This is a genomic window from Viridibacillus sp. KH_047, from assembly GCF_057838945.1.
On record NZ_CM174479.1, the window covers coordinates 3,979,333 to 4,037,003 of the forward strand.

59 protein-coding genes, 1 pseudogene and 1 riboswitch (2 of these 61 only partly in view) are annotated in these 57,671 nt (G+C 35.7%); of the genes and pseudogenes, 22 read left to right on the top strand and 38 right to left on the bottom strand.

Annotated features, from left to right (window positions below; all coding sequences use genetic code 11):
• On the bottom strand, positions 1–488 hold the 5' portion of the coding sequence (locus tag AC3IS5_RS19440; protein ID WP_489425867.1) for a biotin transporter BioY. The gene continues 109 nt to the left of window position 1, outside the view; 488 of the gene's 597 nt are visible here — the first part of the coding sequence; its start codon is at positions 486–488; its stop codon lies beyond the left edge, outside the window.
• A gap of 205 nt (positions 489–693) precedes the next feature.
• Here AC3IS5_RS19440 and AC3IS5_RS19445 point away from each other — a divergent pair, with 205 nt between their 5' ends.
• The 4 genes from AC3IS5_RS19445 to AC3IS5_RS19460 all read left to right on the top strand — a co-directional run bounded on the left by AC3IS5_RS19445 (position 694) and on the right by AC3IS5_RS19460 (position 3,851).
• Positions 694–1,026, top strand: a complete 333-nt coding sequence (locus tag AC3IS5_RS19445; protein WP_053418161.1) for a winged helix-turn-helix domain-containing protein — start codon at positions 694–696, stop codon at positions 1,024–1,026.
• Between the two features lie 35 nt (positions 1,027–1,061).
• Positions 1,062–1,577, top strand: a complete 516-nt coding sequence (locus tag AC3IS5_RS19450; protein WP_053418162.1) for a winged helix-turn-helix domain-containing protein — start codon at positions 1,062–1,064, stop codon at positions 1,575–1,577.
• A 215-nt stretch (positions 1,578–1,792) separates the two neighbouring features.
• The gene (locus AC3IS5_RS19455; RefSeq protein ID WP_489425868.1) at positions 1,793–3,130 is read left to right on the top strand and encodes an AAA family ATPase; all 1,338 of its coding nucleotides are present in this window, start codon (positions 1,793–1,795) and stop codon (positions 3,128–3,130) included.
• Positions 3,123–3,851 carry a hypothetical protein gene (locus AC3IS5_RS19460; protein WP_489425869.1) on the top strand — a complete coding sequence of 243 codons (729 nt, stop codon included), beginning with the start codon at positions 3,123–3,125 and terminating at the stop codon, positions 3,849–3,851. The genes AC3IS5_RS19455 and AC3IS5_RS19460 overlap by 8 nt, the downstream gene beginning before the upstream one ends.
• A 48-nt stretch (positions 3,852–3,899) precedes the next feature.
• On the opposite strand, the gene AC3IS5_RS19465 is transcribed toward AC3IS5_RS19460, so the two are convergent.
• The 4 genes from AC3IS5_RS19465 to AC3IS5_RS19480 are packed head-to-tail and all read right to left on the bottom strand — an operon-like array spanning position 3,900 to position 7,386.
• On the bottom strand, positions 3,900–4,595 hold the full coding sequence (locus AC3IS5_RS19465) for an ABC transporter permease (protein WP_489425870.1): 696 nt from the start codon (positions 4,593–4,595) through the stop codon (positions 3,900–3,902).
• Positions 4,588–5,520 carry an osmoprotectant ABC transporter substrate-binding protein gene (locus AC3IS5_RS19470; protein ID WP_489425871.1) on the bottom strand — a complete coding sequence of 311 codons (933 nt, stop codon included), beginning with the start codon at positions 5,518–5,520 and terminating at the stop codon, positions 4,588–4,590. The genes AC3IS5_RS19465 and AC3IS5_RS19470 overlap by 8 nt, the downstream gene beginning before the upstream one ends.
• A gap of 15 nt (positions 5,521–5,535) precedes the next feature.
• The gene (locus tag AC3IS5_RS19475; RefSeq protein WP_038180651.1) at positions 5,536–6,171 is read right to left on the bottom strand and encodes an ABC transporter permease; all 636 of its coding nucleotides are present in this window, start codon (positions 6,169–6,171) and stop codon (positions 5,536–5,538) included.
• A gap of 30 nt (positions 6,172–6,201) precedes the next feature.
• Positions 6,202–7,386 (bottom strand): betaine/proline/choline family ABC transporter ATP-binding protein, encoded by a 1,185-nt coding sequence (locus tag AC3IS5_RS19480; protein ID WP_489425872.1) that lies wholly within the window; start codon positions 7,384–7,386, stop codon positions 6,202–6,204.
• Between the two features lie 344 nt (positions 7,387–7,730).
• Positions 7,731–7,833, top strand: a riboswitch (SAM riboswitch).
• 113 nt (positions 7,834–7,946) lie between these two features.
• Between AC3IS5_RS19480 and AC3IS5_RS19485 the strand changes: the two genes are divergently transcribed.
• The 5 genes from AC3IS5_RS19485 (at position 7,947) to AC3IS5_RS19505 (ending at position 12,316) form a co-directional block, all read left to right on the top strand.
• On the top strand, positions 7,947–9,122 hold the full coding sequence (locus AC3IS5_RS19485; RefSeq protein WP_489425873.1) for an acyl-CoA dehydrogenase family protein: 1,176 nt from the start codon (positions 7,947–7,949) through the stop codon (positions 9,120–9,122).
• 36 nt (positions 9,123–9,158) lie between these two features.
• The gene (locus AC3IS5_RS19490; protein WP_489425874.1) at positions 9,159–10,025 is read left to right on the top strand and encodes a transporter substrate-binding domain-containing protein; all 867 of its coding nucleotides are present in this window, start codon (positions 9,159–9,161) and stop codon (positions 10,023–10,025) included.
• 84 nt (positions 10,026–10,109) lie between these two features.
• The gene (locus AC3IS5_RS19495) at positions 10,110–10,817 is read left to right on the top strand and encodes an amino acid ABC transporter permease (protein ID WP_489425875.1); all 708 of its coding nucleotides are present in this window, start codon (positions 10,110–10,112) and stop codon (positions 10,815–10,817) included.
• 12 nt (positions 10,818–10,829) lie between these two features.
• On the top strand, positions 10,830–11,543 hold the full coding sequence (locus tag AC3IS5_RS19500) for an amino acid ABC transporter permease (protein WP_489425876.1): 714 nt from the start codon (positions 10,830–10,832) through the stop codon (positions 11,541–11,543).
• A gap of 17 nt (positions 11,544–11,560) precedes the next feature.
• A complete protein-coding gene (locus AC3IS5_RS19505; protein WP_489425877.1) occupies positions 11,561–12,316 on the top strand; it encodes an amino acid ABC transporter ATP-binding protein in 756 nt (251 codons plus the stop codon).
• Between the two features lie 50 nt (positions 12,317–12,366).
• Here the strand turns inward: AC3IS5_RS19505 and AC3IS5_RS19510 are convergent, their stop codons facing one another.
• From AC3IS5_RS19510 to AC3IS5_RS19525, 4 genes are read right to left on the bottom strand one after another with little or no spacing between them, the layout of a single operon-like run.
• Positions 12,367–12,771 (bottom strand): disulfide oxidoreductase, encoded by a 405-nt coding sequence (locus AC3IS5_RS19510; RefSeq protein ID WP_489425878.1) that lies wholly within the window; start codon positions 12,769–12,771, stop codon positions 12,367–12,369.
• On the bottom strand, positions 12,761–13,411 hold the full coding sequence (locus AC3IS5_RS19515) for a DsbA family protein (RefSeq protein ID WP_489425879.1): 651 nt from the start codon (positions 13,409–13,411) through the stop codon (positions 12,761–12,763). Before AC3IS5_RS19515 ends, AC3IS5_RS19510 begins: the two co-directional genes overlap by 11 nt.
• 53 nt (positions 13,412–13,464) lie before the next feature.
• Complete coding sequence (locus AC3IS5_RS19520) at positions 13,465–14,313, bottom strand: M56 family metallopeptidase (RefSeq protein WP_489425880.1); 849 nt, start codon at positions 14,311–14,313, stop codon at positions 13,465–13,467.
• Positions 14,314–14,316: 3 nt separating this feature from the next.
• On the bottom strand, positions 14,317–14,730 hold the full coding sequence (locus AC3IS5_RS19525; RefSeq protein WP_489425881.1) for a BlaI/MecI/CopY family transcriptional regulator: 414 nt from the start codon (positions 14,728–14,730) through the stop codon (positions 14,317–14,319).
• Between the two features lie 222 nt (positions 14,731–14,952).
• Here AC3IS5_RS19525 and AC3IS5_RS19530 point away from each other — a divergent pair, with 222 nt between their 5' ends.
• Entirely contained in the window at positions 14,953–15,249 is a 297-nt protein-coding gene (locus AC3IS5_RS19530; RefSeq protein ID WP_489425882.1) for a hypothetical protein, read from the top strand.
• Positions 15,250–15,466: 217 nt separating this feature from the next.
• Entirely contained in the window at positions 15,467–15,949 is a 483-nt protein-coding gene (locus tag AC3IS5_RS19535; RefSeq protein WP_489425883.1) for a hypothetical protein, read from the top strand.
• 329 nt (positions 15,950–16,278) lie between these two features.
• Here AC3IS5_RS19535 and AC3IS5_RS19540 read toward each other — a convergent pair whose 3' ends face one another.
• The 3 genes from AC3IS5_RS19540 to AC3IS5_RS19550 all read right to left on the bottom strand — a co-directional run bounded on the left by AC3IS5_RS19540 (position 16,279) and on the right by AC3IS5_RS19550 (position 18,912).
• On the bottom strand, positions 16,279–16,824 hold the full coding sequence (locus AC3IS5_RS19540) for an HPP family protein (protein ID WP_489425884.1): 546 nt from the start codon (positions 16,822–16,824) through the stop codon (positions 16,279–16,281).
• Between the two features lie 140 nt (positions 16,825–16,964).
• The gene (locus AC3IS5_RS19545) at positions 16,965–17,579 is read right to left on the bottom strand and encodes a PH domain-containing protein (RefSeq protein ID WP_489425885.1); all 615 of its coding nucleotides are present in this window, start codon (positions 17,577–17,579) and stop codon (positions 16,965–16,967) included.
• 88 nt (positions 17,580–17,667) lie between these two features.
• A complete protein-coding gene (locus AC3IS5_RS19550; RefSeq protein WP_489425886.1) occupies positions 17,668–18,912 on the bottom strand; it encodes an RtcB family protein in 1,245 nt (414 codons plus the stop codon).
• Between the two features lie 149 nt (positions 18,913–19,061).
• Here AC3IS5_RS19550 and AC3IS5_RS19555 point away from each other — a divergent pair, with 149 nt between their 5' ends.
• From AC3IS5_RS19555 to AC3IS5_RS19585, 7 genes are all read left to right on the top strand, one after another.
• Positions 19,062–19,760 (top strand): response regulator transcription factor, encoded by a 699-nt coding sequence (locus tag AC3IS5_RS19555; protein WP_489425887.1) that lies wholly within the window; start codon positions 19,062–19,064, stop codon positions 19,758–19,760.
• Positions 19,761–19,767: 7 nt separating this feature from the next.
• On the top strand, positions 19,768–21,198 hold the full coding sequence (locus AC3IS5_RS19560; RefSeq protein WP_489425888.1) for a sensor histidine kinase: 1,431 nt from the start codon (positions 19,768–19,770) through the stop codon (positions 21,196–21,198).
• 224 nt (positions 21,199–21,422) lie between these two features.
• Positions 21,423–23,570, top strand: a complete 2,148-nt coding sequence (locus AC3IS5_RS19565; RefSeq protein ID WP_489425889.1) for a M28 family peptidase — start codon at positions 21,423–21,425, stop codon at positions 23,568–23,570.
• Positions 23,571–24,016: 446 nt separating this feature from the next.
• On the top strand, positions 24,017–24,745 hold the full coding sequence (locus AC3IS5_RS19570; protein ID WP_489425890.1) for an amino acid ABC transporter ATP-binding protein: 729 nt from the start codon (positions 24,017–24,019) through the stop codon (positions 24,743–24,745).
• A gap of 22 nt (positions 24,746–24,767) precedes the next feature.
• A complete protein-coding gene (locus tag AC3IS5_RS19575) occupies positions 24,768–25,595 on the top strand; it encodes a transporter substrate-binding domain-containing protein (protein ID WP_489425891.1) in 828 nt (275 codons plus the stop codon).
• A gap of 175 nt (positions 25,596–25,770) precedes the next feature.
• Positions 25,771–26,424, top strand: a complete 654-nt coding sequence (locus tag AC3IS5_RS19580) for an amino acid ABC transporter permease (protein WP_489425892.1) — start codon at positions 25,771–25,773, stop codon at positions 26,422–26,424.
• Positions 26,425–26,439: 15 nt separating this feature from the next.
• Positions 26,440–27,096: an amino acid ABC transporter permease gene (locus AC3IS5_RS19585; protein ID WP_489425893.1), complete on the top strand. Its 657-nt coding sequence runs from the start codon at positions 26,440–26,442 to the stop codon at positions 27,094–27,096.
• Positions 27,097–27,315: 219 nt separating this feature from the next.
• Here the strand turns inward: AC3IS5_RS19585 and AC3IS5_RS19590 are convergent, their stop codons facing one another.
• The 8 genes from AC3IS5_RS19590 to AC3IS5_RS19625 all read right to left on the bottom strand — a co-directional run bounded on the left by AC3IS5_RS19590 (position 27,316) and on the right by AC3IS5_RS19625 (position 35,475).
• Positions 27,316–27,912, bottom strand: a complete 597-nt coding sequence (locus AC3IS5_RS19590; protein ID WP_489425894.1) for a chromate transporter — start codon at positions 27,910–27,912, stop codon at positions 27,316–27,318.
• On the bottom strand, positions 27,909–28,505 hold the full coding sequence (locus tag AC3IS5_RS19595) for a chromate transporter (protein WP_489425895.1): 597 nt from the start codon (positions 28,503–28,505) through the stop codon (positions 27,909–27,911). The genes AC3IS5_RS19590 and AC3IS5_RS19595 overlap by 4 nt, the downstream gene beginning before the upstream one ends.
• The gene (gene ggt, locus AC3IS5_RS19600; RefSeq protein WP_489425896.1) at positions 28,499–30,103 is read right to left on the bottom strand and encodes a gamma-glutamyltransferase; all 1,605 of its coding nucleotides are present in this window, start codon (positions 30,101–30,103) and stop codon (positions 28,499–28,501) included. The genes AC3IS5_RS19595 and ggt overlap by 7 nt, the downstream gene beginning before the upstream one ends.
• Positions 30,104–30,725: 622 nt before the next feature.
• Positions 30,726–31,085: a YxeA family protein gene (locus AC3IS5_RS19605; protein ID WP_489425897.1), complete on the bottom strand. Its 360-nt coding sequence runs from the start codon at positions 31,083–31,085 to the stop codon at positions 30,726–30,728.
• 5 nt (positions 31,086–31,090) lie between these two features.
• Positions 31,091–33,001, bottom strand: coding sequence for an FtsX-like permease family protein (locus AC3IS5_RS19610; protein WP_489425898.1), 1,911 nt, complete (start codon positions 32,999–33,001; stop codon positions 31,091–31,093).
• Positions 32,988–33,755 carry an ABC transporter ATP-binding protein gene (locus AC3IS5_RS19615; protein ID WP_489425899.1) on the bottom strand — a complete coding sequence of 256 codons (768 nt, stop codon included), beginning with the start codon at positions 33,753–33,755 and terminating at the stop codon, positions 32,988–32,990. The genes AC3IS5_RS19610 and AC3IS5_RS19615 overlap by 14 nt, the downstream gene beginning before the upstream one ends.
• Before the next feature lie 169 nt (positions 33,756–33,924).
• A complete protein-coding gene (locus AC3IS5_RS19620; RefSeq protein ID WP_489425900.1) occupies positions 33,925–35,070 on the bottom strand; it encodes a VanZ family protein in 1,146 nt (381 codons plus the stop codon).
• A gap of 114 nt (positions 35,071–35,184) precedes the next feature.
• Entirely contained in the window at positions 35,185–35,475 is a 291-nt protein-coding gene (locus AC3IS5_RS19625) for a DUF6509 family protein (protein ID WP_053418202.1), read from the bottom strand.
• Between the two features lie 111 nt (positions 35,476–35,586).
• On the opposite strand from AC3IS5_RS19625, the gene AC3IS5_RS19630 reads away from it, so the two are divergent.
• Entirely contained in the window at positions 35,587–36,780 is a 1,194-nt protein-coding gene (locus AC3IS5_RS19630; RefSeq protein ID WP_489425901.1) for an alanyl-tRNA editing protein, read from the top strand.
• A gap of 150 nt (positions 36,781–36,930) precedes the next feature.
• Here the strand turns inward: AC3IS5_RS19630 and AC3IS5_RS19635 are convergent, their stop codons facing one another.
• The 6 genes from AC3IS5_RS19635 to AC3IS5_RS19660 all read right to left on the bottom strand — a co-directional run bounded on the left by AC3IS5_RS19635 (position 36,931) and on the right by AC3IS5_RS19660 (position 43,343).
• Positions 36,931–37,665 (bottom strand): sulfite exporter TauE/SafE family protein, encoded by a 735-nt coding sequence (locus AC3IS5_RS19635; protein ID WP_430353529.1) that lies wholly within the window; start codon positions 37,663–37,665, stop codon positions 36,931–36,933.
• A 103-nt stretch (positions 37,666–37,768) separates the two neighbouring features.
• A complete protein-coding gene (locus AC3IS5_RS19640; protein WP_489425902.1) occupies positions 37,769–39,046 on the bottom strand; it encodes a dicarboxylate/amino acid:cation symporter in 1,278 nt (425 codons plus the stop codon).
• A 226-nt stretch (positions 39,047–39,272) separates the two neighbouring features.
• A complete protein-coding gene (locus AC3IS5_RS19645; protein WP_489425903.1) occupies positions 39,273–40,595 on the bottom strand; it encodes a hypothetical protein in 1,323 nt (440 codons plus the stop codon).
• Positions 40,596–40,846: 251 nt separating this feature from the next.
• The gene (locus AC3IS5_RS19650; protein WP_489425904.1) at positions 40,847–41,662 is read right to left on the bottom strand and encodes a metallophosphoesterase; all 816 of its coding nucleotides are present in this window, start codon (positions 41,660–41,662) and stop codon (positions 40,847–40,849) included.
• 348 nt (positions 41,663–42,010) lie between these two features.
• Positions 42,011–42,685 (bottom strand): ankyrin repeat domain-containing protein, encoded by a 675-nt coding sequence (locus AC3IS5_RS19655; protein ID WP_489425905.1) that lies wholly within the window; start codon positions 42,683–42,685, stop codon positions 42,011–42,013.
• A 40-nt stretch (positions 42,686–42,725) separates the two neighbouring features.
• The gene (locus AC3IS5_RS19660; protein WP_489425906.1) at positions 42,726–43,343 is read right to left on the bottom strand and encodes an NAD(P)-dependent oxidoreductase; all 618 of its coding nucleotides are present in this window, start codon (positions 43,341–43,343) and stop codon (positions 42,726–42,728) included.
• Between the two features lie 205 nt (positions 43,344–43,548).
• Between AC3IS5_RS19660 and AC3IS5_RS19665 the strand changes: the two are divergent.
• Positions 43,549–43,874: pseudogene (locus AC3IS5_RS19665) on the top strand (YybH family protein).
• Between the two features lie 61 nt (positions 43,875–43,935).
• Here AC3IS5_RS19665 and AC3IS5_RS19670 read toward each other — a convergent pair.
• The 5 genes from AC3IS5_RS19670 to kdpF form a co-directional block, all read right to left on the bottom strand.
• Positions 43,936–44,364: a GNAT family N-acetyltransferase gene (locus tag AC3IS5_RS19670; RefSeq protein WP_489425907.1), complete on the bottom strand. Its 429-nt coding sequence runs from the start codon at positions 44,362–44,364 to the stop codon at positions 43,936–43,938.
• Positions 44,365–44,585: 221 nt separating this feature from the next.
• Positions 44,586–45,224: a K(+)-transporting ATPase subunit C gene (kdpC, locus tag AC3IS5_RS19675; protein ID WP_489425908.1), complete on the bottom strand. Its 639-nt coding sequence runs from the start codon at positions 45,222–45,224 to the stop codon at positions 44,586–44,588.
• A 10-nt stretch (positions 45,225–45,234) separates the two neighbouring features.
• Positions 45,235–47,301, bottom strand: a complete 2,067-nt coding sequence (kdpB, locus tag AC3IS5_RS19680) for a potassium-transporting ATPase subunit KdpB (protein ID WP_489425909.1) — start codon at positions 47,299–47,301, stop codon at positions 45,235–45,237.
• A gap of 15 nt (positions 47,302–47,316) precedes the next feature.
• Positions 47,317–49,011, bottom strand: coding sequence for a potassium-transporting ATPase subunit KdpA (gene kdpA, locus AC3IS5_RS19685; protein WP_489425910.1), 1,695 nt, complete (start codon positions 49,009–49,011; stop codon positions 47,317–47,319).
• A 23-nt stretch (positions 49,012–49,034) separates the two neighbouring features.
• Positions 49,035–49,115, bottom strand: coding sequence for a K(+)-transporting ATPase subunit F (gene kdpF, locus AC3IS5_RS19690; protein ID WP_489427944.1), 81 nt, complete (start codon positions 49,113–49,115; stop codon positions 49,035–49,037).
• Positions 49,116–49,378: 263 nt separating this feature from the next.
• On the opposite strand from kdpF, the gene AC3IS5_RS19695 reads away from it, so the two are divergent.
• Positions 49,379–52,090, top strand: coding sequence for an ATP-binding protein (locus AC3IS5_RS19695; protein ID WP_489425911.1), 2,712 nt, complete (start codon positions 49,379–49,381; stop codon positions 52,088–52,090).
• Complete coding sequence (locus tag AC3IS5_RS19700; protein WP_489425912.1) at positions 52,083–52,784, top strand: response regulator transcription factor; 702 nt, start codon at positions 52,083–52,085, stop codon at positions 52,782–52,784. The genes AC3IS5_RS19695 and AC3IS5_RS19700 overlap by 8 nt, the downstream gene beginning before the upstream one ends.
• Positions 52,785–52,902: 118 nt before the next feature.
• Here AC3IS5_RS19700 and AC3IS5_RS19705 read toward each other — a convergent pair whose 3' ends face one another.
• The 7 genes in view from AC3IS5_RS19705 to AC3IS5_RS19735 are tightly spaced (at most 21 nt apart) and all read right to left on the bottom strand, a layout consistent with a single transcriptional unit that may run on beyond the window.
• Positions 52,903–53,274, bottom strand: coding sequence for a Na+/H+ antiporter subunit G (locus tag AC3IS5_RS19705; RefSeq protein WP_053418227.1), 372 nt, complete (start codon positions 53,272–53,274; stop codon positions 52,903–52,905).
• Positions 53,252–53,536: a Na(+)/H(+) antiporter subunit F1 gene (locus tag AC3IS5_RS19710; RefSeq protein ID WP_489427945.1), complete on the bottom strand. Its 285-nt coding sequence runs from the start codon at positions 53,534–53,536 to the stop codon at positions 53,252–53,254. The genes AC3IS5_RS19705 and AC3IS5_RS19710 overlap by 23 nt, the downstream gene beginning before the upstream one ends.
• On the bottom strand, positions 53,536–54,018 hold the full coding sequence (locus AC3IS5_RS19715; RefSeq protein ID WP_038180789.1) for a Na+/H+ antiporter subunit E: 483 nt from the start codon (positions 54,016–54,018) through the stop codon (positions 53,536–53,538). Before AC3IS5_RS19715 ends, AC3IS5_RS19710 begins: the two co-directional genes overlap by 1 nt.
• Before the next feature lie 21 nt (positions 54,019–54,039).
• A complete protein-coding gene (locus AC3IS5_RS19720; RefSeq protein WP_489425913.1) occupies positions 54,040–55,521 on the bottom strand; it encodes a Na+/H+ antiporter subunit D in 1,482 nt (493 codons plus the stop codon).
• Positions 55,514–55,852, bottom strand: coding sequence for a Na(+)/H(+) antiporter subunit C (locus AC3IS5_RS19725; protein ID WP_340708080.1), 339 nt, complete (start codon positions 55,850–55,852; stop codon positions 55,514–55,516). Before AC3IS5_RS19725 ends, AC3IS5_RS19720 begins: the two co-directional genes overlap by 8 nt.
• Before the next feature lie 3 nt (positions 55,853–55,855).
• Complete coding sequence (locus tag AC3IS5_RS19730) at positions 55,856–56,278, bottom strand: Na(+)/H(+) antiporter subunit B (protein ID WP_038180798.1); 423 nt, start codon at positions 56,276–56,278, stop codon at positions 55,856–55,858.
• On the bottom strand, positions 56,268–57,671 hold the 3' portion of the coding sequence (locus AC3IS5_RS19735) for a Na+/H+ antiporter subunit A (protein ID WP_489425914.1). Its footprint extends 1,002 nt past the window's final position; only the last 1,404 of its 2,406 coding nucleotides appear in the window; its start codon lies beyond the right edge, outside the window — the gene reads right to left on this strand; the stop codon is at positions 56,268–56,270. The genes AC3IS5_RS19730 and AC3IS5_RS19735 overlap by 11 nt, the downstream gene beginning before the upstream one ends.

Sequence of the window (57,671 nt, forward strand, 5' to 3'; positions counted from 1 at the left end):
GCCATTTTATAGCTGAAGCCTTCAGGTGCGCTAAACCATAACATATATGCAGCATACATCCAGTTAGTACCGATCAAATAGTTCACGATTGCCCCTACTACCGCCGCTGTGATGTACATTCTTTTCGAACTATGATTTTCTACAATTTTACCGACTATAAAAGCAACTAGTATAAATGCAACTATAAAACCAAATGTTGGACTTAATATTTGGGAAAAGCCCCCTCCGAAACGTGCGAAAACAGGTGCACCCGCTAAACCTATTAACATATAAACCGTAATTGAGAGGGCACCTAGTCGACTTCCCAATACAAGACCAGCCAATACAGCAAAGAATAGCTGCAATGTAATCGGTACACCACCTACTACCATAAACGGTGCGAAAGAAGTAATATTCGCTCCAATCATCATAAGTGTTGCAAATAATGCACAATAGACTAAATCGACTGTTCTCAATTTACTTTTAGAATTCATTGTACTTGTTGTCATATTACACCCCTGTATATTTATGTATTTATAAATATAGTAAAAAAAAAACCATCTTGTGTCAACCTATTAAAATATTAAGGTTAACACAAACACCTGGAACATATTACAATGCATTGCATTGTCGACTAATGTACTCCGTTGTGTTACAATGGATATATTAGCAGCTACTTACAATTGCTTCTACTAACTAAGGGGGCTTTACATTATGTCAAATGTCAACGTTGTAACTCCAGAGGTCGGCTTACCGGAGCGTAAAATTATCACTAATCGTCTTTTCGAATTTCTTTATTTAAAAGAAAGACAGGTACCTATTCAAGATGTATATACAGCCATGGCCAATGTTTTTCAACTGACTACTGCACAACAAAAACTAACCCTAAAAAGCGGGGCAAGTCTTTTCGAAAATGAAGTAAGAAATGCTCATACTGAATTAAAGAAAAAGGAATATACTACGAGTACTGCAAAACGAGGATTTTGGAGCATTAGCGAAAAAGGTAAAAAAGTTTATCTACATTCTCGTCTAAAAAAATTCAATTAATAAATCGATATAATCGGCTTCCAGGGGGATAACATATGTCAAAGGAGCAATATCATGCCGGAAACTCATTAACTTTACGATTACGAAAAAGTGATGAGGGCATTATGAGATGGGCCGGTGCTCAATCTGAAATCGGAGATTCTATACGGTTCCTAATCGAGCAAGAGATACAGAGAAACGGGTTTAAGGATTTGTCTTTGGAGATTAAAAACAAACGCCCTATCCTTCCTACCTCTACAGACATAGAGCCAAATTTACTAGCTTATTTATACAATCGCAATGAACCCGTAGCAATTAATGATGCATACGAAGAAATGCGTGAGCTGTTCGAAATCACTGAGGATGAAGCACGTATTACAGTGCGTGATGGTCAAGAGCCTCAATGGAAAAACAATGTTCGTTGGGCTAGTCAACAGCTGAATATTAAAAACTTTATCCGCAAAGATTCTCAGTATGGTTATTGGGAGATTTCAGAAGATGGCAAAGTTTATTACGAAAAAACTCAAAATAATATTACTATGCAAAAAGAGGTTGCTCATAAGCCAATATAATTGGCTATGAGCAACCTCTTTTTTTATGACTCCTCAGGAAATCCTGGCACAATGCGTTCAGTGTAGTATGTGTATGATCACCCCATCTTTTTGTAACAAAAACACTATTATTATCAATAAATAACACCTAACAACTTCGAGTTTATAATTAAATTCAGTATATTTTTCTTCCTTTATCTAAATAATATAGACAGTTCGTTTTTAGGAGGAAGTACATGAAACCAATTATTAAAGTTCTAGATGTCACATTAAACAACCTAAAAAACGTCAAATACGGAACATTTCATATCGATACAAACTTTGGCAAATTAGAAGAGGCTAATGTTATTGGATTCTATGGTCAAAATGGTTCAGGTAAGACTGCCGTTGTACAGGCATTTCAAATTTTATCGGCACTCTTAGATGGTGGGATTTATAAAAAACTTCCTCATGCTCATCACCTACATATATACTACGGTGAATCATCTTTACAACTAAATTTCCAATTCATCATCAAAAATAAATTTGGCGAGTACTTCTTAAAATACGCTGTTTCACTTGTGGTTGGTGAAGAACGATTAAATGTAATGACAGAAAGCTTAAGTTATCGAGAAAATAAACGTGGGAAACGCTTTAAAAACATACTCTCAAAAAACGGAGAGGAAGTTATTATTCGCACTACCAATCTCACCTCTTTAAACCAAAATGATCGAGTTAAAGTATTAGTAGCAAACCATCTATCTAAAGAAAATCATTCATCCTTCATTTTCAGAAAAGAAGTTAGAAATATTCTCCCCAATTATTTAGGTGAAGCAGAAATGGCACTCATTCAAAATATTATTTTTGACTTCAAGAGAGACTTGCATATCATTGATAATACGCAGTTTGGTAACTTAATCTCTAATATTACGATGCCTTTTAATATACATCTTGAAAATAAACGTGGCGTTATTCCTTCTAAATTAGAAGATACTACTTTACTACCAAAAGACATGTTCAATGCAATGAAAGAATTAATAGAACAAACGAACATTGTTCTCAAAATGCTTATTCCTGGCTTACAGATTAAAATCCATGTTCTTCATACACAAAAATTGAATGATGGATCTGACGGTGTGCTCGTTGAGTTTCTCTCTCGAAAAGGGGACATTGAGCTACCTTTGAAATGTGAATCCGAGGGTACGTTGAAGATAATCTCTATCTTAAGTACAATCATTGCTGTTTATAACAATCCCAATGCATGCGTTATTATTGATGAATTAGATGCTGGTGTATTTGAGTACTTATTAGGTGAATTACTTGAAATTATCCATGAGAATGGAGCAGGCCAATTGATATTCACCTCCCATAACTTACGTATACTTGAAGTACTACCAATTCATAATTTATGGTTCACTACTACAAATGAAGAGAATCGCTATATGCAATTAAAGGGTGTTAAAAAGCTTAATAATCCTAGAGATGTCTATTTGCGTGCAATTCAGTTAGGTGGTCAAGACGAATCAATTTACAAAGAAACGAATGCCTATGATATGAAAAGAGCATTTAGAAAAGCAGCTATTATAAATGAGTAATAAAGCTAAAAAAGTTATCTTGTTACTAGTAGAAGGTGCATGTGAAGAAGCTTTATTATACGATCGAATACGTACTTTATTTAATAATAATGAAATTAGATTCGATATTATTAAAGGGGATATTATGGGGGATTTAAATCAAAAGAGCTCCAATATAAAAAACCTAGTTGGAGATCGCGTCAAAAGCTATATTAATAAAATGAAATTAGGCCCTAAAGATTTATTGGCAATTATTCAAATAGCCGATACAGACGGCTGCTTCATCGATGAATCCGCCGTAATAATTGATGAAAATCAAGATAGATTAACGCTCTATAACACTAAAAATATCAGTGTTCCTAATAGTAATCAACAAAGCAAAATTATTGAAAGAAACAAATTAAAAAGCAAAAATATTCATACCATGCGAACGCTCAATTCGATTTTATCTGGCAAAGTAAATTATCAAATTTATTATTTTTCTAGAGCACTTGAACATATTTTGTTTAACGAAGCCAATCCAGAAACACGTTATAAAGTACGTGAGGTTGAGGAATTTTTAGAGAATGAACAAAAGCCAATAGAAGAGTTTCTTTCAAATTTTTTACCCATTTCAACTAGTATGACATTAGAAGAAAAGTATTTGGAAAGTTGGCAAAGCATATCTGCTGACCTTGCCTCTTTGGAAAGATATTCGAATGTATCACTAATGTTCGATTATATGAAAATGATTAACGAATAACAATACAAACCTTGATACCAAAGTAATTTTGGTTTCAAGGCTTGTACTTTAATCATTCAAGCTTTGTACTGTTGGTGTAGCTAAATTTTTATGACGTTTTACTGGGTCCAATTTGCGCTCTATGAAACCAAGTATCAAATCTGTTATAACAGCCATCAGTGCTGTTGGAATGGCACCTGCTAGAATAATTGCTGTACCATCTGTAGCGTTTGTACCACGGATGATAATATCCCCAAGTCCACCTGCTCCAATGAAAGCACCAATTGCTGTAATACCGATCGCAACAACAAGGGCTATACGAATTCCTGCAATAATTACAGATAGTGACAGTGGTAACTCAATCATATACAGCACTTGGATACGAGTCATACCCATCCCTCTACCGGAATCGGTCAGATCCTTGTTAATATTATTAATACCTGTATATGTGTTTTTAATAATCGGAAGTAATGAGTATAAGAATACAGTAATAATTACTGTCGTTTTGCCAAGCCCCATACCTAGCATAAGAATCGCCAGTAATGCAAGCGCCGGTATAGTCTGTATTATATTCGCTATCGTAATGATGAACCCTGATAATTTCGCGTATTTCGAAATAAGTATGCCAAGTGGAATACCGACGACGGCTGCTAAGGTTACACCGTATATTGAGATAAGAAAATGTGTGATAAATTGCTCGAATACATAAGAACCATTTTCAGAGAAGTAGTAAAAGAATTGTTGGAATGTATTTAAATCAGTCATCCTTTTTCCCTCCTTCTTCATCTTCAAAATAATTATGTTCTTCTAAGAATTTTTCGGCTACAATAGCTGGTTCAACAAGATTGTTGTCAGCTTCATAGTTAAGCTTTTGCATTTGCTCTGTTGATATTTTACCAATCAATTTTTCAATCGCTTCTTTTACTTTTGGTTTTGCTTCTAATAATTCATTTACTGCAAGCGTACTTGCATCATACGGTGGGAAGAATTGTCGGTCATCCTCTAATACAACAAGATCATAACTTGCAATACGACCATCTGTTGTATAACCAAGAATCACATCCATTTTGCCTGCCTCTACAGCATCGTAGACAAGCCCAATCTGCATAGGATATACGTCTTTAAAATCAAAGCCATACGTTTTCACAAAGTCTTTATAACCATCCCCGACACGATTGACCCATGAGTTATCGACACCTGCCTGTAAATCTTTTGCGATGTTTTTTAAGTCACTCACTTTTTTCAAATGATGTTTCTCAGCCATTTCACGCGTGACCATAAATGCATAAGTATTTGCAAAACCATATGTGTCGAAGAAGGTTTGGTCGTAGCGCTCTTGGAATATTTTTTGTACATTATCCATCGCCTTTTTAGGATCTTTAACAGGTTCTTCTTTTAAAGCCCCAGTAAGGTCTGTTCCTGTATAACGTGTTGAAGAAATATTTGCATCGCCATTAATCATTGCTTGATGCAGGACGACACTTGATCCTAGATTATTAATCAATTCTACCTTTTCATCCGTTTCATGTTCAATCATTAATTTCAGCATATTAGCCATGATCTTACTTTCTGTTGTTGTCATTGAAGCAATTTTCACGTCATTATCATCACTTGAACCAGTCAGCGAACAAGCAGATAAAAATAACACTGTCATAATCAAGCTAATGGTAATTATTTGTTTATATTTCATAAGCATGTTCCCCTTCTATCGTTCAATTTTTAAACCTCTTGGTGTAGCCCACTTTTCTACTTTAGATAATATAAAGTCAGTAATTAAGGCCAAAATAGTTACTAACACAGCGCCGCCAATAATAAATTCAGGTTGATAAAGGTTCAGTCCATTAAAAATAAAATCACCTAAGCCACCTGCTCCTATGTAAGATGCTAAAGTTGCCCATGAGATGGCATAGACTGCTGATAATCTAATCCCCGACATAATGACAGGGATAGCTAATGGCAGTTCGACCATCCCGATGGATTGTATTTTTGTCATTCCCATACTAATTCCGGCTGATTTAAGACCTGAATTAACAGAATTCATACCAATATACGTATTATTTAGAATAGGTAATAGTGTGTAGATAAATAGAGCAATAATTGCAGGGATTTTCCCGACTCCTAAGAATGGAATCATTATTGCTAAAATAGCTAATGATGGTAGTGTTTGCAGAACACTTGTAATGCCTAAAACGATTTTAGCGGTTCTCTGTAGTTTTGATAATAAAATACCCAAAGGAACTGCAACGACAATGCCTAAAATTAAAGCTATGGCAGATATATAAAAATGTTCCCATGTTTTTTGTACAATATCTCCGCCGTTTTGTGTTATAAAATCAATCATCTACTCACGTCCTTTCTATTTAGTTAGTATTTAGTTAAGTTGTTTATTAGATACACTTTGTTGCTCTAGATTAATACCATTTGCATCTTCATTTATTTCCTCATCACCCCAGATAGTGTCATATACCATATCCACAATATTTGCACGAGTAACAAGTCCAATTAAACGATGCTCTTCATCTACAACAGGAATATGTTTTAAATTCCGCTTTAAAATACGTCGTACTGAATCTTGTAATTTTGTACCATTACGAACATAAAAGACGTCTTTTTCTACTGCTTCAGAAATGCTAGAAGTGGTATGTCGTGCTTTAGTTAATCCCTCAACATCGATATAACCTTTCAAATGATTTTGTCCGTCAACAACAAATAATGTGTCGACACGCTTTGTTACCATCAAACGAAAAGCATCATTAATACTTTTTTCTAATGTAATAGAGATTGGTTTAATCATTACATCATCAACAATTTTTGCACTTGGCTTTTCTTGCATTAAACGGTGAGAGCCAATAAATTCACGAACAAATTCGTTAGCAGGGTTAGATAGGATATTGTCAGGAGTATCAAATTGGATAACTTGGCCACTATGCATTATACAAATGCGATCTGCCAATTTAATCGCTTCGTCCATATCGTGCGTGACGAAAATAACAGTTTTACCAAGACGTTGCTGTAAATCTTTCATCAAGTCTTGTAACGTGTCACGAGTAATAGGGTCTAATGCGCCGAATGGTTCGTCCATTAAGATAATGTCTTGGTCTGCGGCTAATGCCCGGAGCACGCCGATACGCTGTTGCTGACCACCAGATAATTGCGCGGGATATAGATCGAGATAGCTTTGAGGTAAATTTACAAGTTCAATGAGGCGTTTTGCTGTTTGATCTTTCTTGTCTTTTGTCCATTTCAACAATTTAGGTACAAGCGTAATATTTTCACGAATGGTCATATGTGGCATAAGACCGATTTGTTGAATAACATATCCAATACTCCTACGAAGTGCTACGGGGTTCTTTTTCGCTAAATCTTCCCCTTCTAAATAAATGGTGCCATTGGTTGGTTCTATCATTCTATTAATCATGCGCATGGCAGTCGTTTTCCCACTTCCACTAGTACCGATAAAGGCGACAAATTCACCGCGTTCTATTTCAATATTCATATCATCAACGGCTTTCTTTCCACCCCTATATACTTTCGATAAATTCTCTATCTTTAGCATAAGTATTCCCCCTCAAATTTTATAACCTAAGTTCTTTTACCCCCTATCGATAGACATTAAACCTCAAAAAACAAAAATATTGAAAATATTTAATTAGTTGTATGGCTCATTACAATTTTAAACTATATGAATGTGCCAACTTCAATACGCTAAATGCATTGATTCCTTGCACTCTACTGATTGTTGATAATTAAAGTCCTTCATTTATTTCCAATAAAATTTATCCCATTTTAAATTGTAATCTTAGGTTCTTTTCTATAACCTTTAATTCCTATAAAATTACTTCGTTTTAGGTATTGACTTTCACTTTTAGAAAAAGTAAGATAATTGAAACAATAGAAAATTACTTATCATGAGAAGCTAAGGGACTGGTCCGATGAAGCTTCAGCAACCACTGTCTGACAGAATGGTGCTACTTCCAGCAAGAGCAATCTTGACAGATAAGGGTGCATACACAACATTTAAGCTCCCTCTTTTATCAATGAGGGATTTTTTATAACTTTAATACATAGTAATTCTATAGGAATTATTTATTTAAAAGGATAAAAGGGGGATTTTTTATGAAAGAGATATTTATAAGAACAGATCTGCAACGACAATGGTTAGATAAACTAGCATTACTTAAAGACCAAATTACAGGTAGCGCTGCAACTGTAGATGAATTATCTATCTTCCCAAAAGAGAGCTTTAGCCTGCTCCGAGAAATTGGCTATCCAGCAATCACTTTACCAAAAGAGTTCGGTGGCGGAGGATTTTCAGTTTACGATATGGTCCTGTTGCAAGAAACACTTGCAAGCTACGATGAAAATACTTCCCTATCTATGGGCTGGACTTTAGGTGTTGTTGGAGAATTGTATGAGCAGAAATTGTGGACAGATGACAAGCTTAATTTCTTTGCAAATGAAGTACAAAATGGTGCTATTGTAAATCGTTCTGTAAGTGAGGCGCGTACTGGAAGCCCCACTCGCGGTGGACGTCCTGGAACAAATGCCGTTCGCTCGAATAATGAGTGGCTTATAAATGGACGTAAAATTTTCACAACAGCTTCCCCTGTTTTAGATTATTTTTTAACTTCTGCTTGGATTGAAGAAAAACAACAAGTTGGCTTCTTTTTGATTCATAAAGATACAGTAGGAGTTTCTATTGAAGAAACGTGGGATGTAATGTCGATGCGCGGCACATCAAGTCACGACTTAATATTACAAAACGTTAAAGTAAGTGACTCGGATTTAGTTGAATTACCAAATCATCCAAGCGGAGGTAAAATCAACGGCTGGTTATTGCATATTCCTGCAACTTATTTAGGCATAGCACAAGCAGCTCGTGATTATGCAGTTCACTTTGCAAATCACCATCAACCAAATAGTTTAAATGCACCGATCAGCTCATTACCAAATGTGCAGCATCTATTAGGTGAAATTGAGTTAAAACTTCAGCAATCTAGATTTGTCTTGTATGGAACAGCTGAAGCTTATGACGACCCAAAACGAAGAGATTCGTTGAGCAATGAAATCGCTGTAGCCAAACATACAGTGACTAATGCAGCCATTGACATCGTTGATAAAGCAATGCGAGTAGTAGGGGCAAAAAGTTTACAAAACGCTAATCCATTACAACGATATTACCGCAATGTCCGTGCAGGTCTACACAATCCTCCAATGGATGATATGACCATTACAAAATTAGCATTAACAGCTATTGAAGAACAAAAGCAAAAGAATCCGGTTGAAAATTAATAATAAAAAAATAATCTTAAAAAGGGGTTTTAAGATATGTTCAGTAAAAAACTATTAAAATTTGCCGCAGTCGGTATTACTTCAATAGCAATTTTAGCTGGTTGCTCTACAAGTGAAGCATCTGATTCTAAAGATAAAGGAGATTCATCAAAAGTACGTACGGTGAAAGTTGCCTTTGACCAAGCGAGTAAGCCGATTTCATATATTGACGACCAAGGTAATCCAACTGGATACGATGTAGAAGTGATGAAGCTAGTGGATGGATTATTACCAGACTATAAATTTGAATATGTAGGCACGACTAGTGACGACTTATTAATTGGTGTCGAACAAGGTAAATACCAAGTCGGTGTCAAAAACGCCTTCTTCACAGAAGAGCGTACAGAAAAATTCATCTACCCTAAAGAGTTTCTTGGCTTAAGTAGTGCAGGTTTAGTTTTACGTAAAGAGGATGAAAATATTAAATCGCTAAAAGACTTTGCATCAGCAGGCTACTCTCTAGCACCAATTGCCGCAAATAATGCTCAATATACAGTCATCGATGAATACAACAAAAAAAATCCAGATAACAAAGTAAAACTAAAAGCTGGAGATGCTTTCACTATCGATATTGTTCAATGGGTCAATGAAGGCCGAGTAGATGGCGGTGTAATGATCGAAGGTCCTTTTAACCAGCAAGTTACAGCCAAAAACGGCGCTTATCACAAATTAGCAAATGACATTGTGTACAACGAATTTGCTGTAATTAAAACATGGCCACTATACAACAAAAAAGAACAGAAATTTGCAAACGCATATGACAAAGCTATAAAACAAATTAAAGAACAACAAAAAACAAATGAACTAAGCAAAAAATTCTACGATCGTGATTTATTTGAAGTACTTGAGCAAGTGGAACGTTAATTGCTTATGCATACGTAACGTCCTTAGGCTGTTGAGTCATTAAACTCAACAGCCTTTCCAATACAAAACGAAAATGGTGAGCATATGGAAAAATATTTTGATGCATCTTATATCTGGGAGTCACTCCCTATTTTACTCCCTTTTCTAAAGGTGACATTTATGATAGCAGGACTGTCCATTTTACTAGGTTCCTTTTTTGGTTTACTACTTGCGATAGCCAAATTGAGCAGCAGTAGAATTGCTCAAAAACTTGCAAACGGCTATACAACTATCATGCGTTGTACACCTTCAATCGTGTTACTATTTCTCGTTTATTATGGTGTACCTGCACTAGCTGAAAATTTCGGCCTTAATTTGCACGATATTGATACGGCCATATTTGTTATCGTAACTTTCACACTACAATTTGCAGCCATAATGTCCGAAGTAATTCGTTCTTCTTATGGTTCAATTGACAATGGCCAATACGAAGCCGCTGTTAGTGTCGGCCTAACACCTTTTCAAGCCTATCGTCGTATTATTTTTCCACAAGCTTTAGTTGTAGCACTCCCCAATCTTGGTAACGGTATGATTGCCTTATTACAAGAAGGTGCACTTGCTTATACTATTGGGCTTATCGATGTCGTTGGAAAAGCTAATCTCATTATCGCCAGCAATATAAATGCACATGCTCTCGAAATTTTTATTGCTTTAGCAATCATCTACTGGGTATTGTCATTGATCATCGAAAAAGTCTTCTCAATTCTTGAAAAATTCTTTAGTAAAGGTAAAAAAACGTTGGAAGCGACATAAGGAGGTACGCACATGTCTGAAGGATTAAATTATAAATTTTTGATTGATACATTTTTCGTCGCATTGTCTGGCGTACCAGTGGCCCTACTTGTGACTATTGTTTCTTTACTGATTGCCATACCTCTTGCGTTTTCACTCGCTTTAACACGTATTTATCGAATACCTTTTATACATCGTTTAGCTCAAGTGTACGTATCTTTTGTACGAGGTACGCCTATTATTATTCAAATTTTCATCGTCTATAGTAGTGTTCCATTAATTTTAACAGCACTATTTAAAAAATATGATATTGCTGTTGATGTCTATAAAATCCATCCAATTTGGTACGCCTTTATCGTCTTTTCATTTAGCACTACTGCCATTTTGATCGAGGTATTTCGTTCTGCACTAAGTACAGTCAACAAAGGGCAATTAGAAGCTGCACATTCGGTTGGTTTAACAACTTATCAAGCATACCGACGCATCATCATTCCACAAGCACTTGTGGTAGCACTACCGAATATTTGTACAGCAACCGTCAACCTCATCAAAGCTACTTCCCTTGGTTATGCAATGTCTTTACAGGAAATCACATTGAAAGCTAAGGTCGCTGCAAACTTAGGATACAACTATGTTGAAGCATATATAGATATATTCATCGTGTACTTAATCTTATGTAGTGTTGTCGAATACGGCTTCAAATTGTATGAAAAACACTTACGGAAATATAAATTAGCAAACTCTTAAAACTGGGGTGTGATGATATGTTAAGTATAAAAAATGTGCATAAATCTTTTGGCAATCATGAAATATTAAAAGGTGTCGACTTATCCATTGATAAGGGGGATGTTGTCGTCATCTTAGGTCCTAGTGGATCCGGTAAAACGACTTTACTCCGTTGCCTTAACTTTTTAGAAATGGCCGATCAAGGTCATGCCACTTTCGGAGAGATTGATGTAGATTTACATGATGCCAAGAAAAAAGACATTCATGCTATACGCCAGAAAATTGCATTTGTCTTTCAAAACTACAATCTATTTAACAATAAAACTGCACTTGAAAACGTCATAGAAGGCCTTATTATTGGACGTAAAGTGCCAAAAAAAGAAGCTATTGAAATTGGTAAAAAAGCTTTAAGTAAAGTGGGTCTTACCGACAAATACGATGCTTATCCAAGTCAACTGTCAGGTGGTCAACAACAACGAGTCGGTATTGCACGTGCAGTTGCTTTGAATCCCGATATTATTCTTTTTGATGAACCTACATCTGCACTAGATCCAGAGCTAGTTGGAGAAGTACTAGCTGTTATGAAGAATATCGCCAATGAAGGTACAACAATGCTTGTAGTTACCCATGAGATGTCCTTTGCTAAAGATGTAGCTAACCGCGTTATCTTTATGGATGGTGGCGTTGTCGTTGAGGAAGGTAATCCTCATGAAATTTTCGTCAAACCTAAAGAAGAACGTACGAAGAAATTTTTAAAACGTGTGCTACCTGAAGATTATTCATTCTTTATTTAAATCATAAAAAGGTCCACCCCTAAGTAGGAGGTGGGCGCTTTCTATTTCACTTATTTACGTTTCCACAGTACTAACATCGATATTGTAATCAATGTAAAAGCGATAAAAGATAAAAATGGAATCGTTACGAAACCAAGCCAATTTATATATTGCCCCGAGCATGGTACGCCACTAGTACACGTACTGAACTCATGCATTGATGGTATCTTTTGTAATGCATAATGATAGCCAGAAAGAAGCATTCCAAAAGCCGACATCGGAATCACATATTTATAAATACCTTTATCGTTTCTATAAAATGCCATCCCTAAGAAAAAGACAAGTGGGTACATTAATATACGCTGATACCAACAAAGTGTACATGGGATAAAACCCATTTGTTCACTAAAAAACAAACTACCCATCATGGCTATAACCGACGTTATCCAGCCAAAAAGGAGCGCTTTATTTACCATTAGCCGTCGCCTCTTCTACCATTTTCACAAAATCATCGTATGTATCTCCAATGAATTGCTTGCCATCAATATAGATAGTTGGTGTTGATTGGACACCGAGATTTTTTGCCATTTGCATATCTTTATCCCATGCTTCTTGCCCAGCATTTTCACCAAAAGCTTTCATTACCTTTTTTGTTTCTTTCTCAGTGGCTATTTCCGCTAATGCTTCTTCTAAGAAATCCTCAGTATATAAATCTACTTTTTCATAAGATAAATCTGTTGGTTGTTTACTGAACAGTAGCTCATGGAAAGCCCAAAACTTCTCATTTCCCAGCTCTTTATAGACTGTTTCAGCAAATTGAGCTGAGCGATTCGAATCAATATTAATAAAAGAATAATTCACAAAGTAAAACTTGGCTTTCCCTGTTTCAATAAAGTCTTTATTAATAATAGGAAACATTCGATCATTGAAATCTTTACAACTTGGACATTTATAATCACCAAATTCAACAATATCCACAGGTGCAGATGCTTCACCTAAAAACGGTTGCCCTTTATAATCAATTTCTGCCGATTTTTCAGTAGATTTCGTTAAAAAAATAATACCTACGATACAAACTACTACTATTCCTACAAACCAAAATATTTTCTTAGACATTAATAAGCACTCCTAATCGAGACTACATTGCGTAGTGTATTGGGGTAAAAAATTTACGCCAAGGCGTAAATAAATAAAGAACAAATAAAACTAAAAATCGCTAAAGAGATTAATAACATTCTCACTGGTAAATTCCATTGAATTTCTCTTAGCGGGTCTAAAATAAAGCCTATTCGATAATTAACAGATGTATCTGCAAATGATGCATAAGAAAAAGGCATATTTTCATACTTACTTACTTTTAACATTTTCAACAAGGCACTACCCAAGTGCACAGATGTCTGTTGTTTTTTAATGGCATATTCATCTGCTAGCAATTCTTTCATGATTTTATATTTCTGATTACACCAATCTAAAATCGGAATATACCACATTGTAGATGAACAGAGTTCCATTAAAAATATCTTAAGTGGATCTCGATTTTCCTTATGGTACATCTCATGTGAAATAACAGCTTCTAACTCTTCGTCAGATATCAGATTCATCAAACCTGTTGATAAGACGATCTTGGGTTTTATAAATCCCATCGTAAGTGCTAATGGTGTAGGATGCGAAATGACAAGTAGCACCTCTTTACCTTGGCTATATGTACAATTCATATTGAGCGTAAGCATATTCTCTCTATATTGCCTAAATCTCTTTTTCATACGAATAGCATGATAGAATTGAGATCCTATTTTCCATATAGTCAAAATTAGTGTATAGCCGACAAGTACATCAAGTATATAGTCCAGTGAAGACAATCCGATCATTCTCATCCAGCTATGACAGACGACTACAAGATTGTATTGAACAGTCCAACCAGCTATCTTTGCAACAAAATATAAACCCATTTCTAAAAAAATAGTTCCCGAAATAAAGAGCGATACGATGAGGGTGATAGACGAGTGACGTTTGTACATACATTACGTATCCTTTTTCAGTTCTTTAATTTTTTTCTCAAGCATAGCTACGAGATCATCATCGACATCTTCTAATGCATCGAGCATATGGCTAACTACAACATTACCAAACTCGTCCATTAGCTCATTAGTCATTTCTTTAGATTGTGTATTCAAAAAGTCTTCTCTCGAGAGTACTGGCTTATATAAAGACGATCTACCTTCAGTTCTCTTTTGAAGAATTCCCTTGTCAACTAATCGATTCATGACTGTCATGACTGTGTTAAAATTCGTCAACTTTTCTTGTTCAAGCACTTGTTGAACATCTTTGATGGTCATTTCTACATCGTTCCATAAAATGTCCATAATTTTGGCTTCTAGAGGGCCAAAAAAGCGATTCAACCCACTTTCGTTCATTTTGAATTTTCGAATCCTCATGACTTGATCACCTCACATTACTCATTGTAGTGTTACAACCATTTCCAGTCAAGAATTGTTCCACAATACTATTTATTTAGATGTTATATCATCTCGGAGTTATTAAAATACATTATGAATTCATTAAATTTGAGGGTTCAAATAACATTCTTTTATTAGAAAACTGTTAAGATATGCGTATAGATTTTCTATCATGGGCATCTTATGATTGGAGGTATCGTCATGACTAAACAAAATAACGCAGCTATATGCGCCATCAAATATCATTTAGTTGAACGGATTACGGGTTGGTTTGAACAAACAACACAACGTACTACTCACCACATACACTTGTATGCTGATTCAGTTTCAACTGCTAAAAACGTCTTTAAATTAGAACATGTTCATGACATGTCATATAAACCTTTCTCTAGCGGGTCTGGATTATTTTATTTGCATACAAACCAAGGGGTATTCATGTTCGAAATCGAAGTGGATCCAACTCATTTTATTCAAACGTATAAAAGAATGCGTGGATGAAGATTTTTTTAATAAGCAGCTAATATTTCTTTTACTTCTTTGCTCTGCCATCGTTCACTAGCCACTTTCTATTATCTTCTAGTACTCTGATATAGCATTCAGGTGCATTGTAAGCATTCCTGATTTATAATGAAAGGTATGACATGAATAGAGAGTATTAATTTGGGGTTAAAGAGAGGCGCATAAGTTGCGTCATGAGTAGGTGAAGAAGGGTTTTATGTTTAAAAATAAAAAAATAAATATCCGTGTATCTGGATGGTCAGCACTTCTGATTTTGATAATGATATTAATTCTTGGACTTTTTTTAGTAGTGACTGTACCGCTCTTCGGATTTTTTGGTTTGTATAATTTATTGGCTAAGTATGATTTAGCATCTATACAAATTTTCGAACAATGGTATAGAAATGGATTATATTACGGATGGTTTATATTATTGATTGCAGCAATGATGTTCTTGGTGGACTTCATAAATTTATTTGTCGTTGCGAGTTTTAACCTACCTTGGTCAAAACCGGTAGCAGTAATTAGTTATGCCATACAAACTGCTGTTTGTGCTATCCTTTTTAAAAGTTTATTAGTAATGAGCTTTAGTCGAATTGATGTAACATGGACGGGTTCTATTATTATATTTGTACTTTTATATATTATTGTGGCCGTTTTTAGTTATGAAAAACCAGAGCAAGCTAAGGAAAATGAGTGAATGTAGTTAGAGCTTCCTAATAAGAAGCTCTATTATTTTTGGAAAATATAACATATCCAAAGGTTGACTCAATCACTAAAATTTGATAAAATTTCATTCGTTCGGTAATTTTATCGTTTTTTAATTCGGTAAAGTTCGAACTTCATGTGAGTATAAACTTGTTTTTGAGCTTCTAACACTCGGTTAGGTGCTCTTTTTTTGCATTTATTTAAATAATTCATTAACTATAAAATGATTCACTGTGAACAATAATTTTATGAATTAAAACAGATACTTCTAAGTTAGTTGTTTTAATCTAAAAATTATTAACCAATTTTGGGTAGAGTTTGTCACCACCAAAAAGATGGATATTTTCTTGTGCTTCTCAAGTTATTTATTATGAGTGCGAAAATAACAATGATTAGTGAACCTATCAATACAGGAGTAATGATATAATGCCAGCTATAGTTTCCCAGCATAATAATAACGGGATTGGCTCCTGCTGGTGGATGTGTTGTCTTAGTAATCATAATAAGTGCTATAGCTAATGCTACTGCTAGAGCAATTGCCCAAGGTTCGTTACCAAAAAGTTTTAGCATAATGACACCAACTGCACTTGTTAATACATGACTTCCAATAATATTACGTGGCTGTGATAGTGGTCCGTTCCAAAGCGCAAAAGCTAGTATGCAACTGGAACCAAATGGGGCCATAAACCATATCGTATTAGTTATTTTCGTTAGTTCAAGGAGAACAAAGATCGTGATATAGCAACCAATTAAAGCCGTCAGTATATCTTTCCAATTTGTTTTCAGCGGTGATTGGCCCTTACCTTTCATTTTTGCAATGTAAGATAGTGTTTTTGATTTTTGTTTTGGTGATGCAATTTGTGACACGTTGTTTCCCTCCTAATTTATTTACTTTACTACAACTAAGTGAATAATTAAGGAGTTATAATATTTAAATTATATTGCTAGAAAGGCTTTTACTAGTCTATAAAAAAAGTTATCCACTAGAGTGGATAACTTCTTTTTTATTAGTGATTAATATATAACTCAAATACTTCTCTGTAATCTTCTTTAACATATTGCTTTTTACTTTGAAGAACCCAATCGTTAGCGAAGCGTGCGATTTGCTCAAATGATTGGGCTGGTGTTACTGCATTACTCTCTACTTTGCCGATTGATTCTGCTGCATACGTTAAGCTGTTTTGAGCAATTTCAAAGTATTGTGTGTTATTTTTCATCTCTACAGAAATTGCATGAAGTGCTTTATATAAATCTTTAATTTCTGTGTCAAATTTTTTGTGAATATCGATGGACATAGGAATATTATTAATAGTGAATTTAATTTCGATATCTAAATCGATTGTGCCTGCAGTTTCTAACATTACATCTGTGATTGTACTGTGTTGATAGTCATAACGCTTTAATAGACGCCTTTTACTAATCGCATTTTCGCCGTCTACGTGAATCAGTGCTTTATTTGTGAAGCAATATTCGTCTGCTTTCGTTTTAATTAGGAAGTAAATAACTTCACCTGATTCGTGTAGAACGAAATCGTCGGCTTCTGTTTTGTCGAAATTTTCTTTAGGTACGACAATCCCAATATCAGAAAGGCCTAGTGCATCTGAGGCAAATTTTTTAAACATATTTTGTTCCTCCACTAATGATGAGATTTTATTCTATCTTCTCTTTATACGAAGTAACATTAGTACAAGTTCCGATTCTGATTAAAAATTACTTAGAACGTTTCTTTCGGCGATAAGATGGCCACTCATTCTCACTTGCTTTAAAGTTATAAACAGGCTTAATGATCGTTTTGATATCTACAGTATTACGGACATTTTCAAGAATTTCCTCGATTGGTTTATAAGCCATTGGCGCTTCATCAAGCGTTTCCTTATTAACTGATGATGTCCAAATACCAGCCATTGTTTTTTGATATTCCTCAAGATTTAAATTTTTATTTGCTTGAGTACGGCTCATAATACGCCCTGCACCGTGTGGGGCTGAATAGTTCCAATCTTCATTTCCCTGCCCATAGGCGATAATGGAGCCGTCACGCATATTAATAGGGATAATGAGCTGTTCCCCTTTTTGGGCAGAAATAGCACCTTTTCTTAAGATCATATTGTCGGTATCGATATAGTTGTGAATAGAATCGAATTCTTCAATGATATATTTTTCAAAATCTAAATGTTCAATAATAGAACGCGCAATTTGTTGACGATTTTCTTTTGCATATTGCTGTGCAAGCTTCATATCATGGATGTAATTTTGAAAATCTTCACCTTGTACATAAGCAAGATCCTTTGGAATAAGCGGTGTTTCTTTTTGATATTGCTTAAGGGCAGATTGAATTTCTTGAAAGCGCCCTTGCTCTTTTAAAGCAGTTACTATTTTAGATACATCACGGTGTTGTATCTTTTCATATGCTAACTTTTGATAGTAAGTAGCAATTTTAGCACCTACTGAACGGCTCCCTGTGTGAATGCATAAATACAAATAGCCATCCTCATCTTGAGACACTTCGATGAAATGATTACCGCCCCCTAATGTACCTAGACTAAGCTTACTTCTTTCATCATTCAAAATATGAGAAGCTATAAATTGCTGTGCTTTAGGAAAATTGTCTGTGACGTATCGAATACTGTCGTTATCATGTAAATTAGTGCCTGATGGAACATATTGTTTTACAGTATCATCAAGTTTTTGGAAATCGATGTCGATTGGTGCAATCTTTGTCACATGTACTCCACAGCCAACATCAACCCCTACAAGGTTTGGAACGACCTTATCCTTTAAGACAATAGTTGTGCCAATGACACAACCTTTACCAGCATGATAATCCGGCATAATACGAATTTTCGCATCGTGTAAAAATGGTTGATCGCATAACTCTTGAACTTGTTCTACTGCCTTGTCCTGCTGGATATTAGAGAAAATTTTGGCATTTGTATGCAATCCCTTTACTTCTATCAAATTAACCATCTCCTTGTAATTTTCCCCTAAGTCTAGTTTGGGTTATTTTAGCATACTAGGTGAGTGATTGAAATTGTCATATGCAGTGAAAAATGATGATGAAGACGTATACTTACGATATAGACGTTTTATATGGAGGAGGCTTTCTAATGAACACACAATGTATTTTATTAATAGATGATGAAGAGGATTTGGCAAATTTGCTACAAACGGTATTACATAAGGAAGGCTTTTCAAATGTGATAACAGCTGGAACAATTCAGGATGGCTGGGCTAAATTCCAGGAAGCAAAACCCGAATTAGTGCTACTAGATATTATGCTTCCTGACGGTGAAGGGTATGATTTGTGCAAACAAATTCGTGAAATCTCAAATGTACCGATCTTATTTATGTCCGCAAAGGATGAAGAGGTAGATAAGCTATTAGGTCTTGCAATTGGTGGGGATGATTATATTACAAAACCATTTAGCCCTAAAGAAGTAGCTTATCGAGTGAAAGCACAACTTAGACGAGCAAGCTTTTCGGAGGAAAAAACAGTTTTAAACAAGATTACTGTCGGGCCTTTTGAAATGAATATGGACGGTACTGAATTGAAGAAAAATGGCACAATAATAGAGCTTACAGCTAAGGAAATTGGCATGATGAATTGTTTTATCCATCATCCCAATCAAATCCTAAGTAAAGAAACGCTTTTTGAAAGAGTTTGGGGAGAAGACTTTTTTGGTTCAGATAATACAGTCATGGTGCATATACGCCGATTACGTGAAAAGATTGAGGATACACCATCTAATCCAACTTTTTTGATCACCGTTAAAGGTCTAGGCTATAAATTGAACAGTAAGGGGTGATGATAAAATGAAGTGGCGAATAACTGGGCGCTTTTTATGGTCTGTTGTAATGATTGTTATTATAGTCGGTATCATCAATACTGTTCTATTAGTTGGACTACTCCTTTATCGAACAACTATTCCTGCTTTAAATACTTCTGATACATCTGCTGAAGAATTCACACGTTCCTTCTCTCAATTTGTCGAGATTAAAAATGGTTTACCTATTGTAAATGATGAAGGTGTAAAAGCATTGCAAGATAAGAATGCTTGGGTGCAGTTTTTAGATTCTAAAGGGAACCAAGTTGCAGCTTTTGAAACGCCAGATAATCTTGCAACGAGCTACTCCCCTGCGGAAGTCGTGCAAATGTACAAATATAAAGAAGTTGATAGAAATACGACTGTTTATATTAGTACAATGGACGATTTAGATTATTTTATCGGTGTGAAGAATTATGGGGTTGGACGTTATGTTTTGACCTATGATTATGATCAATTTTTCAAATTTATTAACCTACTTCTGATAGCATTTTTAATAGTAGATGTGCTAATTGCTTTGGTCATCGGGGTGTTGTTTACACGACATTTAACGAAACCAATTCACATTTTAATTGATTTTATCGGACAGTTACGTAACCGCCAATTCAAGAAAATAAACGTACCAACTGGTGTGTATAAGGACGTTTTTCTCAATGTAAATGAGCTTTCAATAAAATTAAGTGAACATGAGAAAGAACGGAATCGCCTAGATCAAATGCGCGAAGAGTGGATTAGTAATGTATCTCATGATATGAAAACTCCCCTTGCATCAATTCAAGGATATGCTGAACTGATGAAGGATGATGCTGATCATCTCACCGTTAACGAAATACAAGAATTCTCAACTATTATTGAAAAAAAATCTATTTATATGAAAGATTTACTTGATGATTTAAATTTAACAACTCGTTTACGTAATCAACAGCTACCTCTGCATTTTGAAAATATTAATATAGTAAGCTTTATACGCGAAGTGACGATTGAATTGTTAAATGACCCTCAATTTGGAGAAAGTCAGGTAGAGTTTGTTAGTAATGTGAATAAAATCGTGCATAAAGTGGATAAAAAATTATTAAAAAGGGCCATTTTGAACTTTATCTACAATGCACTTGTGCATAACGATGAAAATGTGTGTGTAACAATAAAAATTGATGATATTTATCCACAATGTGGACAAGTTGAAGATTCACAGCCTAACCTTTATAAAACACAAATAATGATAATTGATAATGGTAGAGGGATTTCACCTGAAGATATTAAACAAGTATTTGATCGTTATTATCGTGGATCAAATACAAAAAATACACACGGTACCGGGCTTGGAATGGCAATTGCTCGGGATATTATTTTCGCTCACAACGGTGATCTACAGTTAACTAGTGCATTAAATGAAGGTACAACTATTACAATATTACTTTAGAACCAGCGTATGCTGGTTTTTTTGTATTTTTTTATTTTATATATATCTAGATCATTAATTTTTAAATAATATTTTATAAATCGATATACAAGTTAATGATACTAGTCCCCTCTATTTGTCGAAAAATATTCTTTCTAAGAATTCAAAAAAATATTGCTATTTTATTAAAACTATCGTTTAATTAGTTCTGCTTGAAAAAAATTATTGTAAAGGAATGTGGTTAATTGAACAGATTTTTTCGTGGTGCAATAGCAACAGTTCTAATTGCATCATCACTTGCGGCTTGTACACCAGCAGACAAAAAGACAGAGGTAAAAGAAAACGATGATTTAGCAGCAGTAAAACAATACTCCGATAATTATTTATCAAAGGTAAGTGCTGATTATTCATTTGATTTCGCCAAAAGTCTTGAAGAATTTAAAACAAATGAAAAGCTAGGATATCGTTCGGCGGGATCTGAAGCAGAACTAAAAACTGGCGAAAAAATTGCAGATGAAATGAAGAAAATTGGGCTTACCGACGTATCAAAAGATGAATTTACAGTTGATAGCTGGACATTCGAAAAAGCAGATATGACATTTAATACAGTTAATGGTAAAGAGAAGGTAGCCGTTTTAGGAGCATATCAAACTAATTTTGATACAAAGGGAACAAAAGAATTTGATGTTGTTTATGCAAATCGCGGAACATCAGATGATTTGAAAAACCTTGATATAAAAGGCAAGCTCGTACTTATAGATGTAAACCAGCGAGAAGATTGGTGGGTTAACTATCCTGCCTATCAAGCTCATTTAAAAGGGGCAGCCGCAGTTATAGCCGTGCAAAGTGAAGGTTATAGCGAAGTAGATGGCGATGCTTTAAATGCACAGGATATTTGTGGACCTGATGATGCACCTGCATTCTCGATGTCCCAAAATGACGCTAAAGAGTTAAAAAAATCACTAAAAGCAAATAACAATAAACTTACTGTTAACTTTGATGCCAAATCTACTGTTAAATTTGATCAACCAACTTACAATTACTATGGGAAAATTGAAGGTAAAGATCCAGAATCATATATCATCCTTTCAGCACATTATGATTCTTACTTTGATGGTTTCCAAGATGATAATGCTGCGATTGGTCTTATGATGGGCGTAGCGAAAGGTTTAGTAGACAGTGGCTATAAACCCGAGAAAACAATTATCTTTAATGCATTAGCTGCCGAAGAATGGGGCGTTTCAAATACGCGTTACGACTGGTCTACTGGTGCTTACAATCAGATCTTCCGCATCCATCCTGAATGGGTTGGTAAAGCATTTGCAGATATGAACTTCGAGCTTCCAGCTTATGAGCATACGACGACAAATGAAATTCGTGCTGATTATGAGTTGAAAAACTTCTTAACTAAGTTCACGAAGTCTGTACCATCAGTTGATGGAGTATATAAAGACGGTATTTCTGTTGTATCACCATTACGTACTTGGTCGGATGATTTTTCATTCTCTATTGCAGGTGTTCCATCATTACGAAATGATTTCCAAGATAGCGAATTCATGCATTCACATTATCATACACAGTACGATAATGAAGATACGTATAACGGTCAAGCTTTAGAATTCCATTTGAATTTATATGGTTTACTAGCTATGCACTATGACCAAACAGCTGTAACACCACTTGATTTCACAACAAGATTAGATGCATTAGCTAAATCTGTTAAGTCTGATGTCTTTAAATCTGTAAATGTTTCTTCAAATGAATTAACAGCAGCAATTGAAGAAACGGCTAAAACAGCTAAAGAGATTAATGCTCAAGTTAAAAAAATTAATGCTGACTATACAAAAGCATTAGTAGCTGGTGACGAAAAAGAAGTGAAAAAACTTTATGATGACAGTCGCTCTTTAAATAGTAGTTTGTTAGCTACTTATAAATATGCTCAAGATCAATTCGTACGTTTAACGTGGGAAGACGAACCAATTTTCCCTCACGAACACGCACAAAATAATATCCCTAACTTACAAGGCGCAATTGAAGCACTTGAAAAAGGTAATGCGGGTAAAGCACTAGATGATTATTTATGGTTAATTGATAACAACTGGTACACTTATGATTTTGACAAAGAGGTATTCGATTACTTCACAGATTATGTACTAGATCAACCTGCTGATCGTTTAATGTGGGGTGCAGGTCGTATTATGGGTCACGAAGACTTATTTGACACAGTAGCATCATTGAAAAAGAAACGTGATCAAAAGAATGCTGATGTTTCTAAAGAATTATCAACTCTAAATGCAGCTCTTGAAAGACAAGAAAAATTATTAAACACATCTGTTCAAGATGAAGTAAAAAGTGTTCAAGAGTTAAATGCACAACTTGAAAAAATGAAATAATTTTTGAATAAGTTAACGAAAAAAGCGGAGAGTGAAATTTTACTCTCCGTTTTTTCGTTATCCTCATATACCTCGCTTCGCTTGATTATATATTCATACACTTCAAGTTTTATATTTCAATTGTATTAAATTATTGAATAATACATCCCAGTTAAATAATAATTTTTTATTTCCACTTTAAATTATTTCAATATATTTAAATGACATAAAATATTATAATTTTTAACTATTTTTAAGTTATTAAGTACCCATTTAATTATTTTAATATATATTTATAGAGCTAATTAGCGCCTTAATTAAACTGTATTTTCTGACAACTTGTTGCTAATTAAATATACAATGCGTTATGATATACAAAATTACATTAATTCTAAAAAGTGGATAAAACATTAATCTATGTTTATATGAATTAAAAGTTCATGATTTTCTAGGATTGGGGGAGTCCAATGATAGAGTTTAAACATGCTAATAAGTATTACGGTGATTTTCAGGTTTTAAAAGACATCAATTTGACAATTAACAAAGGTGAAGTAGTTGTAATTATCGGTCCATCTGGCTCTGGTAAGAGTACTTTACTTCGCTGTATCAATCGGTTAGAGACTATTTCAGAAGGTTCTCTTACTGTTAACGGTATTGAAGTAAACAATAAAAATACTGATGTTAATAAGCTCCGCAGAGAAATCGGAATGGTTTTCCAACATTTTTACCTATACCCACATAAAACGGTTTTAGACAATATTACGTTAGCTCCTATAAAAGCATTGGGAAAATCTAAAGAAGAAGCACAAAAGATCGCACATGCGTATCTAAAAAAAGTAGGTATTCCTGACAAAGCAAATTCTTTCCCATCACAGATTTCTGGTGGTCAGCAACAGCGTGTCGCCATTGCAAGAGGATTGGCAATGCATCCTGAAGTTATGTTATTCGATGAACCTACATCTGCACTTGACCCTGAAATGATTGGGGAAGTTTTAGATGTTATGAAATCATTAGCAAAAGAAGGTATGACAATGGTTGTCGTAACACATGAAATGGGTTTTGCTAGAGAAGTAGCCGATCGAATTATTTTCATCGATAAAGGTCAAATACTTGAGGATGCAGATCCAGCTGAGTTTTATAAAGAACCTAAAGAAGAACGAGCGAAACTATTCCTCAGTCGGATTTTAAATCACTAATACAATTTAGGGGGACGTCAATATGTTCAAACGAAAAAAAAGAATACTTTCGATTTTACTTTTAGCCTTCATGGCTGTATTCATGTTAACCGCTTGTGGGGACAAGAAAGATGATGAGTCAACTGGAAATGACAACAAAGGTAAAGATGCACTGCAAACCATTAAGGACAATGACAAAATCGTTTTTGGAGTAAAAAATGATACGAATTTATTTGGGTTAAAAAATCCAAGTACTGGTGATATTGAAGGTTTCGACATCGATATCGCAAAAGAAATTGCAAAAAGCATTTTAGGGGATGCATCTAAAGCGGAGTTTAAAGAAGTAACTTCTAAAACCCGTATTCCGATGCTACAAAATGGTGATATTAATGCAATCGTTGCGACTATGACAATCACTGACGAACGTAAAAAAGAAGTAGATTTCTCTGATGTATACTTCAAAGCCGGTCAAGCTCTACTTGTTAAAAAAGGTAGCTCAATCAAATCAATCGATGATATCAATAAAAAGACAAAAGTTATCGCAGTAAAAGGTTCTACTTCAACTCAAAATATTCGTGAAAAGGCTCCAGAAGCTCAAGTTTTAGAATTCGAAAACTATGCCGAAGCATTTACAGCTTTAAAAGCTGGTAAAGGTGATACTTTAACAACTGATAACTCGATTCTTTATGGTATGGCTGATGAAGACAGTAACTATACTGTTGTAGGAGATTTATTCACTGACGAGCCTTATGGAATCGCAGTAAAAAAAGGAAATACTGAATTAGTAGAGGCAATCAATAAAGCTCTAACGGAAATGAAAGATAGTGGCCGCTACGATGAAATTTATAAGCAATGGATTAAACTGAACTAATTAACCAATTATTTCTTTAATAATTACTTGTTAAAAAATAATGTAATTAGCTTTTAACGGGCAGTTAACCTTTGGGCTTTTATTTAGACATTTGGTATATTCTGTCCGTTCTTTATTCATTATTAAGATCATAAAATTTAATAATACACTCAAGTATTAAAAGGAGTGATTCATTATGCTGGATTTTACGATATTGACCAACAACTGGGATATGTATGTTGAAGGATTTAAAAACACACTACTTACTAGTTTGTTAGCGCTGATTGGTAGTTTTTTATTCGGTACTCTTCTAGCTGTATTCCGAATTGCTCCAATTAAGTCTTTGAATTGGATTGGTACTATTTATGTTGAATTTTTCCGAAACATTCCGCTATTAATCATTGCATTTACTTTATATGCCGGATTCCCTACTCTAGGTATAGAGTTAGATGGATTTCAAGCGGGTACAATTGCACTGATTATTTATACCTCTGCATTTATCGCCGAAGCAGTTCGTGCTGGGATTTTATCGGTACATAAAGGGCAAACAGAAGCTGCACGTTCATCAGGTCTAACTTATATCGAAACAATGCGCTACGTTGTACTACCTCAAGCAATAAAGATTGTAATTCCACCACTTGGTAATCAATTTATTAATCTCGTCAAAAATTCTTCTATTTTAAGTGTTATTGCTGCTGGTGAACTAATGTATCAAGCAGATTTAATTTCAGCTCGTACATATGTTGTTTTTGATGTTTACATTATCGTTGCTTTATTTTACTTAGTTATTACTCTGCCTCTTAGTTATGGCGTTAACTATTTAGAAAAGCGTCTAGCGAAGAGCAATTAAAAGGAGGTTGGGTACATGAATTTTACAGGTGCATTTACTCCAGATCATTTAAAATTTTTGTTAGAAGGATTTCTAGTAACATTACAAGTTGCTAGTATTGCGATTGTATTCAGTTTTATTATTGCTGCAGTCATCGGTATCATTCGTTATGCAAAGATTCCTGTGCTCGCGCAAATACTTGGTGTGTTTGTTGAACTTATTCGAAATTTACCATTACTACTAATTATTTTCTTTATCCACTTCGCCCTACCTGAAGTTGGAATAAAGTTCAGTATTACAATGTCGGCTATTATAGCCTTAACTATCTTTGAATCAGCGATGCTATCAGAAGTGATTCGAAGTGGATTAACTTCGATTCATAAAGGGCAAATTGAAGCTGGAAGATCTTCAGGGCTTTCTTATATTCAAACTTTGTGGCATATCGTTTTACCCCAAGCTTTACGGAGAATGGTACCTCCTATTGTTAGTCAGTTTATTTCATTACTAAAAGATACTTCACTTGCTGTAGTAATATCGTTACCAGAGCTTATGCATAATGCAAACGTAATTAACAACCAACCAGGTGGTGATAAATTTGTAATGCCGATCTTTATTCTAGTAGCATTAATGTATTTTATAGTGAACTATTCTTTGTCTGTAATTGCAAGACGTTTAGAATTAAAAACAACTTAAAAAAAGGTTATTCCTCAAGCGAATATTTCAACTTAAAGAATAACCCTTTTTATAGGTATTTTAATGAATTCAAATGTTTTAATTCAAATTTGGTATTTATCTCTTCTTGCTTGTAAACATAAGATACAAATATTTTACCATCAGACAACTTCTCTTTATCTTTCACGTCATCCACTGTATTAAGTAAATAATAATTATTTGCATTCGTTTGGATTTATTTTATACTACAATGCCGATAACAATAACTAGCAATAGTGAATCAAGTACTCGTTGAATCAATTTTAAAAAAACTGTAGATACCATCCCATATATCAATGCAATACAAATAACAAAAGCTGGATGTATTTTAAGCTTTTCTAATAACAAGTATGCGCCAATCATTATTATTAATGTCGATATCCAACCTATACTTAGCCAAGCATCTTTGGCGAAATCGAAAGTCATCACTAATAATAATACAGCTATGATTGGGCGAATATATTTAGTTAAATTTTTAACGTATGGTGATTCTTTGTATTTCATTAAGACGCTCAACAACGCTATCATTAGGATTAAAGAAGGCGCAACTGTAGCAAAAACTGCAACAATAATGCCTAGAATACCTCCTTGGTCATATCCAACAAAACCAGCCATTTTTGTTGCGATTGGCCCTGGTAATGCATTACCTGCTGCGACCATTTCTGAAAACTCTTGATTGGTCATCCATTCATAGTGCTCTACTACCTCTTGCTGAACGAGCGGAATAGAAGAAGGACCCCCTCCATACCCTAAAATACCCGGAATAAAAAATGCCATAAAAATATGCCAATAAATCATTTATTATTCCTCCTTTTTAATAGAGGAGCAAAGACGATTATAAAGACCGACAAGATGACGAAAGCTGGATGTATATTTAATAAAGACATTGCAATGAATGAAAGCAAAAGAATAATGAGTGTTTTCTTCCACCCCATAGATTCTCCAGACTTTTTCACGAAATCTAGAGCCAATATACCAAGCATTACAGCTACGACTGGTACAACCGCTGAAGCCATTGCCTGAACGGCAGGTATATCTTTATTCGTTTGTATTAAAAATAGCAATCCAATCATTAATACAATCGTTGGAACTACGCTAACTAAAATTGCATTAATTGCACCTGCCACTCCAGCTATTCTATATCCTATATAGCCCGCCATCTTTGTGCCAATTGGACCCGGCATAGTATTTGCAAGAGCTACTACATCACTAAACTCATCATCTTCCATCCACTTATACTTTTTCACTACTTCCTGATGGACAAGTGGAATAGCAGAAGGTCCACCACCAAATCCTAGCATACCTACTCTAAAAAATGCGGATGCAATATCTCTATGAAGTCGCAAATTAGGGCGTTCGTTTTGGGACTTCACTTCATTTTTTTTCACCAAGTAGCAATAGCTCCATCTGTACGTGATTCTGTTCCACCCTGCAATACGCCCGTTTCAGGATCTCGCCAAATAATTTGTCCACGCCCAAAACTTCCTCCGTCTGACATCACTTGCACATTATGACCTTTTCTTATAAGTGATTGAGCGATGTAATTAGGGAACTCAGGTTCAACATGAACAGTTTTTCCACCTACCCACTGCCAACGCGGCATATCTAATGTAGCTTGTGGATTTAATTGATGATCAACTGTGTTAGTTACCACTTGGAAATGGCCCTGTGGTTGCATATATCCTCCCATCACGCCAAATGGTCCGATTGCTTGTCCTTCTTTTGTTAAAAATCCCGGAATAATTGTATGATAAGTACGCTTTCCTGGCTTAAGAACATTTGGATGTTCTTTATCCAATGAAAAATCATGCCCACGATTTTGTAATGCAATTCCTGTATCAGGAATCACAATTCCTGATCCAAAACCCATATAGTTACTTTGAATATATGAAATCATGTTTCCTTCTTCATCAGCTGCAGCTAGATAGACAGTTCCACCTTTAAGTAATTCATAAGGTTTCGGATTGATGGCTTGCTCACCTATTAACGCCGCACGTTTTGTAGCATATTCATTTGACAATAAATGCTGTACATCTATTGGCATTTCATCAAGTTCTGTCACGAATGCCTTTCCATCAGTGAATGCTAGTTTCATAGCTTCAATTTGGCGATGAATCGTTTCAGCATCTTGCCATTTAGACTCTCCAGTCTGTTTGAAAATATTTAAAGCCATTAGTGCTACTAACCCTTGTCCATTCGGAGGAATTTCCCACACATCATATCCATTATAAGTAGTAGAAATTGGATCTACCCATTCCACTTTATAATCAGCTAAATCTTCTTTCGATAAATAGCCACCATGTTGTTTCATAAATGCATCCATTTTCTCTGCTAATTCTCCATGGTAAAAAGCATGTCCATCGGTTTCTGCTATTTGTCTTAACGTTGAAGCATGTCCAGGAGATGACCACATCTCTCCGATATGCGGTGCACGATCATTCGGAGCAAATGTATCAAACCAACTAGTAAACTCCTCTGATGTACATGTTTCCTTGAATTTACGATATGCAGAATCCCAAAACTTCCCTAATACCGGTGAAACAGGATATCCCTCTTCAGCGTATCGGATAGCAGGTTCAAGCACTTCTTTAAACGGTAGCTTACCAAATTTTTTAGAGAGCTCTACCCAACCAGCTGGTACACCTGGAACTGTAACTGGTAATACCCCATAAGTAGGGATTTTTTCATACCCTTTTCCTCGTAATTTCTCAACTGAAATTGACCTTGGTGCTGCCCCCGATGCATTTAGACCATGTAATTGATCCTTTGTCCAAACTAATGCGAAGGCATCTCCACCAATACCATTTGAAGTTGGTTCTACAACTGTTAATGCAGCAGCTGTTGCAATGGCAGCATCAATTGCATTCCCACCTTTTTGTAAGATTTCTAGTCCTGCTTGAGCAGCTAATGGTTGTGAAGTTGCCACCATACCTTTTCTTCCAAATACGGTATGACGTTTTCCCGTAAACGGGTGAAATAAATGATCCATTTTTACACCTCTCCTGACACAATACTAGTCCCAGCATAATGACATGCTACGAAGTGACCGCTTGTATATTCTTCCCACTGTAGTTTTTCTGTTTTACAAATACCTTTACTACCGGACATCTTGTATGGAATGGATAACCTGTCGGTGGATTTGCTGGATTTGGCAAATCTCCATGAAGCCGTAGATTTTTAATATTTTTTATCGTTACTATTCATTAGCTCCATTCTCATCACCCTTTTAATTTTCAACCTTATATTATTTTTAACTAGTATTTAATTAATATAGCAAAAACATATTCCTATAGGAAGAAGAATAAATTAAAAGATATGAATATTCTGATATTTTTGAGCGTTAATAACCCATCCCTTATACTAAAGGTACAATAATTTCCCATCAACATAAAAGTTTTTTTCTAAGTGATATAACTCTAAATCATTGCACTTATTCTCTTTAAAGCACTCTCTTTATATCAAAGAGCTTAATATGTCCCGGGAAATTATTTTCATATAAATTATTTAAACCTATTTCATATTAAAATTTTATCTTTTTCCCTTCTCTTTGTATATGAAAAGGTTGCCACCAATTCTGTGAGTTTGAATTTAGTGACAACCTATTTAAATAGTTATTTTAATTTCGCTTGTGCTTCTTTTGGAATATCCGAAATCTTAACTTCATCGTATGAAGAAACGCCTTTTTCGTCTTTTACATAAAGCATTAAATATGCATCTTTACGCAAGTTTTTACTTGCTGTGAATTCCAATGTTTTTGCTTCACCTTTTGCATTTACACCTTCTAGGTTATAAATATAAGTTACAAATATTTTCCCATCAGATTGCTTCTCTTCTTTTTTCAAACCATCCTCTGTAATATGCACATAATAGTTATCTGCATTCATACGATTAAAATCAATTTTCCCTAATACTACAATGCCTATAACACTAATCAGGATCAGTGAGCCAATTGCAATTAAAAATTTTTTCATTATTATCATCCTTCTCTTTTATTATTTTGGGTAATAATTCGATTATATGAAGAAACCGTTAATACATAATAGATTCCATAAATAGCTGTGTAAGCGAACATCCATATGATGACAGGCTTAGTAAGATCCATTGAAAATAACTTTGAAAATGCTGTTAATGCTACCGCACTATGTGCAAGGCCGATGACAAGTGGCACAGCGAAAATAACAAATACTTGAGATGCCACTGTTTTTCTCATTTCTCTAGCACCAACACCCATTTTATAAAGCATATTGTATTGTGACTTATCTTCCTCTGCTTCTGTTAGTACTTTGAAATAGATAATACTACCTGTAGCTGCTAGGAAGACAAGCCCTAGGAAACTCCCAATGAATAATAGTGAACCCATTCCTTCAATACCGCTTTGATAATCTTCTGGTGCGCTTGAAAACTGTGCTTCCTCAGGTAATACACTAGCAATTTTCTTCGATAGATCCGTTGTCGCATTATCTACTCCAATTGCACGGAATTGCACACTCTCACCTTGTTTTTCAAGCTCTTTATATTGCTCATCTGTAACTACGAGTGTCATACCTGCCATTAGATTTAAGACTGGAACTTCATGATATCCTTCTAATGTAATTGAGGTACCTTTTTCCGCTGTAATCGTCTTACCTGCATATTTCGGCGATAAACTTTCATGATATTGAACATCAATAATAGTCGCTTTATTGCCTTTTAAGTTGAGTTCTTCTTTTTGTTGAAGTCTTGCTAACTTGTTGTATGTTGTTTCATTGATTACTGTGTAAATACGTTTATCTTCGTCTATGCTCATTGCAGATTCGAGTTGTTTTGCTTCAAATGCAACAAATAATGCTGAGATATTTTCATCATACTTTGTAGTTGGTAATAATGATGTTACTTTGTTGTTATCGATATTCGCTGTTTGCTCGTACATAAATGTGTTTGGATCAGTAAGCTTTACATCGTTATTAATATTGTAATAAAGACTGTAAACCGCTCCTCCAGCAGTTACTGTTGTTGCACTCAAAATCGCGATAACAGTTAATGTACGTGCGTTACCTCGAATCCGGTAAAGCAATTGTGAAATGGTCATTAAATGTAGACCTTTCCAAAGCCATTTTTCACGACGTTTGAATAAAGTTAAGACAAAACCTGTAACACTATGGAACAAAAGGAACGTTCCTATAATAACTGTTGCTAAGATAATAAGCGGTGTAAACATTCCTAAAATACGCCATGCCTCGGATGTTAATAAGTTCTGTAAAGCTAACCAATAACCTGTTCCGATGCTTATTACTCCTAAGATAGCTACAGTCCATGAAGGCTTGGGTGCTACTTCACCCTTTTTTGATGCATGGAATAAATCGATTAATTTAAATTGATAGATTAAACGATATCCTTGGAATGAAGTGATGAAGAAGATAATTAGGAAAACAGATGCTGTATTTATAACCGCTTCCGTTGAGAACGTAAATGGAGCGACAACATCATAACCCATTAAACGGATTAAAACGGTAACGAACAATTTCGAGCTAAGGAATCCTAGGAAAACACCTATCACTAATGAAAATACACCAAGCAATAAATTTTCAAAAAATAGCATGAAACCAATTTGACGTTTTCTAACACCTAATAATGCATAAAGTGCTACTTCCTTTTTTCTCTTTTTCATGAAAAAAGAATTTGAATATGCGATGAAAATAGCGACAAAGAAGAGTAGTACTACTGCTGCTCCACTCATAAGAGACCCCATCTTCTGTGAAGACTTCGTCATCTCAGAGACAATATCGCTATATTTTAAAGTAACGAAGGTAAAGTAAATGACGATGCTAAATACCATCGATGCGATATACAAAAAGTATTGCGAGAAATTTCGTGCTATATTTTTTCTCGCTAAACTAAATAACGTCATCAACCTCACCCCCAATTGCAGATAAAGTATCTAAAATTTCTTGGAAAAATTCTTTCCGCGTTTGATCGCGACGGTAGATTTCCTTTGAAAGTTGGCCATCCTTAATGAATATAATACGGCGACAAAAACTTGCAGCGAATGCATCATGCGTAACCATCATAATCGTTGATTCGTTGTTCTCATTAAGCGAACTTAAGCTTTCTAGTAAGTCGGTTGCAGATTTTGAATCTAGTGCACCTGTTGGCTCGTCAGCTAAAATAAGCGCCGGCTCTGTCACAATTGCTCTTGCAGCAGCTGTACGTTGCTTTTGACCACCTGAAATTTGATATGGATATTGACTAAGCAATGATTCAATTCCAAAAACTTTAGCTATTTTTTGGACGCGTTGTTCAATTTCTTTTGCAGGTACTTTTGCAATTGCTAACGGTAATAGAATATTTTCTTTTACCGTTAGTGAATCTAGCAAGTTGTAATCTTGAAAGATAAAGCCAAGATTATCACGTCTAAAATCTGAAAGCTCGGCTTCTTTCATATCATGAATACCTTTATCATTCATAAAGATTTTGCCTTCTGTTGGCGAATCAATTGTTGCAAGAAGGTTTAATAATGTAGATTTCCCCGCTCCTGATGGGCCCATAATTCCAACGAATTCACCATGCTCAATTTGAAATGATATATTTTCTAACGCTGTGTAAGCATTTGATGTTTTGCCATATATTTTTTTGACGTTTTCTACTTTTAATAATGATTCCATTTGCGTCACCTCTGCTGTCATTTGTTGATATACATACTATATCTCCTCATCCTTACAGCATAATTGTCGTAACCTTACAGGAACCTTAAATCTTTTTCGGATGCTATTAATTGTTATTTTCTCAAATAAAAAAAGACTTTCCCGAATTACAGAAAGTCTTTTTCTATCTTTATTTTCTCGTTGTGTATAAGTCTGATGCTTCATCAAAGTAAAATCGTCTTTTACCTTTACCAAATGCGACTAGTAATGCATGGAAGAACAAAGCAACTATTAATACTATTTCAAGTAAGTTAGTACCCAATGCTAAAAATACTTTTAATTTATAATACGGTGAACCAATTTGTAAGTTCATTTGAGCGAAAATGCTTAGTACAAAGAAAGAAAAATATGTGAGATAAATAGCACCAAAGCGTTTGAACAAACGTTTATTTGTATCTATAGTGCTTATTTTACTATCATAGCGGAAGCGCATAATTTTTGAACCTATTGTATGTCCATTCCAAACAATCGGAATGGCAAAAAATGCGATAAAAATAATTATAGAATTAATTAAGAAATTCACAATTAAATTTGATTCTGTAAATGCGGTGCTAAATTGCCCAATCAGATTAATAATGAATATATCAATGAGTACTGCGATTAATACAGACATTGCACGAACATCATCAAGCGCAATCAATCTTTCCGCTTTTGCATTAATGCTCTCTTTTGAAGGGAACATCGCTAAAATAGCAGGTGCGATGAAGAAGCCAAGTATGCCGCCTAATGTATTAAGCATTAAATCATCCACATCAAAAATACGATACGCACAATTATAAATACCGTAAATCCCTGTCACTTGTGTGATTTCATAAAATAATGTTAATGCAAAAGTTAAACCAAGTGCCCTTTTCCAGTACTTTCTTTGTTGAAAGAAATAACGTAAGTATACGCCAAACGGTAATAGTAATAGGAAGTTAAAGAAGGCTTGATAAAAGGCAGACTGTTTAACTAATAATGCATATGTACTTGGCTGAGATAAAACCACACCACTATTTTTAAACATGTCTGAGATAAAGGTAAACGGCATCAATGAATAATGCTGTGTACCTGGCTGTTGTGTAATACAAGTATTACGTAATTCCGGCAATGGTAGTAGAACTAAAAATAATGCGCTAATAAAATAAAAAATAAATGAAAATGCGATTAGCGTCGTTGATAATGGCAAGTATCCATATTTACGATATGTGTAAATCAGCCATGGTACAAAAATAATAACGGCCAAAAGGATAAATACTATCATTGCGACGTAAATTGGCTGTGTATAAGCTGACATGCTCCTACCTCTTTCGTCATTAATTCTTAAAATAATTCTCATCATATCAAAAAAGGCATTCAGATTAAAAGTATTTAAACTATAATCGAATGCCTTCTGCTACATAATCATTTGTTATTGGCCTGCTATAATACGTTCTTTACAAAAACTCAAAATCAATTCTTCTTCATCTTCTTCTAATCCAAATTCAAGCATTTTTTCAGTACCTTTATCGATGATGAAGTAATTCGCAAGTTTATAGTCGTCCTCTTTTTTTCCTACGATTGCGCGGATTTCAAGACCACCTTCTACAAATAGTTCGTCTTCTTCATCTACTTCGATATCTAATAAGAATTCAAAGCGTTGTCCTTCAATAATATTTGTCGGATCTAAAATTTCATCCATTGTATATGCTAAAATGTCCATAAAGAATCGCTCCTCTTTTGCATGTATCAATCATTAATATTAAAGCAAAAATGCGATTAGTAAAGTTTTTAGCTGATTTACCTGTACTTTTCGATAAAAAATTTAGGAGTGGTGACGTTGCAGACATTATTTTACTATCAAAATGCGATGATGAAAGAGTTTCCAGCAAAAATTATAAGAAAAGGGATTGAAGATGACGGACGCGAATTTATCGTGCTTGATAATACAGCATTCTATCCTACTGGTGGCGGTCAACCTCATGATACAGGTACTTTAAATGGTATTGCCGTAGTAGATGTAGAGAAAGTGGACGACGAAATTCGTCATTATATTGCGGAGTCTTTACCTAACGATGATGAATTGGTAATGGGCGTACTCGATTGGGAACGACGATTCGATCATATGCAGCAACATGCAGGTCAGCATATTTTGACTGCTGCTTTTGTTGAGCTATTCGGCTACCAAACCATTAGCTTCCATCTAGGGCGAGGAACTGTAACGATAGATTTAGATATTGAAAACATTAGTGAAGACGAACTTGTAGCAGTAGAAGCTCTAGCTAACAAAATTATTTTAGAAAATCGACCAATTGAAACAAAATGGGTCACAGAAGATGAATTAGAACACTATAACTTACGTAAAGAACTTAGTGTAACGGAGGAAATTCGTCTAGTTATCATTCCAAATTACGATTATAATGGCTGCGGTGGTATTCATCCCACTTCAACTGGACAAGTTAGCTCCATTAAAATTATGCATACTGAAAAACAAAAAAGGAAAATACGCGTTCATTTCGTTTGCGGAGGGCGAGTACTAAGTGAACTACACTGGCGAAAAAATGAACTAAGCAAAGTGGCTAAACTTGCAAGTACGCCTGAAAATGAAGTGGCGGATACAGTTTCAAAACTATTAACTGTTCAAAAAGGATTAGAGAAAGCTCTAGATGCAGCCAAAGAACAGTTACTATCCTATGAAGCATTAGAACTTGCAGCAGCCACTAAAAATGGTGTAACTGGTGCGGTTTATGCAGAGCGATCCATTCAAGAATTGCAAAAATTAGCTCGACTTGTTATAGCCGAAAATGAAAATATCGTGGTGCTTCTCGTAGCTGATCAAGGAGAGAAATTACAGTTTGTTGCTGCTCGTGGTACAAATGCAGTTGATATGAAGATGAAAGATATATCTTCAGCTGTACTACCATTATTAAATGGCAAAGGTGGCGGTAGCGATGCCTTTGTACAGGGCGGTGGCGACCATACGATGACGGGTGCTGAATTACTAGAGAAGATGAGAAATAGTATATAAACAGGCAATCAGTTAGCTCACTGTTTTACAATTAAAATAATCCACCTCTTTATAGAAAGAGGTGGATTTTATATTATAGGATAAACCAATTAATAAATTAATACCGTTATAGCCACTCCGTAAATTAGAAAGAACTTATGAGTTCAGCAACTACTTATAATAATTAATAACAATTTGTACGATTAATAAGAGCGTAATAGCCCGTAATAGCGGATTAACATATTTCACATTCATTTTACGCGCCACTTTAATACCTACTTGTGCACCAATTATACCGCCAAACATTAAAGCAATTGTCAGCGGCCATTCAATTTTCCCCGTCGAAATGTATGTGATAGAACTACCAAAGCATCCTGCAAAAACACCTACCCTATTTAAGCCTACTGCACGGATATAAGCGATTTTCTGACTTGCATATAAATACATCTGTAACGTACCACTGCCAGGTCCAAACATCCCGTCATACATACCAATTCCAAATAACGATGAACCTGTTTTAATATTCAGCTTAAATTGTTCTTCCCCTTCAAAATTGCTTTTCTTTAATAATGAAGTTACAAAAGCAAAGCCTAATAAAAAAATTGCTACTATGGTCAATGTATCTCCGCTCATTAGCGACGCTACCAGTCCTCCTGTTGCCCCACCTAATAAACAAGTGACTAATACGATGGCTGCTTCCTTTAACGTAATTTCCTTTTCTTTAAAGATTACTAGAAAGCTAGTAAATGAACTAACTGTATTCGCTACTTTATTTGCTCCAATAGCAGAATGCACGGGTAAACCATAGAGAAGCATCGTCGGTAAAGAAATCAATCCACCTCCCCCGCTTAATGTGCCAATAAAGTTTCCAGCAAAGCCAATCACAATGAAGATAAAAAATGACACAAGACCCCTTCTTCCATCTTAGTAACCTACTTCCATTTTATACGAAGTCGCCATAACAATAAATGTAAATATAAAATGGCCACCCATAGGATGACCATTCATTTTAATATGAGCTATGACCCTCTAATTCAAATGAATCCTCTTCATTTGAATTGCTGTCTACAAAAGTTTCACCTTTGCGCTCTTCACTTTCTGTTATATAAGCTGCACAAGTGATATCACCTGTTGTATTAACCGCTGTTCGCGCCATATCGAGCAAACGATCAATACCAATAATAAGAGCGATTCCTTCCACTGGAAGCCCAACAGATTGTAAAACCATTGCCAGCATAATCAGTCCCGCTCCAGGTACAGCTGCGGTTCCAACACTCGCTAGTACAGCAATCATAACAACCGTCACTAGTTGACCAATAGTTAAATCCACGTTGAATACTTGAGCGATAAAAATCGTTGCTACCCCTTGCATTATGGCGGTGCCATCCATATTCACTGTCGCACCTAATGGTTGGACAAAACTACTAATAGCCTTAGGAATCCCCATCTTCTTCTGCGCTATCTCCATTGATACAGGTAATGTTGCACTACTACTTGATGTGCTGAAGGCTACGGTCATAGCTGGGAAAAAGTCTTTGAAAAATTGAACCGGGTTTCTACGACATAATAACGATATAGCTGTACCATAAACAATGACCATATGCAAAATAAGTGCGAGCATGACCACAATCATATAAAGTCCCATCGCTTTGATGGCACCTAACCCTTGTTTACCGATGGCAGAAGCAAGTAAACCAAATGTACCGTATGGAGCAAACTTCATCACGATGTTCACTAAAATCATCATGACTTCATTGCCCTGGTTTATCACTTTTAATAAAGCATTTGCTTTACTGCCTAAATAGCTAATTGCTAAACCGACAAAAACGGCAAAGAAAATGATTTGCAGCATATTTCCTTCTACCATTGCTTTTATAGGGTTTGTTGGAATAATAGAAAGAAATGTTTCTGATATAGGCGGGGCTTTGTCTGCTTTATATTCTAAGCCTGTTGTTTCGAACTGCCCGATGTTCCCTGGTTGAATTATCGAGGCTAAGCCAATCGCTAAAATAATAGCCATTGCTGTGGTCAATAAGAAAAAGACCATCGTTTTAATACCTATACGTCCTAACTTTTTTGGATCACCAATATTAGCAGTCCCTAAAATAATGGAGAAAAACACAAGTGGCACTACAAGCATTTTAATAAGACTCAAGAAAATGGTACCTAATGGGCTAAAGAAGTATTGATCGACCTTAGGAAAGATATCCACCGCCCACATATTCATCCCTATACCAACTAAAGCACCTAATATGAGTGCAATAATAATATTACGAGCTAGCTTCATCTTTTTTCCTCCTCATTTAATGGAATCCAAACTTCTAAATAAAAATTATAGAAAATGCCCGCAGTGATATAGAGTTGACTATTTTCACGTACGGGCATTTTAACTAACTATTTACTTAAAACTTAACGATCGGCAAAAAGGAATTTTTAAAATGGGTAATTAACAAATACCCTCTATTTCCATTTATTAAACCTTTTTCAAATAAAAAATCTACAAATAGAAACGTCTATTTTTTAATTTCATCTTTAATGAAAAGCATCTTTTGATAGACTATTATTTCAGATATAAATTTATTCCAATCGGCTATTAATGCGTTATAGCAGAATGCATCCGGTAGCTCAACTTGATAATTATTCGTTGGCGATTCCTCATAAAACGTATTCCAATCATTTTGCTCTTGGTAGCGTTCTAATTTACTCACTTGTTGCACTTTCGTTTGGAATACATTGTAGGCTGATAAGATTGTTGCTTCAAATTCTTGTTGAGGATTTTCCTCTTGTAAGCTATTACGCAAACGTTTTGCCCAATCCTCAACCGTTTCACGATTCAAATCGCTAAATGCTTCTCGATTTCTAGTATATGGATTATTTTTCGTTTCTAATTGACGTTGATTTATATCTTCTATTTTGTAGTTAAAAAATGATAAATACGCAGTCTCCATTTTACTAGCCAATTCAGGCGATACACCATCTTTTTGAATCAGCAGCTCTAATTTCATACCTAAAAACCCAAGCTCTACTCCTAGCTGCTCCTCACTAACGGAAGTTGATTTTTGGTTAGCTAATCTACGTTGTACTGCTTGGTAAAAAGCCGCTACTACATTTAATTCCAATGTTGTATACGGATTTTCTTTAATTTTAATACGATTCTCATCTATTTTAGCTATCACTAAGCGTAAAATATCTCCCATAAAATATGAATCTCTTTCCAACCACTCATCAGGTGTACCTTTAATAAAAGCGTAATCCGGATTTGCTACAACAAAATTTCCATATTTAGCGAGTTTGTATTGATAAATCCCTTTAATCGATTGCTCCATTAAAGCTGATTCTCCTACTACTTCATTTTTTTCAAAAAAGGCGCCGACAGCATCAATAAAAGCATTCGACATTCTTGTAAACCCACGGCCAAAAATTTCATCCAGTTTAGCAAGCTGTGCTACTTGGTCTTCGCTTTCAAAATCACGTTCAATGCGCATTTTATATGTGATATATTCGGAAGCTAAATAATCGAGATGCTCGCCAATAGCAGGAAGTCGCTCAAAAGAAATCCCACCTTTTGTACTCACATTAAATTCGACCATTTTCCAGAAAATTTCTTTTGGCAAACCTTGTTGTTGAAATTGCTCTTCTGTAAGCGATTGCATTTTCATTCGTTTATCCGCAGAAAAATACATCGGTAAACGCTCCTGTATTTCCGCAATATATTTTTTCTTTAAGTGTTTTACCGTTTCCACATCTAAAAAAGGCTCTAATATATTATTTTCACCGGCTTGATTTGGTTGTTGTTCAGGCAGGGACACTCTATTTTGTACATAATAACTGTTCACTTTACATGTCGCCCTCCTTTTAGTAGTAATTATCGGTTATGTAAAAATATAGCTACCGACTCCATCTGTATGAATATTTTAACAATTTAATGTAGATGCGACTAGTCCTATTTATGAAACGTAAGCATAATAGGTACAACCGTCTCTGTTATAACCTATAATTATAGTAAATAATTCTTTTCTGAAAGGTCTGTTTAAATAATAAAATCGCTAAGTGCTGAAACGCTTATCAGTACCTAGCGATTTTTTTATTATATCGAATGTAATTCCACCACGACAATTTCAGGTAAATTGAGTAAGCGAACAGGCATTAGACTATTACCAAGCCCCCGACTTATAACTTGAGTCATATGATCGACCTCAAATGTACCAGCTGTATATTTCGGAAAGAATCCTTGCCCCGGTGCGATAAGACCACCAACACCTGGCAATCGAAATTGTCCGCCATGTGCATGACCTGAAAATGCTATATCAATATTATTTTCAGCATATACTGTCATGTATTCAGGACGATGAGCTAGTAAAAGCTTAAAACTAGCCTCTGATTGATGGAGAAGTGCAGTATCTAGCATTGCTTGTGGATCTGTTCCAGCAAGTGGATCTTCAATACCAACAATTTGAATTACCTCCCCACCTTTTTTTAATGGCAGGGTACTGTTTGATAATACATTAACGCCTAGTTCAGTAAGAGCTCCTTTAATTTCGGAAACTTTATTTACAGCTATTTCATGATTACCTGTGACATAATAAACCGGTGCAATTTTCACAAAACCAGCCACAGCCTGCATGCTGCCCTCTAAATCATAGCGGTTGCGGTCAATGACATCTCCTGTTAAGAAAATAGCATCAGGCTTTGCGTCTTGAACTTTTTTAATAAGGCGATCCTGCTTATTGCCAAATGTAGCATCGTGTAAATCAGAAACTTGAACGATGCGCATACCATCGAAAGATTTTGGTAATTTCTTAGACTCTATTTTATACGTCGTTGTGACTAGCCATTTGTTGTTTACTATACAAAAAATCACAACTAGTACTAATCCGATAATTATACATAAAACCTTTTTCAATGGGCATCGCTCGTTTCTTTAATCTCTTTTTTCTTCATTAAAAGTATTAACATAGCACTATCATCTGTATTCATTAGATATCAATATTCAACTGGTGGGTACATTCTCAAACCAATTTCATCTGTGAAAATATTACCTTCGAATGCATATGAATCAGTTTTTTTAAAATTTAATGTATGCTGATCTGACCAGCTAATCAGAGTTGGCTTAACTTTCTCTGAAAGATTCATATTGTACATGATACTACGTGTTTTATAAACTTTACCCTCAATTTGCTGTTTTATAGTGAGTTTGCTTATTGCCGCTATCGGATATTTAATCGGAACACTGATACAAGCAAAACTAGAATTAATATCGAGCTTTTCTTAACAGTTTTTCAATCTCTTTGTAGCCAAGCTTTTCTGCATGCTCAAGTGGTGTGACACCATCTCTATCAGCAAGGTTTGGATTAGCTCCATGCTCTAACAAAATACGCACAGTTTCTTGCTGTTTTTTACCGCCATCGCCTAAGATGATTGCTTCTAATAATGCCGTCCAACCTAGGTTATTAATATGATTCACATCACTATTTGTTTCTGTTAATAAAAATTCCACAACATCCACATAGCCGTGCTCAGAAGCTGGAATTAAAGCAATACCACCATAGCGATTTGTAATTTTAGGATCTGCACCAGCTTTTGAAGTTAACTTTAAAATGTCCAAGTAACCTTCTGCTCCTGCATATAAAAATGGCGAGTTTTGCATATCATCTTGAATATTTACATCGGCTCCTGCTTCAATTAGAAATTTCGCCGATTTCACGTCGTTATTATACGTCGCAATCATAAGCGCTGTGCGTCCTTTGCTATCTTGTGTGTTTATATTTTGTTCAGATTTCAGCGCTTTTTTTACAGCATTGCTATCTTGCTTTTCAACTGCTTCAAATAATGACATCTGTACCCCTACTTTCTTAACTGTCACATAACCTACAAATGCTAAACCTAATGATACGGCTGCAAAAATTGCTTTATTTCGCATTCCCATATGATTTCACCATTCCTCTTTGTGAAACTACTTTTCCAAATTAGTATGCCAAACCGACACGTGAGTGTTTAAATTCATTTTGGAATAATTCCTGATAAACGAAGTGAGCTGTGTCGCCTACTGTAATTTTCTCACCGTTTAGTGGTAACCTATTTCTTTCTGTACGATATATACCAATAGCTGGGCCATCAGGTAAATAAGTTGGACAAGCAATTGTCCAATCTAAATCCGACGCTTCTAATGCACGGAATGCTTTCGCATGTTCCTCTGCCGCAAAAGTAAGCCTTCGTTTGGATTCAGATGATTGGAAGCGTAGTTTTTCTCTTTCAGTGCGGCTGTCTAAAATACCGGCTGTACCGATTGTGACGATTCTTTTTACATTTAGTTGCTCCATCGCCCTAATAATATTTGGGACGCCTTGCGATAATGTTGTAGTTTTGTCAGTACCAATTGCACTTATTACTGCATCTGCCTGCTCCATAGCTTGGACCGTATCTTCAAAATTTTTAACATCCCCCTTAATCTTTTGGAGATTTGGATGTGATGGCAATTTTACTAGTGAACGTACGAGTACCTTAACTTCATGCCCTTCAGCTAAGGCACGTTGTAATACTTCATTTCCTACGCGTCCGGTTGCACCGAAGATTGTGATTTTCATTTTGGAATGCTCCTTTATTGTTCTAGTAATTGGTGATTTATGAAGTGGTTTATATATTTTCTTATCGTCTTCTTTATAGTTTAGCATTGTTTGTTTTGTTCGAAATAACAGAATGCTCTACGTAAAGGGGAATTTTATTTGTGTAAATTAGACAGGGGATTTAAGGATTAGTAAACTATTTTCAACAATATATAGGAGGTCTTACATGCATATTTTAGATAGTTATATTAAAGCTACAAATACGCACGATTTTAAACATTTTTTCTCAGATCAGACTTGCACAGGTCACGAAGAAATCCAAAATACTTTGAAACTGCTTGGTCAATAGTAAAGAATGAGAATTACGAAGCACATGATGTTGAATGGTTAGATCAAAAAGAGAGCTCTGCAACTTGTATTTATACATATTTCTATAAGGGATATATTTATAACGAATATATCTGTGGCAAAGGAAGAGCTACTAATATTTTTGTGAAAGAGTCGGATACATGGCTACTCATTCATGAGCATTTAAGCCCTATATCAAAGTAATCTTGATAAGAAAATAAATACCCCAATATTTAGATCGAGGTATTTATTTTCGATTTCATTTTTATTTTTTCAAATCTTTCTTTAAATAGTAATGCTCATAATCCCTGCCCACATTATCAATGCTACCAAATACCTCATAGCCATGCTTTTCATAAAAGCCTAATGCCTGAAAGCTTAGTGTATCTACTTTGATAAAATCACAATCTGTTTCTATTGCAATCTTTTCTATTTCTAATAGAAGTTTTGTACCGTATCCATATTCACGTAAATCTTCATCAATGATTAATGAATGTATTTCTAACCAATTCCAACACACTTGACCTATAATGCCACCTCGAACGTTGCCGTGTTCATCTTTAAGAAAAATACTAATCTCTTGATACCTGCCTCTTAAATCTACTGGGAAGTGAGCCAGATTATATTTATATAGCTGGTCATTTATGTAATCGTGACTACTTTTATTTTTTTCTTTAATAATTTGTATCTCCATATATACAATTCCTCCTTTTTCGGTTTCATATACTTGTTCTTGATAGACCGGCAAATACCTGCTTTAATTTACTTATAAAAATTTCATTTTATTAAGCTATTATTTGTATAAGATTTATTTCAAACTCTTAAAAGCCAAATCAACTACAAAAGAATTAGCCATTGAGCGCCGATAAAACACGGTAACTAAATGGCTAATTTATCACAGTTAATATTTCCTCATTATTTTCCCTTCATTTTTTTATAAATATCTAAATTTGCGCTAAGGACGTTAACTTTATCCTCTCCCCAAATATTAAATGTGCGACTATCAGTATTTGCTTTTACAATGTCATTCACTTCGTCTTCAGAGAGACCGCTTGCTTGTGCTACACGTTTTATTTGAACTTCTGCAGATTTTACACTGATATGTGGGTCAAGGCCCGATCCAGATGCCGTAACTAAATCAGCTGGAATTTGTTCACGTTGTACCCCTGGGTTCGCTTTTAGAAATGTTTCAATATCTGCTTCCATTCGTTTTTTTAGCTCAGGATTAGACGGTGCATAGTTAAAGGTACCTGAACTGACGCCATTATAATTTGTCTCCCCCTTAACATTTGGTACAAGATCTTCTTTTGTATAAACATTGTAATTGATAGCTGAAACACGCCCCCCAAAAAATTCGGGTGAAGTAAAAGCCTGCCCCAATTTATCCGAGCCTACCATTTTGCCATCCATCTCAATTAAACTACCGTTTGCCTCATGATTGAATAACACTTGTGCCACCCCAGTGACGGCGAATGGATAAAGTAAGCCACATAATACAAACATTAATAAAGTAATCTTCAGCGCTTGTTTAGAATCGCTAAAAAATGCTCTCATGTTATCCCTCCTATAAACCCATTAAATTCAATATTGGTCCGCTCATTAAATCGATTAGTTTAATACCTATAAAGGGTGCGATAATGCCGCCAAGCCCATAAACTAGCAAGTTTCTTCTTAATAATTTCGATGCACTCATTGGCTCATACTTCACTCCCCTCATTGCTATTGGGATTAAGAGAGGTATGATAACAGCATTAAAAATTAGTGCTGAAATGATGGCACTTGTTGGTGAATTTAACTGCATAATATTTAGAGCACTCATTTCAGGAACTGCAACCATTAGCATAGCAGGTATGATAGCGAAGTATTTTGCTACGTCATTTGCAATACTGAACGTCGTTAATGCACCTCTAGTCATGAGTAATTGCTTCCCTATTTCTACAACTTCAATAATTTTCGTAGGATTAGAATCTAGATCAACCATATTTGCTGCTTCTTTCGCAGCGTTCGTTCCAGAGTTCATAGCTAACCCCACATTCGCTTGCGCCAAAGCAGGTGCATCATTCGTGCCATCACCTGTCATAGCGACAATCTTCCCTTGAGATTGTTCATCCTTAATCACCTTGATTTTATCTTCAGGTTTGCTTTCGGCGATAAAGCTATCCACTCCTGATTCTTTTGCTATTGTAGCTGCAGTGAGTGGATTGTCACCTGTACACATGATGGTTTTAATCCCCATTGAACGAAGTTTTTCAAAACGCTCTTTTAAACCAGGCTTTACGATATCTTTGAGATATATAACACCAAGAATCTTTTCATTCTTCATTACTACTAATGGTGTACCACCTAAAGATGATACTTGATGAACTAGACTTTCTAAATCCTTCGGTACTTCATAACCAGCATTTACACTCTTATTTTTTATCGAATCATAAGCGCCTTTACGTATTTTCGTTCCATCCTTCATATCTAGACCACTCATACGAGTATATGCTGAAAATGCAATATGTTCGCTCGTATCAATGACCATCTTTTCATCTGCACTATCCACATCTAATTGACATGCAAGAGCTAAAATGGATTTCCCTTCAGGCGTATCATCTGTCAATGAACTTAACCATGCCGCACGTATTAATTCTTTCTTTCCAACACCTTGAATAGGTAAAAATTCGGAAGCAAAACGATTTCCATAAGTGATAGTACCTGTTTTATCTAAAATCAATGTATCCACGTCACCGCATGATTCCACAGCTTTCCCTGACATAGCAATCACATTGAACTGTGTTACACGATCCATGCCTGCGATTCCAATTGCTGATAACAACCCTCCAATTGTGGTTGGGATTAAACAGACGATTAAAGCAACAAGTGTGGCGATCGGAATATGCACTTGTAGATAAGTAGTCATAGGATAAAGTGTAACAACAACAAGTAAAAAGATAATCGTTAAACTGACTAATAACGTATTTAGGGCAATTTCATTCGGTGTTTTTTTTCGACTAGCCCCTTCAATAAGAGCAATCATTTTATCTAAGAATGATTCCCCAGGAAGTGAGGTGATTTCGACTTTCAGCCAATCACTCGTCACCGTTGTTCCACCTGTAACTGATGAAAAGTCTCCTCCTCGTTCTTTCACAACCGGCGCTGATTCGCCAGTGATTGCAGATTCATCAACTGTTGCAATTCCATCAATTACTTCCCCATCATTTGGGATAACTTCTCCTGCCTGAACTAAGACAATATCACCTTTCTTAAGTTCATCGGCTTGTTTTTTGACCTGCGTTCCATCAGTAAGTAAAACGCAAGCCTCTGTCACTGTTTTTGTTTTCTTAAGTGACTGAACTTGCGCTTTTCCACGCCCTTCTGCAATGGATTCAGCGAAATTCGCAAATAAGATTGTAATAAACAAGATGAAAGCTACTATCGCATTATAAAGGCGGGCCGATTCTTCTGTGACATCACCCATCATATTCGGGAAAATTGTTAATAAAATAACAAAAACAAAACCTACTTCAACTACGAACATGACTGGATTTTTTATCATATATAAAGGATTTAATTTTTTGAATGCGCCTAAAATTGAGCTCTTCATAATATCACGAGTTATAAAACTCTTTTTCGTTACGGTTTCCATTTATGTCTCTCCTCATTAAGAACGTATTTGTAAATGTTCTGTAATTGGGCCTAATGCTAAGGCTGGCAGGAAGGTCAATGCACCAATCATCAAGACAATAGCAATAAGCAAGAATGTGAACATCGGATTGTCGGTTTTCAATGTCCCCACCGAATCACTGTGCCATAACTTTTTCGCTAGAAGCGATGCAATGGCTAGTTGAATAATGATAGATAAATAGCGTCCAAAGAACATAGCAAAGCCAGTGGTCATGTTCCAAAATGGCGAGTTATCAGCTAAACCTTCAAACCCTGAACCATTATTTGCTGAGGATGAAGCATATTCATATAAAACCTGAGATAATCCATGTGCTCCCGGATTTGTGATTCCTGCGATTCCAGCAGTCGTCGCTACAGCAAGAGCTGAGAATAACAATATAAGAGCAGGGTGGATTAAAATGCATAGTGCGATTAATTTCATTTCTTTCTCTTCAATTTTTTTGCCCAAAAATTGTGGAGTACGTCCGATCATTAAACACGCGATGAAAATAGTTAACATGACATACATCATCATGTTCATTAATCCAACACCTTTACCCCCAAACACGACATTCAGCATCATATTAAACATTGGTACCATACCACCAAGCGGCGTTAAAGAATCATGCATATTATTTATTGAGCCTGTCGTAAAGGCCGTCGTTACCACTGTAAACAACACAGATTGGGGGATACCAAAGCGCATTTCCTTCCCTTCCATACTACCTATATCTTGAGAGATAGCTAGATTATTAATTATGGGGTTACCTGCACTTTCTGCTATGTAACAAGTAACTAAGCCAATGAGGAGAAGAATGCTCATTGCTGCAAAAATAACCAAGCCTTGTTTGCCAAATAGCGTTTTCTTACGTCGGTTTGCTACCATTAAACCGAATGTCACAACACATGCACCAGGTAATAACATCATAGATAGCATCTCCACAATGTTTGAAATGACTGTTGGATTTTCAAATGGGGTGGTTGAATTAGCTCCGTTAAAACCACCACCATTTGTACCGATGTGTTTAATCGATTCAAGGGATGCAATAGGACCAAGTGCAATATCCTGCATTTTCCCTTCTATTGTCTGAACTGTCTCGTTACCCTTTAAAGTTTGTGGCGAACCTTGGGCTACTAAAATTAACGCCACTATAAATGAAAGAGGTATTAATAAGCGTGTTATCACACGTACAAAATCCACAAAGAAGTTTCCGATTGTATCCGATTTTGCTACCAATCTACGACAGAATGCCATGCATGCAACATAACCTGTCGCAGCCGATGTGAACATCATGAATGTGATGACAAGCATCTGAGCCAAATAGCTTAACCCGGATTCTCCGCTATAGTGTTGCAAATTTGTGTTTGTCATAAATGAAATAATCGTATTGAATGACAACGTGGCTTCCATGTTATCGATATTATTTGGATTAAGAAATAAAGTCGACTGAATCCGTAATATGAAATAGCCGATGAATACCATAATTGCATTTGATAGAATGAGCGCTATTACATATTGTTTACCGGTCATATCAACTTGCTTGATGCCACAAAATTTATAGATAATGTTATCCACCCGATCCATTACCGGATCAAGCCATGTCTTTTGCTGCATCGTCACTTGATACAAATAATGACCTGCTACAATGACAAGCGGTAAATAAATGACTAGCACTAAGGCAATTTGCCACATATTTATTTCCCCCTATAGGTTTATTAATAGTTTTCTGGATAGAGCAATGCGTAAGCTAAATAGCCAAACAACGAAACAATAATGATGCCTATTAAAATCCACATAATTGCCCCCCCTAATTATCTACTTGCTTGTAACACCAAGCCGTTAGCCCATAGAGACTAGCAAAACTTAGGATTAATGCAATGACCATATATAAATCCACCAAGTCAATCACTCCTTCTATTGATTTCATGGATAATCATAATGCAGTTAAAATTAATGTAGTGTTAGAAAAAGAGCTAATTGTATTAAAATGGCATTAAGATTCAATCTTAATACTGTCTTAATGCTAGTTGGGGCTATAATAAGAAGGAGGTGAAGATTGATGGAATACATGCGCCCTAATCCCGATGCTATTTTAGCTAAGGTAAAAAGACAGGAATCAAAGGAAGCATCGGGGAGCCTGAAGATATTTCTTGGGTATGCAGCTGGAGTAGGTAAAACGTATTCAATGCTCGATACTGCCCATCAAGCAGAAAAGCTAGGTTTGGATGTAGTTGTCGGCTATGTTGAACCACATCCCCGACCAGAAACAGCTGCTTTGCTCGACGGACTTGAGATTATTCCTACTAAAAAAATTGACTATAAAGGAAAGTCATTTGAAGAACTGGATATAGATGCAGTGCTTGAACGTAAACCTGATCTTGTACTGATTGATGAACTAGCGCATACAAACGTTCCAACAATGCGCCATTTAAAACGATTCGGTGATGTTCAAGAATTATTAGCAAAAGGAATTCATGTTTATACAACTGTTAATATCCAACATATTGAGAGTCTCCATGATTTGGTTGAAGAAATTACGGGTGTAAAAGTAAATGAACGTATTCCAGATTATCTGATTGATAATGCTACACAAATTAAACTCGTAGATATTGAGCCTGATGATCTAATTCAAAGATTAAAAGAAGGCAAAATTTATCACACTCAACAGGCTGAAAAAGCAATGCAACATTTTTTTCAAAAAGCTAACTTAATAGCACTCCGTGAAATAGCTTTGCGTAGGACTGCCGATACAATTGATTATCAGAAAACGCAGGAGAGCTGTTCACTGTTCCATACCTCTCAAATTGAGGAACATATTTTAGTAGGTATCAGCAGTTCACCTACAAATGCAAAAGTAATCCGAACTGCAGCGAGACTTGCTCAAGCCTTACACGGAAAATTCACTGCACTTTATGTACATAACAAAGATATGAAGGATGAAAACGAGGTTAATTTAGAGAGGTTACAGCAGCATATTAAACTAACGGAGCAACTTGGAGGTCATATAGTGACTGTACAAGAAGATGATGTTGCTGCAGCGCTAGCCAATTATGCTCAAATGAGTGGTGTTACAAAACTCGTTATCGGTAGAACAACTACAAAAAAACAATGGTGGAAACCTAATTCTAAAATCGGAGACCGGCTCAACGAATTTGTACCTAATTTAGCCATGTATATCGTACCTGACCAAGAAAACGAAGCAATGCGTTTCCCAGAGGTACGATCACAACTAAAATTTAATTGGTATGACTTACTGAAAATGCTATTCGTTTTTAGCTTGGCCTCCTTAATTGGTTTGTTCTTTGCAAGAATAGGCGTAAGTGAAGCCAATATCATAACAATATACATTTTAGGCGTGTTAATACTTGCCATTTGGTCAACGAGCTGGGTATTTAGCATAATTAGTTCATTGATGGCCGTTCTTATTTTCAATTTCATTTTCACTGAACCAAGGTTCTCATTTGAAGCATACAACAGAGATTATCCCATGACATTTTTCATCATGTTCATCTCTGGGATAATCACAAGTAGTTTGACTAGGAAAGTAAAAAATCAAGCACTCGGTGCTGTACAGAAGTCTTACCGAATGGAGGTTTTGCTTGAAACTAACCGTAAGCTACAACAAGCAAAATCGTTAGAAGAAATTGTTACAGAAGGTATGTCACAGATTGTTAAGCTTGTTGAAAAGCCAGCTATGTTTTTTGAGATGCACAATCAACAGATTATGAACACATCATTTTTCCCAACCGATGTGATGACTAATTCGAAAAATACAGAGTTAGAAAATCTATTTAATAATAGAAACGAGCGTGCTGTGGTGGCATGGGTTTCCAATAATAAGCAGGTAGCTGGTGTATCTACTGATACGTTTCCTGGAGCAAGTTCTTATTATTTACCAGTTCTTTCTGGTGATGACGTCAAAGGAGTAATTGGTATTATGTTGTCGAAAGAAACACCACTACCTGCCTTTGAACGACATATTCTGCATGCGATTATGAATGATTTTTCGTTTGCTATTGATAAATGGTACTTACAGAAATCCAATGAGCAAGTTACACGTGAAGCTGAACTTGAGCAAATGCGAGCAAACTTTTTACGTGCCATCTCCCATGATTTAAGGACGCCACTTACGAGTATTTCAGGTAATGCCGATATATTATTGACCAAAAGTGGCCAAATTGACGATATGCAAAAAAAACAGCTATACCAAGATATTTATAGCAACTCAAAATGGCTTGTACAAATGGTGGAGAATTTGCTTGCTGTTTCGAAGCTAGATGATGGGCAACTTGCGATTGAAATGCGACCGGAACTCGTTGAAGAAATTATACAAGAGGCGCTCATGCATGTAGTTCGTAATGAACATACGCATCAAATTCATTGTCATATCGAGCCAGACTTGTTATTCGCTGTGATGGATGCACGACTTATCATTCAAGTGATTATTAATATTATTGAAAATGCACTGACATATACTCCAGCAGGAAGTGAGATTATCTTATCTGCAAAGGAGCAGGGAGATTATGTGCATATAAGTATTAGCGATAATGGACCTGGCATTGATGATGCTCTAAAAACACGACTATTTGAACCTTTTACAATAGGAAAAAATTATCGTAGTGATAGCCGACGAGGTCTAGGGCTCGGCTTAGCACTATGCCAAACCATCCTAAGAGTACACGATAGTAAATTAACTGTTTCAGACAATAAACCAAAAGGTACCGTTTTTAGTTTTGTACTTCAAAAAGGAGTTGTCAATGTCAATGAATAACCGAATTTTTGTTATAGAAGATGATAAAGCTATTGGAAATTTGATTAAAATGACATTGAGTACGCAAGGCTATGAATACGATATTGCTATTGATGGTAAATCAGCATTGCAAAAGGTGCTTTCAATGCCACCAGATGTTATTATTCTTGATCTTGGCCTACCAGATATGGATGGTATTGAAGTGATTAATAAAATTCGTGGATGGTCCCAAACTCCAATTATTATTGTCAGCGCAAGGGGCGAGGAGCATGATAAAATTCACGCTCTCGATGCAGGGGCAGATGATTATGTGACGAAACCATTTAGCGTAGATGAACTACTGGCTCGAATTCGGGTAGCTCTTAGGAGAGTAAAAAAAGACAGTCTTCTAGATATGGAACTTCCCATGTTTACTAATGGTAATTTAAAAATTGACTATTTAGCGAACACCGTATTTATTCGTGGAGAAGAAGTACATCTTACACCAATTGAGTACAAATTATTGGTCGTATTGGCCAAACATGTTGGAAAAGTATTGACGCACAATTTTCTGTTGAAAGAAGTTTGGCAACAAGTATTACCATCTGATGTACCCAGTTTGCGGGTTTTCATGGCAACTTTACGTAAGAAAATTGAAGAGAACCCTGCAAACCCAAAGTATATTCAAACTCATGTACGGGTCGGATACCGAATGCTTCGTTATGAGGAAGAATAATGTAGAGAAAACATTTAATCTATAGGTAGAGCTTTAGCATCTAATACATTAAAAAGGCTATCTAATTAAGCAATTCCACTTAATCAGATAGCCTTTCACTCCCTATAAAACTCAATCCCTAACTCCCCTTATTGCGCCCTTCAGGGAACAAGACCTCCTCAAGTTCATCATCATCCGAAGACTCCGATAACTCAACACCGGAACGATACGCAGCACGAGTGATCAAATGTCCTGCTACAGGAGCTGTTAAAAACACAAATACAATACCAAGTATTAAACGAACACTTATATAGCCTTCATGCGCCCAAAAGTATAAGAACGCACCAAGAAGCGATAGTAGTACAGCTAATGTTGAACTCTTCGTGGCTGCATGTGAACGAGTATACACATCTGGCAAGCGAAGCAAACCAAATGCGCTAATTAAACTCATCAGACTACCACCTAAGATCAATAACACACCTGCCCACTCAATGATCGGATTTACGTTCAACTATAGTGCCCCTCTCTAGATATTTTGAAAATGCAATCGTCCCAATGAACGACAGAATCCCCAAAATCAAAATAACCTCTAGAAACGCCTTCGTCTTCAATACAATTGAAATAATCGCTATCATCGAAAGCAAATTAACACCAATCATATCAAGACCTACTACGCGATCTGGCATTGAAGGACCACGTAAAACTCTGTAAAACGCAACCATAATCGTCAATGCAAATAATGTTAGTGAAATGATTAATATCGTCTCTTTCATCAACGTGTCACCTCCATAATTGCTTTCTCAAAGTTACCAATTGAGCGTAGTACATCTGCCTTTGACTTCTCCAAATCCATCGCATGAATGTAGAAAAGATCCCCTTCTGGCGATATTTCCATCACAACCGAACCAGGTGTTAGCGTTAATAAAATTGAAAGAGTTGTGATTTCCAAATCACCATTTAAGGCTGTTTTATATGTGAAAATCCCAGGTTTTATCTTCAACTTCGGACTACAAATCTGCTTCAAAACAAGCTCGCTAGATAATAATAGTTCCCATATAAAAAGAAACAGCAATTTAATGAGTGCAAACAATCTTTTTAAGTAAAATTGAGTTCCAAAAAAGCGATGCATCAAATACAATATTCCGATCCCAACAACAAATCCCGTCATAAATGTAGAGAAATAAGGGGCATCTTCATCTTTCAATAACATCCATAGCACCGCGATAAATATATTCAATAAAAACTGTGCGGGCATCACGTCTCACCTCTTTCCTTCTTATTTTTCGCCGAGCACTGCATCAATATAAATTGATGGGTTAGCTAAAGTATTTGCCGCATCACTTACATAACTGGACAACCCCTCTGCTCCAAATCCTAGTGCAATCGTACAAATTGCAAACAATACAATTGGAGTAAGCATTCTTTTCGGCAAAGGCGTTTCATCTTCAATACTTATAATTGTTTCGCCAAAAATAGCATTTAAGAAAATACGCAATAATGAATACAACACCACAACACTCGATATAAATGCCAGTGCTAATAATACGTAAGAACCTGTCTCAATCAGTCCTTGTCCAATAAGTACCTTTCCTACAAATCCGCTAAGAGGTGGAATCCCAGCAAGTGATACCATTACAACAAAGAACATCCAACCAAAGACAGGATAATTTCTTATCAAACCACTCATCCTGTCAAAGCGCTTCTCGCCAGTTAAGTAAATCATCGTACCAGCAAGTAAGAACAGCATAGCCTTCGCTATCATATCGTGCATTAAATAATATATAGCCCCTTCAAAGGCCGCTTCTGTCGCAACGCTAAGCCCAATTAATACAAAACCCACAGCAATCACAACATTATACGCAACAATTTGACGTATATCTTTATACGCTAAAGCTCCTAAGCAACCAGCAATGATCGTTACCGCTGCCATACCTTTTATGAGCATATGCGTCACTTCCGGCTGATGTATGAAAATAAGTGTGAACATACGGAACAAGGCATAAATCCCAACCTTAGTTAGAAGAGCTCCAAACAAAGCTGCTACAGCAGTAGGAGGCACACTATATGAACCTGGTAACCAGAAAAATAAAAGTAGACCAGCTTTTAATGCGAAGACAACTAGAAAAAGTAACGCGATTGTCGTCAAAATAGGATCTTGCCCAGCTTCAGCAACCCGCTCTGCTAAATGCGCCATATTTAATGTTCCTAATGTGCCGTATAAATAAGCAAGTGCTACTAAGAAAAACCATGAAGCCAATACATTTATTAGTACATATTTCAATGACTCACGTAGCTGTGCCTTTTCCCCACCAAGCGTAATAAGCACATACGATGCCAACAACATCACTTCAAAACAAACAAATAAGTTAAAAATATCTCCTGTTAAAAACGAACCATTGACACCCGCAACTAGCAATAGCACGAACGGATAAAAAAACATATTTTCTCGCTTCTCACCTATAGATGAAAACGCATAAAGCAAACAAATGGCTGTCACAATACTCGTTGTTAATACAAGTAACACAGCAAATGAATCTGCAACAAACAAAATACCGAACGGTGGCTTCCAACCACCAAAATCAAGTCGCATAATACCCGTCTCTTGAATTCTTCCAAGTATTATCATACTCACAACAGCAATTGCTACCATCGTCAACAGACTAATCATACGTTGTGCCTTTACATACGGACGTAAAAACACAAGCGCGATACCAAGCATAATTGGCAAAATTAAAGGAAGTACTACAATGTTATTCATTCTCTGGTCCTCGCAATCCTTCCAAGTCATCTGTTCCATTGGATTGATATGTGCGATAAGCTAGTACCAAAACAAAAGCTGTCACAGCAAAGCTAATAACAATTGCTGTCAAAATTAATGCCTGTGGCAGAGCATCTGTATACGGAGCTTCAGCTTCTTTCAAAAGCGGTACATTGCCCTTCTTTACGCCAGCAATTGTTAATATTAATAAATGCACTGCATGCGATAATACAGCAGTTCCTAAAATCACTCGGATTAAATTTTTCGAGAGGATTAAATACGTAGCGACTGCTATTAGCACACCGATTAATAAAATCATTAATGTTTCCATCGACTACTCATCCTCACTTATGCTTAAAATTATGGTCACAACGACACCAATAACTGTCATTGCCACACCGGCTTCAAATAATACAACAGAGGCTAATTCCGTTTCACCAAAGATCGGTAAATTCAATTTCATAGCAGCCTGTGTCATAAAATCTTTGCCGAAAATGACTGAGGCAAAGCCCGTCCCTGTAGCTATCAACACGCCAAGTGCCGCAACTAATTTAAAATCAAATGGCATGCCTTTATGCACTGTCTCAATATCTGAAGTTAAGTACATTAATACAATTGCAGATGCAAGTACTAGCCCTCCGATAAAACCTCCACCTGGAGAATAATGCCCTGAGAAGAATAGATAAACGGACAATGTCAAAATGATAAAGACGACAATTTTTGTTACCGTCCGTAAAATTACATCATTAATTTTCATTGTCTGTATCCTCCTTTCTCTCCTTCAGTTTAATCAGTGTATAAACACCTAAGCCGGCAATAAAGAGAACAACCACTTCAAGCATCGTATCAAAACCACGGAAATCACCTAAGATCGTATTAACGATATTGGCTCCACCGGCTAGCTCGTATGCATTCTCAAAATACGAAGAAATTGAATCAAATTCATCATAGTACATAACTGCAAATGACATCACAACAACAAGCGCGCCTACTGCACCAGCGACTACTGCATTACTTATCTTCACTGATCTTGGAGAATCTTCTCTTTTCCATTCTGGTAAGAATGAAAAGCAAAGTAAAAATAACACTGTCGTCACGGACTCCACAATAAGCTGTGTCAAAGCAAGATCTGGTGCTCGGAAAATTACGAAGAAAATGGATACACCGAAGCCAATAACCCCGTTTAATAAAGTAGCCGTTAATCGTGACTTCACAAAAAGCATAGATATACCAGCTAACAACATCACAACGATTAACATCAACTCATAAATCTCAACCGGAGCATCATTTGCACTACTATACGCAAATCCACCACTAAATAAGAAATAACCACCAACCGCTACAATGAAAAACAAATAGATATAAAGGACATATTTCCTTAATGAACCCGTCATATAACTAGTTGTCACCTTATTTGAACCACTTTCAAGTCCCTCTAATAAATGTCTGAACAGCTCATTAAACGAAAAACGATATGGGAATAAACGATACAAAGGCTTCCACGTTTTTAATTTCCTGTACAACATTGCACCCACTATAACGACTCCTATCGTCATGAGTAATTCCGTATTAATACCATGCCAAGCATATATTTTAGGCGTCAGTACATCAGCAGGAGCAAATCCAGGATAAATACTTGCCATTGCAGGTTTCAAAATGTATTGACCAAGAACATTTGGGAAAATGAATATCCCTACTACAAGCACACATAAAATAATTGGAGAGACAAGCATTCCTATTGGTGCCTCGTGAATAGGTTTACCCTCACTTTTCTCATTAGGTTTACCGAAGAATGTTTTGAAGATGATGATCATGCAATATACAAAGGTGAAAATACTCGCTACCCATGCTACCACAGGGAATAAAATCCCTATGCTACTGATTGAAAAGATATCAAGCTCTCGCATATGAACCGCTGCCGCAAAGAACATTTCTTTACTTAAGAATCCATTAAATGGTGGCATTCCAGCCATCGAAAGACTGCCAATTACTGCGACCGTAAATGTTAGAGGCATTAATGACATCAATCCTCCAAGCCTTCGTACATCACGTGTCCCTAGCTCGTGATCCACTATTCCAACCATCATAAATAATGCACCTTTAAAGGTTGAATGGTTTACTAAATGGAAAAGTGCAGCAAAAGTTGCCTG

Bases quoted from the DNA above. Each gene is read 5' to 3' on its own strand.
- AC3IS5_RS19445 (WP_053418161.1), top strand. From the start codon at position 694: ATGTCAAATGTCAACGTTGTAACTCCAGAGGTCGGCTTACCGGAGCGT.
- AC3IS5_RS19450 (WP_053418162.1), top strand. From the start codon at position 1,062: ATGTCAAAGGAGCAATATCATGCCGGAAACTCATTAACTTTACGATTA.
- AC3IS5_RS19455 (WP_489425868.1), top strand. From the start codon at position 1,793: ATGAAACCAATTATTAAAGTTCTAGATGTCACATTAAACAACCTAAAA.
- AC3IS5_RS19460 (WP_489425869.1), top strand. From the start codon at position 3,123: ATGAGTAATAAAGCTAAAAAAGTTATCTTGTTACTAGTAGAAGGTGCA.
- AC3IS5_RS19465 (WP_489425870.1), bottom strand. From the start codon at position 4,595: ATGACTGATTTAAATACATTCCAACAATTCTTTTACTACTTCTCTGAA.
- AC3IS5_RS19470 (WP_489425871.1), bottom strand. From the start codon at position 5,520: ATGAAATATAAACAAATAATTACCATTAGCTTGATTATGACAGTGTTA.
- AC3IS5_RS19475 (WP_038180651.1), bottom strand. From the start codon at position 6,171: ATGATTGATTTTATAACACAAAACGGCGGAGATATTGTACAAAAAACA.
- AC3IS5_RS19480 (WP_489425872.1), bottom strand. From the start codon at position 7,386: ATGCTAAAGATAGAGAATTTATCGAAAGTATATAGGGGTGGAAAGAAA.
- AC3IS5_RS19485 (WP_489425873.1), top strand. From the start codon at position 7,947: ATGAAAGAGATATTTATAAGAACAGATCTGCAACGACAATGGTTAGAT.
- AC3IS5_RS19490 (WP_489425874.1), top strand. From the start codon at position 9,159: ATGTTCAGTAAAAAACTATTAAAATTTGCCGCAGTCGGTATTACTTCA.
- AC3IS5_RS19495 (WP_489425875.1), top strand. From the start codon at position 10,110: ATGGAAAAATATTTTGATGCATCTTATATCTGGGAGTCACTCCCTATT.
- AC3IS5_RS19500 (WP_489425876.1), top strand. From the start codon at position 10,830: ATGTCTGAAGGATTAAATTATAAATTTTTGATTGATACATTTTTCGTC.
- AC3IS5_RS19505 (WP_489425877.1), top strand. From the start codon at position 11,561: ATGTTAAGTATAAAAAATGTGCATAAATCTTTTGGCAATCATGAAATA.
- AC3IS5_RS19510 (WP_489425878.1), bottom strand. From the start codon at position 12,771: ATGGTAAATAAAGCGCTCCTTTTTGGCTGGATAACGTCGGTTATAGCC.
- AC3IS5_RS19515 (WP_489425879.1), bottom strand. From the start codon at position 13,411: ATGTCTAAGAAAATATTTTGGTTTGTAGGAATAGTAGTAGTTTGTATC.
- AC3IS5_RS19520 (WP_489425880.1), bottom strand. From the start codon at position 14,313: ATGTACAAACGTCACTCGTCTATCACCCTCATCGTATCGCTCTTTATT.
- AC3IS5_RS19525 (WP_489425881.1), bottom strand. From the start codon at position 14,730: ATGAGGATTCGAAAATTCAAAATGAACGAAAGTGGGTTGAATCGCTTT.
- AC3IS5_RS19530 (WP_489425882.1), top strand. From the start codon at position 14,953: ATGACTAAACAAAATAACGCAGCTATATGCGCCATCAAATATCATTTA.
- AC3IS5_RS19535 (WP_489425883.1), top strand. From the start codon at position 15,467: ATGTTTAAAAATAAAAAAATAAATATCCGTGTATCTGGATGGTCAGCA.
- AC3IS5_RS19545 (WP_489425885.1), bottom strand. From the start codon at position 17,579: ATGTTTAAAAAATTTGCCTCAGATGCACTAGGCCTTTCTGATATTGGG.
- AC3IS5_RS19555 (WP_489425887.1), top strand. From the start codon at position 19,062: ATGAACACACAATGTATTTTATTAATAGATGATGAAGAGGATTTGGCA.
- AC3IS5_RS19560 (WP_489425888.1), top strand. From the start codon at position 19,768: ATGAAGTGGCGAATAACTGGGCGCTTTTTATGGTCTGTTGTAATGATT.
- AC3IS5_RS19570 (WP_489425890.1), top strand. From the start codon at position 24,017: ATGATAGAGTTTAAACATGCTAATAAGTATTACGGTGATTTTCAGGTT.
- AC3IS5_RS19575 (WP_489425891.1), top strand. From the start codon at position 24,768: ATGTTCAAACGAAAAAAAAGAATACTTTCGATTTTACTTTTAGCCTTC.
- AC3IS5_RS19580 (WP_489425892.1), top strand. From the start codon at position 25,771: ATGCTGGATTTTACGATATTGACCAACAACTGGGATATGTATGTTGAA.
- AC3IS5_RS19585 (WP_489425893.1), top strand. From the start codon at position 26,440: ATGAATTTTACAGGTGCATTTACTCCAGATCATTTAAAATTTTTGTTA.
- AC3IS5_RS19590 (WP_489425894.1), bottom strand. From the start codon at position 27,912: ATGATTTATTGGCATATTTTTATGGCATTTTTTATTCCGGGTATTTTA.
- ggt (WP_489425896.1), bottom strand. From the start codon at position 30,103: ATGGATCATTTATTTCACCCGTTTACGGGAAAACGTCATACCGTATTT.
- AC3IS5_RS19605 (WP_489425897.1), bottom strand. From the start codon at position 31,085: ATGAAAAAATTTTTAATTGCAATTGGCTCACTGATCCTGATTAGTGTT.
- AC3IS5_RS19610 (WP_489425898.1), bottom strand. From the start codon at position 33,001: ATGACGTTATTTAGTTTAGCGAGAAAAAATATAGCACGAAATTTCTCG.
- AC3IS5_RS19615 (WP_489425899.1), bottom strand. From the start codon at position 33,755: ATGGAATCATTATTAAAAGTAGAAAACGTCAAAAAAATATATGGCAAA.
- AC3IS5_RS19620 (WP_489425900.1), bottom strand. From the start codon at position 35,070: ATGTCAGCTTATACACAGCCAATTTACGTCGCAATGATAGTATTTATC.
- AC3IS5_RS19625 (WP_053418202.1), bottom strand. From the start codon at position 35,475: ATGGACATTTTAGCATATACAATGGATGAAATTTTAGATCCGACAAAT.
- AC3IS5_RS19640 (WP_489425902.1), bottom strand. From the start codon at position 39,046: ATGAAGCTAGCTCGTAATATTATTATTGCACTCATATTAGGTGCTTTA.
- AC3IS5_RS19655 (WP_489425905.1), bottom strand. From the start codon at position 42,685: ATGGGAATGCGAAATAAAGCAATTTTTGCAGCCGTATCATTAGGTTTA.
- AC3IS5_RS19660 (WP_489425906.1), bottom strand. From the start codon at position 43,343: ATGAAAATCACAATCTTCGGTGCAACCGGACGCGTAGGAAATGAAGTA.
- AC3IS5_RS19670 (WP_489425907.1), bottom strand. From the start codon at position 44,364: ATGGAGATACAAATTATTAAAGAAAAAAATAAAAGTAGTCACGATTAC.
- kdpC (WP_489425908.1), bottom strand. From the start codon at position 45,224: ATGAGAGCATTTTTTAGCGATTCTAAACAAGCGCTGAAGATTACTTTA.
- kdpB (WP_489425909.1), bottom strand. From the start codon at position 47,301: ATGGAAACCGTAACGAAAAAGAGTTTTATAACTCGTGATATTATGAAG.
- kdpA (WP_489425910.1), bottom strand. From the start codon at position 49,011: ATGTGGCAAATTGCCTTAGTGCTAGTCATTTATTTACCGCTTGTCATT.
- kdpF (WP_489427944.1), bottom strand. From the start codon at position 49,115: ATGTGGATTTTAATAGGCATCATTATTGTTTCGTTGTTTGGCTATTTA.
- AC3IS5_RS19695 (WP_489425911.1), top strand. From the start codon at position 49,379: ATGGAATACATGCGCCCTAATCCCGATGCTATTTTAGCTAAGGTAAAA.
- AC3IS5_RS19700 (WP_489425912.1), top strand. From the start codon at position 52,083: ATGAATAACCGAATTTTTGTTATAGAAGATGATAAAGCTATTGGAAAT.
- AC3IS5_RS19710 (WP_489427945.1), bottom strand. From the start codon at position 53,536: ATGAAAGAGACGATATTAATCATTTCACTAACATTATTTGCATTGACG.
- AC3IS5_RS19715 (WP_038180789.1), bottom strand. From the start codon at position 54,018: ATGCCCGCACAGTTTTTATTGAATATATTTATCGCGGTGCTATGGATG.
- AC3IS5_RS19720 (WP_489425913.1), bottom strand. From the start codon at position 55,521: ATGAATAACATTGTAGTACTTCCTTTAATTTTGCCAATTATGCTTGGT.
- AC3IS5_RS19725 (WP_340708080.1), bottom strand. From the start codon at position 55,852: ATGGAAACATTAATGATTTTATTAATCGGTGTGCTAATAGCAGTCGCT.
- AC3IS5_RS19730 (WP_038180798.1), bottom strand. From the start codon at position 56,278: ATGAAAATTAATGATGTAATTTTACGGACGGTAACAAAAATTGTCGTC.